Origin of the sequence: Sphingomonas edaphi, from assembly GCF_003583725.1 — a bacterium.
GTDB classification, from domain to species: domain Bacteria; phylum Pseudomonadota; class Alphaproteobacteria; order Sphingomonadales; family Sphingomonadaceae; genus Sphingomicrobium; species Sphingomicrobium edaphi.
This window is the reverse complement of record NZ_QXTF01000001.1, coordinates 1,114,284-1,169,092: the sequence shown is the minus strand read 5'-3', so window position 1 is coordinate 1,169,092 and position 54,809 is coordinate 1,114,284. Positions and strand designations below refer to the sequence as shown.

The window sequence follows — 54,809 nt, the reverse complement described above, 5'->3', positions numbered from 1 at the left end:
TTCGGAGTGAAGAAGGGGTCGAACAGTATCTCTTGCGGGACGATGCCGATCGACCGCTTCGCATTGCGCGGGTGCTGGTCGATGTCGAAGCCCCAGATGGTCGCACTGCCGCCGCTCTTCACCACCAACCCGGCCAGAATGTTGATCAGGGTTGATTTGCCTGCCCCATTGGGACCCAGTAGACCGAAGATCTGGCCGCGTGGGACGTCGAAGGTTACGCCGTCAAGCGCCCGCTTGCCGCCCGCATAGGTTTTGCACAGGTCCGTGATGCGGATAGCGGGATCGGATGATACGCTCATGGGGAATCGCATAGCGGTGCCGGACCTTCGGCGAAAGCCGGGGTAGTAAACGCGTCGTTTACCTTACTCATCATCCTATCCTTACAATTAACCCTACTATCTGGGCGGCATGTTTCGCGCGGTCCGAATCCTGGCCCCGGCTTGCCTTGCCTGCCTGTCGCTAACCGCGACGGCGGTCGCCGCGCCCGTGCGCGCGAATCCGAAGGCAAGTGGTCAGGTGTCGCTGGTCACGCCCCTTACCCTGCAGCGCAACGCCGACCTCGATTTCGCGACGCTGGGAATCACGACCGGAGGGACGGCCACCATCGATCCGGTGACCAACGCAATGACCGTCTCGGGTGGCCTGGTGCACATCGGAGGAACGCCGTCACCGGCGCGTTATTCCGGTGCGGCGACAAAGCAGACGGTGGTCAACATCCGGGTTCCAAAACAGCCGGTTCTGATCCGCCGCGTTGGCGGCACCGAAACGCTCAGCGTCAGCAACTTCACGCTCGACGGCCAGGATAAGCGATCCCTCGCTCAAGCGCAAAGCTTCACCTTCGCTGTGGGGGCGCAAATCACCGTTCCGGCCGGTACAGTCGAAGGCATCTACACCGGCGAAATCGACGTCACGATCCAATATCCCTGACGCGTTGCTTTCTATTCACGGTAAATTCCGCGGCAACGACATGCGTTGAACCGCCGGTCACCCCTGTGTCCGATAATGGCTGCGACCGCGCAGTGACGGCGGGAATGAACAAGGACCGGATGCCCGTGAAGAAACTCCTGACCCTGATCGCCGCATCTGCGAGCGTCTTCCTGTCGACGCCGGCCATGGCCGCACCGGTCGGGGCGACGCCCGAAGCGCAAGCGCGCGGCCTGATCCTCATCCCGCTGACGCTCAGCAAGCTGGAAGACCTCTACTTCGGCACCATCATCCCGTCGAACCTGTCGGGCGTCGTCACCGTGCCCGCCGATGGGACTGCACCGTTCGCCAGCGGCGGCGTGACGCTGGTAAGCTCCGACCCCGCCTTCCGCGCGCGCTTCGCAGGCGCTGGGTCTGCGGGCCAGCAGGTGATCGTCACGGCGACCAACCCAGTGTCGCTTGCAAACGGTCTCGGTGACACCGTGACGGTGCTCGCCCTCACCCTCGATGGTGCGCCGGTCCGGACGATCGATCCGACGCGGGCGTTCTTTTTCAACGTGGGCGGCGTTCTGCTGGTCAATGCCAACCAGCCCGAGGGCGTGTACGAGGCCGAGTTCGACGTCACTGCCAGCTATCTTTAAGGCCGATTGAACCGCGGCGGCGGCATTGCTAGTGCGGCAGGCATGAACCTTCCGCCGCCCGAAACCGTCCGAACCAAGCATCACCGCGTTCATTGCGATGGCTCCGGCCAGGTCGATGCCGCGCTCGGCCATCCGCGCGTCTATTACCAGATCGACGATGCGGTCGGCTTCGTCGACTGCGGCTATTGCGATCGCCGCTTCGTGCTTGAAGGAGGGCCGGCGGACTCGGCCGCCTCGTGACCGGATCCCCACGCGATTTCCTCTATCGCGACGGGCTTGACCCGACCGAAGCCGCCGCGCTGGCTAAAAAGCATCTCGCCGCTCATGACGATGGCGAGCTTTATCTTCAGTATCGGGTGTCCGAAGCGTTCGGTTTTGATGACGGCCGGCTGAAGACCGCCGACTATCACACCGGATCGGGCTTCGGCCTTCGCGGCGTCACCGGAGAGATGACGGCGTTCGCCCATGCCAACGAAATCAGCGCCGCCGCCATCGACCGCGCGGCGCAGACGCTGAAGCTCCTCGATCCCGCGAAACGCGCCGCGGCCGCCTCGCCGGCGCGCACCAACCGCGCCATGTACGGCTCCGACGATCCGCTGGCCGCGATCCCCTTCGCCCGTAAGGTCGAACTGTGCCAGGCAATCGACGCTGCCGCCCGGGCTCGCGACCCGCGCGTGGCGCAAGTTAGTGTTATGCTGTCGGGCAGCTGGTCGGTGGTGGAAATCCTCCGCGCCGACGGCTTCATCGCGACCGACGTCCGCCCGCTCATCCGCCTCAACGTTTCCATCGTCGCCAAGCAGGGTGACCGCCGAGAAACCGGCAGCTTCGGGCTGGGTGGCCGCTATCTCTACGACCGGTTGTTCGAGCCGGCGACCTGGAACCGTGCGATCGACGAGGCACTGGCCCAGGCCTTGGTTAACCTCGACAGCGTCCCCGCGCCCGCCGGGGAGATGCCGGTCGTACTCGGCCCCGGTTGGTGCGGCGTCTTGCTGCACGAGGCCGTCGGGCATGGTCTCGAAGGCGACTTCAACCGCAAGGGCACTTCGGCCTTCTCCGGCCGGTTGGGAGAGCGGGTCGCCGCCCCGGGCGTGACGGTCATCGATGAAGGCGCGATCGAAAACCGACGCGGCAGCCTCAGCATCGATGACGAGGGGACGCCGACAGGCCGCACAGTGCTGATCGAGGACGGCTTTCTCAAAGGCTATATGCAGGATCGGCTGAACGCCCGGCTGATGGGCATGGAACCGACTGGCAACGGCCGCCGCGAAAGCTTCGCGCACGCGCCGATGCCGCGCATGACCAACACCTTCATGTTGGGCGGACAGGACGATCCCGCAGAACTGATCACGCGCGTGCCGAACGGAATCTACGCGAAGAGCTTCGGCGGCGGCCAAGTCGACATCACCAGCGGCAAGTTCGTCTTTTCCTGCACCGAGGCATACCGGATCGAGGGCGGCAAGATCGGCGCGCCTATCAAGGGGGCCACGTTGATTGGCGATGGCCCGACGGTTCTCACCCGGGTCGAGGGCATCGGCAACGACATGGCGCTCGACGAAGGCGTCGGTATTTGCGGCAAGGCGGGGCAGTCGGTCCCGGCTGGCGTTGGCCAGCCCACCCTGCTGATCGACGGTTTGACTGTTGGAGGCACGGCGGCGTGAGCCTCGTCGAGCTCAAGCGCTACTTTACTTCGATAGAAGCAGAACTTGCCCGAACCGTCCTCGAGTCCCACGGAATCGATGCGGTCGTGTTCGATTCCGGGCTCAACTGCGCGGAGGGCGGCGGCATGGCGACGGCCGCGAGATTGATGGTGCTCGACGACGATCTCGACGAAGCCGCCACGCTAATCGCGGATGATCGTCCAGTCTAAGTCCGCAGCAAATGTGCGACTGGGCCCAAGTCGAACCCGGCCTGATCCGCACAGCGGTTCAGCTCTTCGCGCGAAACGCCGTCCTCGCTCTTCGCCACCGCCCAGGCCAGCGTCGAGCGATTTCCCGTGCGGCAAAAGGCGAACATCTTTCCGTCGCCCGTGGCATGGATCGCCTCGCGCATCGCTTCGACGTCCGATGGACCCATGCCGCGCACGATCGGGACATGGCGATATTCGACCCCCGCCGCCCGAGCTGCCGCCTCGATATCGGCGCTTCTGGGTTGGTCGGTGTCTTCGCCGTCAGGCCGATTGTTGACGATCATCGTGACGCCCAACTCCTTGAGCGCGGGTACATCGTCTGGCCGGATCTGGCCATTGACCAGTGTATTATCGTCAAGCTGCCGTTGCATCGTCCCTCTCCATCGCCGTCGCCAGCGCTTCAAGCAGCGACTCGCCGTGGCGTTGCAGCTTGGTATCGCCGATCCCTTCAATGTCGGAAAGCGCCGACATCGTCGATGGTTTCACCGCAGCTACCTCACGCAGCGTCGAATCATGGAAAATCACATAGGGCGGGACGCCCTGTTCCTTCGCCCGCTCGCGCCGCCACTCGCGAAGCGCCTCGAAGAGCGGATCGTGGGGAAACTCTTGGCCCCCGCGGGTCCGCCCCCTGCGCGCGCGTTTAGGCGGCACGGCAATGACCAGCCGCTCACCGTCCTTCAAAATGGCTTTCGCGCCCGGCCCGAAGCTCAGCCCGCCATAGTCGTCGGCCCGCAGTGCATCGCGAGCAAGCAGCGATCGCGCCACCGGCCGGACCAGTGCTAACTCGTCGGGGTCCATAATCCCGAACACCGACAGATTGTGGTGGCCAAATTGTCGTACCTTCTCATTGTCGTCGCCGGCCAGCACCGCCGCCAGATGCGCGACACCGAATCGCATTTCCGTCCGAAACACCGCGGACAGCAGCTTCTGCGCGACCGTCGTCACGTCGATCGTCGCCGGCGGGTCGATGCAGTTGTCGCAATTGCCGCAGCTTTCAGGCGGCTCCTCGCCGAAATGACGCAGCAGGATCGCACGGCGGCAGGTCGCGGCCTCGACAAATGCGGCAAGAGCATTCAGTCGGTCCCGCTCCTGTGGTCGGCGTTCCGCTTCGACCTCAGTTTCGATTCGCCGACGCGCCCGCGCGAAATCCTCCGCGCCCCAGAACAGCCACGCCTCTGCCGGGTCGCCGTCTCGGCCCGCGCGGCCGGTTTCCTGATAATAGGCCTCGATTGACTTGGGGATGCCTGCATGGGCGACGAAGCGCACGTCGGGCTTGTCGATTCCCATACCGAAAGCGATGGTCGCGGCCATCACCATATCCTCGCTCGCGACGAAGGCCTGCTGGTTGCGCGCGCGGACCGACGCGTCGAGCCCGGCGTGATAGGGCAAAGCCTTACGGAATCCGCTCAGCTGCTCGGCAATCCGCTCGGTCTTGTCGCGGCTGGGAGCATAGACGATGCCCGCGCCCGACTGTCCGGCAAGCAGCGCCTTCAACTGCCCAGGCAGGCCGTCGCGGGGTCGGACATGATAACGGATATTCGGGCGATCAAACCCGGCGACCACCAGCCCATCTTCGCTTATGCCAAGCTGAACTAATATATCTGCCCGCGTGCGCCGGTCGGCGGTCGCGGTCAGCGCCAGGCGCGGCACGTCGCGATGCTGGTCGAGCAACGGCCGTAGCAATCGGTAATCCGGCCGGAAATCATGGCCCCATTCCGAAACGCAATGCGCCTCGTCGATCGCGAACAGCGCGATCTCGGCTTCCTGTAGCAGGCGCGAAAACCCGTCCGTCGTCGCCCGCTCCGGCGCGACGTAAAGCAGGTCAAGCTGCCCATCGCGAAGCGCATCGCGAATGCTCCGCGGATCCTCGCTTACACTGGTCAGTGCCGCGGCGCGAATACCGAAGCTCTCGGCGCTGCGTACCTGGTCGTGCATAAGCGCTATCAGTGGGGAGATGACGATGCCGGTTCCCCTCCGCGCGAGCGCGGGTAGTTGGTAGCAGAGCGACTTGCCCGACCCGGTTGGCATTACCGCCAAGGCGTGTTGGCCCGCCATCGTCCGGCCGACGACTTCTTCCTGCACGCCGCGGAAATGCGAAAAACCGAAACGATCATGGAGGATTTGATGCACGCTGGTCACAGCCGTCCCTATCGATGCACAAATCGGTTGGCGCAACCTTGCGCACCGACTCCCTCGGCTGCCAAAGACGGTTTGTGACGGTAAGCGTGAACATGGGCGTCGACGGCAGGGGCGACGCTATCTCCATCGATCTGGAAGAACTGCTCGCCACTCGCCTGCTCGTCCAGGGGAATTCGGGCAGTGGCAAGTCGCACCTACTCCGCCGCCTGCTCGAAAAGAGCGCGGGACAGGTTCAGCAGGTCGTGATTGACCCGGAAGGCGATTTCGTCACGCTCGCCGACCGCTACGGCCATGTCCCGGTCGAGGCGGCAGATCATAGCGAAAAGGACATCGCCCGACTGGCGGGCCGCATCCGCGAGCACCGCGCCTCAGTCGTGCTCAGCCTCGAAGGGCTGGAGGCGGAAGGACAGATGCGCTGCGCCGCCGCCTTCCTGTCGGCGTTGTTCGATGCCCCCCGTGATCATTGGTATCCGGCGCTGGTGGTGGTTGACGAAGCCCAGCTGTTCGCCCCGGCCGGCGGCGGCGAAGTGGCGGAGGAAGTGCGCCGCTCCTCGCTGTCAGCGATGACCAACCTGATGTGCCGGGGCCGCAAGCGCGGACTTGCCGGCGTGATCGCGACGCAGCGGCTGGCCAAGCTCGCCAAGAATGTCGCCGCCGAAGCGTCCAATTTCCTGATGGGCCGCACCTTCCTCGATATCGACATGGCCCGCGCCGCTGACCTGCTCGGCATGGAACGGCGCCAGGCCGAGGCGATCCGTGACCTGCCACGCGGCACCTTCCTCGCGCTCGGGCCCGCTATCACACGCCGCCCCCTTGCTGTGGCGATCGGGGAGGTGGAGACGCAAGCGCGCTCGACCAGCCCGAAGTTGATGCCGCTGCCCGACGCACCAGCTGGCGACATGCAGGAACTGCTGTTCGCCAAGGGCAACGATCCCGAACCCGTGCTCCCGCTCGCCCCGCCGCCGCCCCGTCCGCTACCCTCCGAAGCGCTGCTTCAGGCGATGGCCTCTTCAGTGCCGGCGAGGACCTCGGTCGAAGCCAAGAGCGACTATGAAGTGGCTGGTGTCATCGCCGACGTGCTCGAGGCGATTGTCGCCGACGGGGACAGCACGACGCGCTCCGCCTCGGTCCTGTTCCAAGATTTCACGGTGCGCTGCCGAATGGCCGGCGTTCCCCGGCCGCCGCTCGACCTTGCCGAATTCACCCGCCGCCTGTCGATGGCCCGCGCCGGCATTTACGACGTGACGGACGACAGCTGGACGCCCGCGCTCGACGCCGCCCGCTCGCTGCCCGACGACATGCTCGGCCCCTTTCTGCTGGTCGCCCGCGCCGCCCGCGAAGGCGCGCCTTGCCCGTCGGACGAAGCCATTGCTGCGAGCTATGGCACCGCCAGCCTCGGGCGGGCGCGGCGACTGCTCCAGTACATCGAAAGCCGTGAACTGATAGTCAGCCGCGTCGACCTCAGTGGCAAGCGCTCGATCGCCATACCGCGTCTGGGATGGAGCACGGCTGCGGCCTAGCGCTCTGTTACCTCTTCCAGCTCCCGCTCGGCGGCCTGCCTCATCCATAGCTCGGCATAGAGGCTGCCCTTCGCCAGTAATTCGCCATGCGTCCCGCGCTCGGCGACCTTGCCAGCGTCCAGCACCACGATCTGGTCCGCGCCAACGATAGTCGACAGGCGGTGGGCGATGATAATCGTCGTGCGCCCCTGCGCGGCGCCGTCGAGCGTCGCCTGGATCGCTTCCTCGGTGCGGCTGTCCAGCGCACTCGTCGCCTCGTCAAGGATTAGAATCGGCGGGTCTTTCAGCAGAGTTCGGGCAATCGCCACTCGCTGCTTCTCGCCGCCGGACAGCTTCAATCCCCGCTCGCCGACCGTTGATTCATAGCCCTGCGGCAACGCAGCGATGAACCCGTCGATCGCCGCCCCTTTGGCTGCTTCTTCGACCTCGGCCTGGCCTGCGCCTTCGCGGCCATAGGCGATATTGTAGCCGATGGTGTCGTTGAAGAGCACCGTGTCCTGCGGGACAATACCAATCGCGGCGCGCAGCGAAGACTGCTGGACTTTGGCGATATCCTGTCCGTCGATGGTAATGCGGCCAGCGGTCGTATCGTAGAATCGATAGAGAAGCCGCGCGAGCGTCGACTTGCCCGCGCCCGAAGGTCCGACGACCGCCAAGCTGCTGCCCGCCGGAACATCCAGAGTTACACCCTTCAGGATGATCCGCTCGGGTTCGTAACCGAACGCCACATCCTCAAACCGGACATGGCCTTTGCTCACTTGGAGAGGCTTCGCTCCCGGCGCATCTACTACTTCGGCAGCGGTATCGGTCAGATCGAACATTGCTTCCATGTCGATCAAGCCCTGACGGATCGACCGATAGACCCAGCCAAGCATGTCGAGCGGGCGGAACAGCTGCATTAGCAAGCTGTTGACCAGCACTACGTCGCCCGGCGTGAAGCGGCCCTGGCTCCATCCCCAGACGGTGAAACCCATCGCCCCTGCCATCATCAGATTGGTGATCAGGCTCTGCCCGATGTTGAGCCAGGCGAGGCTTGTCTCGTTGCGCACCGCGGCGCGGGTGAAGCCAGCGATTGCTTGATCGTAGCGTTTGGCCTCCCGCTCCTCCGCACCGAAATATTTGACGGTTTCATAATTGAGTAGGCTGTCGACAGCGCGGCCGATGGCCTTGTTGTCGACCTCGTTCATCTCGCGCTGCAAATGAGCACGCCAGTCGGTCACCTTGCGGGTGAAGGCGATGTAAGCCGCGACCATCACTAGCGTCGCTGCGACCAGCCCGGGCCCAAATTTCAGGTAGAAAATGACGCAGATGGCGGTGAGCTCGATCACCGTCGGCGCTATGTTGAACAACAGGAAATAGAGCATCATGTCGATGCTCTTGGTTCCGCGCTCGACCACCTTCGTAAGGCTCCCCGTGCGGCGTTCCAAATGGAACCGCAGGCTGAGCGAATGCACGTGGCGGAACACCCGTGCCGACAATCGCCGTGCCGCCGACTGCCCGACCTTCTCGAAGATCGCATTGCGCAGATTGTCGGCCAAAACCCCACCGAACCTTGCCCCGGCGTAGGCCAGGACCAGCATCAGAGCCGCGGTCCACGCCGCCGCCTCGCCGCTCATCGCGTCGACGACGGCCTTGTAGGCGAAAGGCATGGCTAGCGTGATCGCCTTGCCGACCAACACAAGGACCACCGCCACGACGACGCGAAGCCTCAATTCTAGGTCGTTCTTTGGCCAAAGCATCGGCAGGAAGCGCCAAAGCACCGCGAAGTTGCCCTTGGTCTTTTCGTCGGTCGGGGCAGTGCTCATGGGCTCAGGAGGTAGGTGTCGAAGCGCGCTCGTGCAATGTTGACCTTCCGGGGCAGGGAGGGGAAGAGCCAGCCATGACCCGCGTTCCCAACCCCGCCGCCCAGGCCGCCATGCTGTTCCAGAAGGGCGACATCGCCTCTGCTCGGCAGGTAGCGGAGGCGGCGCTGGCGGACGGCGAAGAGTTTTCGCTGCTGCACATCGCGGGTGTCGCATGTTGCCGTCAGGGCGACCTGACCGGCGGGATCGACTATCTTCAACGCGCAGCCACCCTTCGTCCGGCCGAGCCGGCGGTTCTCGTGACTTTGATGCGCGCCCTGATCGATGCCGATCGCGCGGCCGAGGCATTGGAGTTGCCGTTTGGCGGAGACAATCTTCCTCCGGAGGCGCTGCTGCTGCTCTGGCGTACGCGGGCCGAGGCGGCGCATCGGGCCGGAAACGCTCGTGAGGAAGCCGAAGCCTTGGAGAGGGTGCTGCTGCTTGACGAGGGCAACCAGCCCGCGCGCGAGAAGATCATATCCTTGCTCTTCTCCCTCGATCAGTCCCGGCGAGCGCTGTTCCACCTTGACCAGTTGCCGCCATCGCCGAATCGTGATCGGGCGCGTGCATCGGCGATGCTTCTCGATCGACGCATCGAGGAAGGAGCGGCGATTAACCGCGAGCTACTTCAGTCGGATCCCAGCGATCGCTCTTCATGGCTCTCACTCGTCGACCTTGCGGAACGGCAAAATGACGCTCCAGAGCTTGAACGGCTGATAGCGCACGGAGAGATGGCCAGGTTCGACGAGCGGGAACTCGATTATCCGCGGGCGCTCATCGCCAAGCGAAAGGGCGATACGGACAGGGCCCTCGAACTTGCAGAAGCCAGCATCATCCCCGCCGATCCTGCCCGGCGCGCGACGCTGGTCGCCACGCTGGCGGATCGGGCCGGCGATGCGCAGCGAGCGTTCGTTGCGGCGACTGAAGCTTCTATGTCCGTGGAGGATCGGGACGGCTGGCGCCGACGCGCCGCCGACCATCGCGCGAAGATGCAGGCGATCGAGGCCGCCCTAACCGACGACTGGGTAGCCGCCTGGACGGAGGGGCCCCCGTCGTCGCGGCGCTCGCCCGTCTTCCTGGTGGCTTTCCCCAGGTCCGGCACCACGCTGCTCGATACATTCCTGCGTGGCCATCCCGATGTCGAGGTGGTGGAGGAAGAGCCGATGCTTGACGCGGCGACGAGGGAACTCGGCGACCTCGAAAACCTTAACCGCGAAAGCCCCGAACGGATCGATCGTGCCCGGCAGGCCTATTTCAAGGAATTGAGCCGTCACGTGCCTGACGGCGGCGACAAGCTGGTCGTCGACAAGCTTCCGTTGGCCATGACCGGAGCGCCGGTCATTCACCGCCTTTTCCCCGATGCAAAGTTCATCTTTGCGCGGAGACATCCCGCGGATGCGGTTCTGAGTAACTATCTGCAATCGTTTCAACTGAACGACGCGATGGCCAACTTTCTGGATATCGGGGACGCAGCGGCTTTTTACGATGTCGCCCTGTCCCTGTGGTTCCGCGCCCGGCGCAAGCTCAAACTTGACGTGTATGACATCGCTTATGAGGACCTAGTTGCCGACACTGAGGGTACGCTTCGGCCCCTCGTCGACTGGCTGGGATTGTCCTGGCAGCCTGAACTGCTCGACCATCGGCGAACGGCGGCCCGCCGCGACCTGATTGCGACCCCCAGCTACGACCAGGTCATGCAGCCGATCCACCAGCGCGCCTCCGGCCGGTGGAAGCGCTACGCGGACCAACTTGCCCCCGTGTTGCCGACCCTTGACTCCTGGGCGCGGCAACTGGGCTACAGATCAACTGGCAAAGGCTGAGCGGCACAAATGCCGTTTCACGACGAACCGTTTGGAACCGTCGGGATTTCCCGGCGGTTATGATCCCTGTTCCTAGCGGAGAGTGAACATGGGTCCGGGTTTCTACGTCATTGCCATCATGGGCTGCGCCGACGGGTCGGCTGGCTGCACGCCGGTTGCTACGATGTCGACGCGCTATGAAAGTCGCCAGGCCTGTGCGGCCGCGACGACGTCGACCCTTGCCGCCAACAGCGACTTCGACTTCCCGACGCTGCTCGCCGAATGCCGTCCGGCCAAGGCGCCGTCGGCCGAGCGCGCCCCGCGGATAAAGGTGCCCGCCAACACCCGCCAGGGCTAAACCCATGGCAAAAACCGACGTTGAGCCGATGATCCACGAAGATGCTCTGCCCGGCGAGGAGGGCAAGCTGGATCCGAAGCCCGACTGGCAACCGCGCTACGCCGGGTCCGCCCGGCTGAAGGACAAGGTTGCGATCATCACCGGCGCTGACAGCGGCATCGGCCGTGCCGTCGCCGCACTCTATGCGCGCGAGGGTGCCGACATCGCCATATTCTACCTCTGTGAGCATGAAGACGCGGAAAATACGAAGAAGATCGTCGAGGCCGAGGGGCGCCGGGCGATTCTGGTTCCCGGCGATCTGGGCAATCCGGACTTCGCGCCGAAGGCGGTTCAGAAGGTGATCGACACGTTCGGGCGTCTCGACATCGTCGTGAACAATGCGGGCGAGCAGCATCCGGACGAGGATATTCGCGACATTACCGACGACCAGCTTCGCCGGACCTTTCAGTCGAACATTTTTTCCATGTTTTACTTAGTGCAGGCCGCCCGACCGCACCTGAACAAGGGGGCGGCGATCATCAATTGCACGTCGGTCACCATGTACAAGGGCAGCGAGAAGCTACTCGACTATTCCGCAACTAAGGGCGCAATCACGGCATTCACACGCTCCCTCTCGGCCAATCTCGTTGGTGACGGCATTCGCGTAAATGCGGTCGCTCCCGGGCCGATCTGGACCCCGCTCAATCCCTTTGGCGGAAAACCTGCGAAAGAAATCCCGGATTTCGGCAAGGATACGCCGATGGGTCGGCCCGGCCAGCCCAACGAAGTCGCCCCCGCCTTCCTTTTCCTCGCGTGTGAGGATGCCAGCTACATGACCGGGCAGGTGCTCCATCCCAACGGCGGCATCATCGTCAACGGATAGGTTGGCGGAAATTCCCAACACTTCGGCATAAAATCACGCGGAATTTCCCACGCCGAAGCCTGGCGCGTTGAAAAACAATGCATTTTTTCAATTGGCACGCTCCCTGCAAAGTATGTTTCGAGCCCAATGACGGGCTCAAAAAGGGAGATTAAAAATGACCTTCTCGTTCGTTGACAGCCGCCAGCTCGCAGCCAGCCTCGCCGGTGCCTTCATCACTTCGCTTCTGTTCGTTTCGGCCGCTGCTTCGCTGCCGATCGCCTGAACCAACTCGCGTCAAGGGAAACAAGACCATGAATGGTCGCTTCGTTCTTAACCCCGCCAAGGCCAAGGTCATGGGCGTGTGTGCCGGCCTCTCGGATTGGCTAGGCCTCGATGTTCTCATCGTCCGCTTGGGCGTTATAGCGCTCACGCTGATGACCGGCCCGATTGCGATTCTTTTCTACATCCTGACTGGCTGGCTGGCCGCCGACGACCGCTAAGGCGGGGCGGCCAGACTGCCCCCGGCCGGATAACGACTGTTTTTCGGCCGCCGCCTGTGGCAAGATTCCTTCCATCGACGCGGGAGAACGGCGATGGAACGGCAAGGCGACGAAGTTCATCTCAACGAAACCGAAGCCACCGGCGGCGTGAAAGCGCAGGGGGTGCGCTACGTGCTCGGCTTCTCCCTCCTCCTGATCGTGATCGCCATGTCCGCGGTTTGGATCATCGGCTCGGTCCTTCGTTAGGCGGATCCGGATCGAGCGACTCAATTTCCTGGAGCGCGTCATTCGGGGCCTGCTGATCGCTTGGTATGATTGGCAGGGATGGAAGCCCGCGGGCGAATTCCCGCCCTATCCGAAATTTGTGATCATGGGCGCGTCCCATACCTCCAACTGGGATTTCCTCGTTTTTCTCGGCACCGTCGCCGCTCTGGGGCGGCAAGTGCGATTCATCGGTAAGCACAGCCTGTTCAAATGGCCGATGGGCGGATTCATGCGCGCGCTAGGCGGGGTGCCCGTCAACCGAAGCTCGCCACAGGACATGGTCAGCCAGATCGTCGCCCAATTCACCTCGCATGACGATTTCGTCTTGGTCATCGCGCCGGAAGGGACGCGGTCGGCAACGACCAAGTGGCGCACAGGCTTCTATCAGATCGCGCTGAAGGCCAATGTGCCGATAGTCTGTGCAGGACCCGATTATCTATTAAAGCGAGGGGTGATCGGGCCTGTTATTCACCCGACAGGAGACGTGGAGGCCGACCTCAAGCCTGCCTTCGCCTTCTTCCGGACGCTCCACCCACGCCACCCCGAGCGCGCCAGCTTCCCCGACGAGTGCTAGCCAAGCCGCAAGGGCGCGATTAGCATCAGGCTTTCGCGGGAGTCGAACCGATGCGCCACGCCCATTTCCTTGTCGCTTTCGCGGCTGCTGTGTTCACCCAGCCTTTGGCCGCAGCCTTGCCGGTCGGCGCCAAAGCGCCCGACTTCCGGACGATGGGCGCACTGGGCGGAAAGCCGTTCAAGCTGCACTTGGCCGAACAGCTTCGCCACGGACCAGTCGTGCTGTATTTCTATCCCAAGGCCTTCACAGAAGGTTGTACTTTGGAAGCCAAGGCCTTTGCTGACGCGATGCCCCAATTTCGCGCGGCTGGCGCGCGCGTGATCGGCATGAGCGCCGACGACTTAGCAACATTGAAACGCTTTTCGACCGAGGGATGCCGAAGCGCTTTTCCCGTCGCCACGGCCACCGCGGCGACGATTCGTGCTTACGATGTGGCCCTGAAGGCGAAGCCCGAACTCAGCGATCGGACTAGCTATGTAATCGCCGCGGACGGCCGAATCATAATGGTTCATTCCGACCTCAATTGGAAGGACCATGTGGCCAAAACGCTTTCCGCAGTGAAGGCGCTCAAGCGTTAGCAGTATTCGTTACGTTGCCTACCCGACACATTTAACGGGTTAATTTTATGAGCTAGCGTTAACCTCTTCCGTTAACGGGAAGTTGGAGTCACTCTTTCTGCTGCACGGCAGGGAAGGGGTGAATCCATGGCCAAAATGCTGATCAAGACGGTGATTGCCGGCGCCTGTACGATGGCCGCGGCTCCCGCACTTGCGGGGGCAGGCGAGGCCGCGGCCAGCCCCACCATTTCCAAATCTTCCCATCCGCTCATTATCGATCGATCCGCACGCCCGGCGCAGCGAGTATCGCATCCGCTGATCCTGTCGAGGCCGGAAAATCCCAACGTCTTCGGCACGGTAGCGCTCAATGCCGGCGTCACCTTCTACGATGCGCGGTTCCGGCGGGTATCGTCTACGGACGCGAGGGACCCGCTGGTCCAGAGGCTGGCGGCGGGGGCCGCCGGCCTCGATCCCGTGTCGAAGCTGCGGATGATCCAGGCTGCCGTGAATCAGAGCGTTCATTGGGCTCATGATCTCGATAATATGGGCGTCGCCGACTTCTGGGCCAATGCGGGCGAAACTTTAAGGCGTGGTACCGGCGACGCCGAGGATATCGCCATCGTGAAGATGCAGGTTCTCAAAGCAGCCGGATTTAACCCCAAAGATCTCTACCTAAGCGTCGGACGCGACAATAAGCGTGGCGCTCATATCCTACTGCTGGCTCGAACCGCGTCCGGGTTCTTCGCGCTCGACGACCAGGCGAAGGATGTCATTCCCGCGAGCCAGAATGCGCGCTTCACGCCAATCATGACGCTTGGCCAAGGAATGAGCTGGATTCACGGCCGCCGCGTCGGCGGCAAGGTTGCATCGGCATCGGTCACCAAACAGGCGCGCTAACCAAGCCGCTGCAGGTCTCCACCAGCGGCGCGTAAGAGGAAAACGCGCCTAATTCAGTAAGTTAGCGACCGGCTGAGTTTGGTCATTTCGTCCCTGTCATGGCACCGCTGGTCGGAAACCATGAACCCGTTTGGGAATTGTGCGGGTTTGGTTTGCCATGACACGGAATAACCAAGCTCGTACGGCGATGACGGCGATTGCCGCAGTCCTGGCCGCAACTTCAACCCCGGCCCTAGCGCAGGAAGTTACGACGACCGAACCGGTCGTAGAAACCGCGCCGGAACCGGTGACGACCACCGATCCGCTCGCCGCGCAACCGGCAACGGCGCCCATGTCTGCAGTCGAATCGGCGACAACCGAAGCCAGCCCCGCTGCCCCTGCTGAAAAGCCCGTCCGCAAAGTTGCCGCGAAACCCGTTCGTTCGACGGCAAATCGACCAACGTCCAGCGCCCCCACTGCGCCGGTAGCGGCTGCGCCGACCGCCGCTGCGCCGGCGCCCGCGGCCGGCGCTGCGATCGAGGCTCCTCTGCCGGTTGAGGCCGCGATTCCCGTCGCCGAGCCCATTGCACCGACACCGACGGAACCGGCGGGAGTTGCCGCCAACGACGCTCTCGAGAACGCGCTGCCGATTGCCGGTGCTGCCGGTCTCGGCATCCTCGCCCTTGCCGGTGCCGGAATGGCGGTGCGTCGCCGCAAGCGTCGCGCCGAAGATGAGGGAATCTATGGCGATGACGAATGGGTAGGCGACCAACCGGTCGCTTACAGCGACCCTGTTTCCTCCCCTGAACCCGCCTTCGCTCGTGCTCCTGAGCCTTCGCCTGCCGCGGTGATCCACGGAGCACCCGTGACCGCGCTTCCGGCCGGCTTCGACCTGTCGCGCTACGGGCGCCACGTTCACGCCGCCTATCGCGGGCCAACGCCGGACAACCCCTCGCTGTCACTCAAGAACCGCCTGCGTCGGGCAAGCTTCTTCGACCAGCAGGAACGCCGCGCCGCGCAAGCGACGGGTCAAGCTCCCAAGCCATCGGCTGAAAAGCCAGCTCGGGAAAATCGCCAGCCGAACAATACCGAGTTTATGCTTCGGCCTGCCGTTCAACCGGCCTTTAAGCTAAAGCCCGCCTATCAGGGTTAAGACATTATCACCTAGGGCGTTGCGCCGCTGCCCTGACGGGCGGCGGCGCTTTCGCTATGATCGTGGCATGGCCGACGACCCCTATAATCTCGACCGTTTCGTTAAGGCACAGTCCGGCGGCATTTTCGACCGCGCGCTGGCGGAACTGGCGGCGGGGCGGAAGCAAAGCCACTGGATGTGGTTCATCTTCCCCCAAGACCGCGACATTGGCCGGTCGGCAATCGCGAAATTCTACGGCCTCAGCGGCGTGGACGAGGCTCGGGCCTATATCCGCGATCCGTTGCTCGGCCCCCGGTTGCGCCAATGTTGCGAAGCGATCCTGACGCACCTGGAAGCGGGCGGAACTGCAGGCGGAATCATGGGTCAGGTGGATGCCATGAAGCTGAAATCATCGATGGAAATCTTTAGCCGGGCGGACCTCGGCGAAGACTTGTTCGCCGAGGTCCTGTCCCATCTTTAGCGCACCTGGACACGGATCAGCGGGCGGCGCCATCCGCGCGCGATGGGTTCATATTTAAGGCGGATCCGGTCGATATCGCGCCGATTGCCGCGCAGGTCGATGGCCCGCGTACACCGACCGGTGCCAAGCCGGGCGCGGGTATTCACGTCCTGCGTTCGCCCGTTTTCAAAGCGTATGTCGAAATCCCGAATGTGGACTGGCGCATTGATCGTGCATAGCCGGACTGCGGTCTGGCGGGTGCGCCCCGGCAGGTTGATCGTGTCGGTATCGCGGCCATTGACCGTTTTATAACCGATGGTCCGCCAACCGGCATCATTCCAACGTTGGGCGGCGGCCGGAGTAGTGACCACGGCGGCGCCGGCAGTTGCAGCGAGCGCGGTGGCAATCAGGGTAACGCGGTTCATGGCAATACTCCTTCCATTCACCCCTGTGTCGGGGGCCGTAACGGATCACCGTGAAGGCGGTTTCCCGTTAGGCGGTCAAAGCTGCGCCCGCCGCGATGAACCCCCAATGGCCGGCCCCGATGGACAGAGCGGACGCGCGATGGCACCCTTCAATCCATGGCCCGCGCCTACCAAAGCTTCGCCGAATTCTGGCCTTTTTACCTTCGCGAGCATTCCAAGCCGCGAACCCGAGCGCTCCATTATGTCGGGACCACCCTGGTCGTCGCCATCGCCCTGTTCGCATTGCTGACCGGCCGCTGGGCTTGGCTGCTCGCCATTCCGCTGGCGGGCTATGGCTTTGCGTGGGTCGCCCATTTCCGGGTGGAGCAGAACCGGCCCGCGACCTTCACATACCCGCTCTGGTCCCTAACCGCGGACTTCAAGATGTGGTGGCTCTGGCTAACCGGTCGCCTCGCCCCGGAACTTGAGAGGGCCGGCGTACCTTCCTAAGCCTGCGCTATTCGTCTTTCCCGTCGGTCAGGTCGCGTTCGACGATCTGCTTCATCTCGCCACGCTGCCCGGCGGCGGTCCGGTTGGGATCGCTGCTATAAAGCGACTTCAGGAACGCCATGTCCCAGCTGGTCAGGGTCAGCGGCACCGGGCTGTTCATCGGAGCCTCGATCGCCGACAGAATGGTCGGCGCGCTCGACGCGGCGGCGACGCGGCGCGGATCGGTTCGGGCGAAGGCGCGCATAGCGGCATAATCGGCGAACTGCGTCACGCTCAGGCCTGCCAGCGCATCCAGTTCCGTCACCACCACGGCCGCCAGGAAGTGCGGCCGCGACGCGGTACTGAGCCTAGAGGCGGTATCGGTGCGCTCGTTGATAAGCCTGCCGTCGATGTCCCGCTGCAGCGGCTGACCGTCTGCATCGGTCCGCCCTCGCGCCTGCCAGGCGGAGGCAGGCGACTTGTCGCGGATCAAGCGGCGAATCTCGGGCGGGTACATCCCTTCGAAATAAGCGGGATATTTGACCGACAGCCGCTCGATCATTTTCGACTTGCCGCGCGTGACGATGACCAGGACGTTGGGCTTGCACCCGGCCTTCGCCACCGGAATGGCTGCGGCGCGCGCAACCTCGGTCATTCGCCGGACGATCGCAGCGCTGCTGACGTCGCCAAGGCCGACGGCGGCGGGACACACCGCCCAGTCGAAGCGGCTGATCTGCCCGAACGTCGGCGCATCGGTCAGCGCGTCAACGAAGCGGTCAATCTCCTTGTCTTGGATGCGGACGCCCTGAACCACGATGGGACTGGACTGGTCGTCGACGGGCGCGGGCTGGGCCACGGCAGGGCTTGCCAGCGCACCGGTCAGCAACAGGGTCGTCAACGGCTTCGACATTACAGGCCTCCCAAGGCCGCCATTATCTGCCCGTTGATGACGGGGCGGCAAGCGAAATTCGACCAAGGTCGTGCGGCTGCGCAACAGCCAGCTTTTTGGTCGCATCTTCGCAGTAGGCCGAGACAAGCACGGACTTGGGTAAGGGACCGCGGGGGCGGGATAACGGACTTCACGGTATGGCAATGAAAATGCGGAGTAGACTTTCATGGACCTTGAAGCCGCCATGTTGGGACACTCCACCAATGGAACTCGCAGTCGGTCGCTCGCTATTCCCCCTCAACCCGCCTACACCCGCTAATAGGGCATCCAGCCCATAGATCGGAGCCCGTCATGGCCAAGGGCCAGAAAAAGTCGAACAAGGAAATCCGCAAACCCAAGGCGGAAAAGCCCAAGAAGCAAAACGCCTCCAATCCTTCTCAGAAGGAAGGGGTCGTTCGGGGCCTCGACAATATGAAGTATTAGCCCTGCACCGATGAGCGGCCTTCGCATACTGGTCGATGCCGACGCCTGTCCCGTCAAGGACGAGGTGTACAAGGTCGCCTGGCGGCGCGGCGTGCCCGTGACGGTGGTCAGCAACAGCTATCTGCGTGTGCCTGAACATCTCCTCATTGAGCGCGTGGTGGTTGGAGACGGCTTCGACGCGGCCGACGACTGGATCGCCGGGGCCGCCAACGGCGCGGCCGTCGTGATCACGAATGACATACTGCTGGCCGATCGCTGCCTGAAAAAGGAGGCGGTAGTGATTGCGCCGACGGGCAAACCCTTTACCCCCGCCAGCATCGGCGCGGCGATCGCGACGCGCGCGATCATGGCCGACCTGCGCGCCGGGTTCGATGGGATAATGGGCGGCCCGCCGCCCTTCACGAAAGCCGACCGCTCGCGTTTCCTGCAGGCGCTGGACGAGGCACTGGCTCGGCTGACGAGAGGCTAGCCTAGCCTGGTCCGATTCGCTCGCACCCGCTTCCCGTAAACTGAAACGGCGCGCCTAGCGGCGGCCTCGGGCGTTGCAATGCGGCCGCTGACGAGGGCGCCGGCTAATTCGAAAGCCGCCTCGACCTTCTCGGCGACCATCCGCTCCACTTCGCGCTGGGCGCCCGGGCCGCCCGCCATCATCCTCCAGCCGCGAAGCATCATAACCGTCCCCGCGTCGGCCCATAGCAGCGAGGCGTCGGCTGCCATGCGCGCCCAAGCGGAGGAGTCGGCAGGTGACGCGGGCTTGCGGCGGGGCATGGCGATCCTTTGCGTTTGGGAAGAGCGGGTCCAACGCGCCGCGCGGGTAAATGGGGCCAGTGTCGCGTGCTTAGTCGTGCTCGCGGCCGTTCGCGCCGATGTATAGCTCGTTGCCGCCCTTGCGATAGCGATCGCTCATCTCGGCCATGCCGGCTTCGGCGGCTTCCGGCGTCAGCGCCTCCTCCGCGCTTTTCGCGTTCTGCTTCGCCGCGAACTCCCTCACTTCTTGGGTGATCTTCATCGAGCAGAATTTCGGACCGCACATGCTGCAGAAGTGCGCCGTCTTCGCGCCCTCCGCGGGCAGCGTCTGGTCATGGTATTGCTCGGCCGTGTCGGGATCGAGCGACAGGTTGAACTGGTCGCGCCAGCGGAATTCAAAACGGGCGCGGCTGAGCGCGTCGTCACGCAGCTTGGCGGCGGGATGGCCCTTGGCAAGGTCGGCGGCGTGGGCGGCAAGCTTGTAGGTGATGACCCCGACTTTCACATCGTCGCGGTCGGGAAGACCGAGGTGCTCCTTCGGCGTTACGTAGCAAAGCATCGCGGTGCCGTACCAGCCGATCATCGCGGCGCCGATGCCGCTGGTGATATGGTCGTAGCCGGGCGCGATGTCGGTCGTTAGCGGCCCAAGAGTGTAGAATGGCGCTTCGCCGCACGCCTCCAGCTGTTTGTCCATATTCTCCTTGATCTTGTGCATCGGCACGTGGCCTGGGCCTTCGATCATAACCTGCACATCTTGGTCCCAGGCGCGCTTGGTCAGTTCGCCCAGCGTGTAGAGCTCCGCGAACTGCGCCTCGTCATTGGCGTCGGCGATGCTTCCGGGGCGAAGGCCGTCGCCTAGGCTATAGGCGATGTCATAGGCTTTCATGATCTCGGTAATCTCGTCAAAGCGCTCGTAGAGGAAGCTCTCCTTGTGGTGGGCGAGGCACCACTTGGCCATGATCGACCCGCCGCGGCTGACGATGCCGGTTACGCGGCTGGCGGTCAGGGGGACATAGGGCAGGCGGACGCCGGCGTGGATGGTAAAATAGTCGACCCCCTGTTCCGCCTGCTCAATCAGCGTGTCCCTGAAGATTTCCCAAGTGAGGTCCTCAGCGATGCCGCCGACCTTCTCCAGAGCCTGATAGATGGGGACGGTGCCGATCGGCACGGGCGAATTGCGGACGATCCATTCGCGCGTGTCGTGGATGTTGCGGCCGGTGGACAAGTCCATGACCGTGTCCGCACCCCAGCGAATCGACCAGACCATCTTGTCGACTTCACTCGCGACATCGGAGGCGACCGCGCTGTTGCCGATGTTGGCGTTGATCTTCACCAAGAAATTGCGGCCGATCGCCATCGGCTCGGATTCCGGATGGTTGATGTTGCTGGGGATGATGGCGCGGCCGCGGGCGACTTCGTCGCGGACGAATTCGGGGGTGATCTCATCAGGGATGCTAGCGCCCCAGCTTTCGCCATCGCGAGGGCGGTTTAGGGCATTGTTGGCGCGGACGAGATTCTCGCGGATCGCGACGTACTCCATCTCCGGCGTGATGATTCCACGACGGGCGTAGTGCATCTGGCTGACGTTGCTGCCCGCTTTGGCACGGAGGACGCGGCGGCGGACATTAGGGAAGGGCTGGACGCCGCCGCTACGGTCGGGGCCGAGTTGTCCATTGTCCTCGGGGCGGACCTCGCGCTGCTGCACCTCTTCGACATCTCCGCGTTCGCGGATCCAATCGCGGCGAAGCTCCGGCAGGCCGGCCATGATGTCGATGCGTTGATTTGGATCGGTGTAGGGGCCGCTGGTGTCGTAGACGTTGAGCGGTGGCTCCCCGCACGATGGCTCCAGGTCGATGGCCCGCATCGCAACCCGGATGCCGTCCCGGCCTTCGACAAAGACCTTGCGGCTTCCCCGGATCGAGCCGGTCGTGACGTTGGGATTAGTAATCTTCGGATCAACGTCAGCCATCTCAATCTCCAAAAGCGGAGGGATGGCGGGTGACCCGTCATCCGCTCCCTACACCGGTGCTAGCCGGATCAGGTTCGACGGGTCGCAGTCATGAACTGCCTCTCAGCCGCTATCGGCTCCCCGGGGATGCGTAGGCGTTTAGGCCTGCCGGCCGCCCGCGTCTAGCGGCCGATCGGCGGGGTCGTCTTGGCCGCCGGCTTCTTCGCCAGCGCGGAGGCGGCGGCATTCTGCTCGGCGATGCTGATCGTGCCATCCTTGTTGGCGTCCAGCTTGGTGAAGTTGGCGAGGGTCGGAGCGCGGAACTCGTCCTTGCTGATCGTGCCGTCCTTATTGCCGTCGAAGCGGGCGAGGAACGGCTTGGCGTCCGGATCCTTGATAGTCGGCAACTTAGCGCGCGCGTCGAACTCGGCGCGAGTGATGGTACCATTGCCGTCCGTATCGAACTTGGCGAAGGCGGCGTCGCGCTCCTTTTTAATGACCTCCAGCTCGGCCTCGGCACTGATTTTCAGGCGGGAGTTGATTTCGGCCGCGGTGACCTTGCCGTCCTTGTCGGCATCGAGATTGGCGTAGTCGGCGTCGAGCTTGGCCGATAACTCGGCCTTGGTGATCGGCTTGTCTTCCTCTGCAGGAGCTTGCGCCAAGGCCAAGGCGGGGATCGCCGCCAGAGTCAGGGCGGCGGTCAGGCGTGCGAACATGGATTGTCCTTTCGAAATGCTTTGGCCTCATAATGGCCCTTACGCGCCGAGTGCCGCAAGGCGCCTTGCGGCAATATGAACCGGGGATGGGGCAAGGAGCGGCTTGACCTTTGCAGCGAGCGCGGGCTTCACAGGCAGCGAATGTCCAGACTTTCCCATCTCGACCGGCTGGAGGCCGAGAGCATCCACATCATGCGTGAAACGGTCGCGGAGGCGGCGCGCCCGGTAATGCTGTACTCGATTGGCAAGGACAGCGCCGTGATGCTGCATCTCGCGCGCAAGGCCTTCTATCCCGCGCCGCTGCCCTTCCCGCTGCTGCACGTCGATACGACCTGGAAGTTTCGCGACATGTATTCCTCGCGCGACAAGGTCAGCGGCGAGGCGGGCATCGAGCTCATCACCTACAAGAACCCGGAGGCGGAGGCGAAGGGTATCAACCCGTTCGACCATGGGCCGCGGCATACCGACATGTGGAAGACCGAAGGTCTTCGGCAGGCGCTCGACATGTACGGGTTCGACGCGGCGTTCGGCGGCGCCCGGCGCGACGAGGAGAAGAGCCGCGCGAAGGAGCGGATTTTCTCGTTCCGCTCGGCCAGCCATCGGTGGGACCCAAAGCGACAGCGGCCGGAGTTGTGGTCGCTCTACAATGTGCGGAAGTCACCCGGGGAATCGATGCGGGTATTCCCGCTGTCGAATTGGACCGAGCTCGACGTGTGGCAATACATCATGGCCGAAGGGATCGAGATCGTTCCTTTGTACCTGGCCGCGCCCCGGCCGGTGGTGGAACGGGACGGCCTGCTTCTGATGGTCGACGACGCGCGGTTCCGGCTGCGCGACGGCGAGCGGGTCGAAACCCGGTCGGTGCGCTTCCGGACTCTAGGCTGCTATCCCTTGTCAGGCGCGGTCGAGAGCGACGCCGACACGATCGAGAAGGTTGTTCAAGAAATGCTGCTGGCGACGACGAGCGAGCGGCAGGGCCGAATTATCGACCGCGACGCGGGCGACGGGTCCATGGAGAAGAAGAAGCAGGAGGGCTATTTTTAGATGGCCTTCCGTGCAGACGAGCGCGACCTCATCGCCGCCGACATCGGCGCCTACCTTGAGCGGCAGAAGGCGAAGGAGCTGCTGCGCTTCATCACCTGCGGCAGCGTCGATGACGGTAAGTCCACTTTAATCGGCCGGCTGCTGCACGATTCGAAGCAGATTTTCGAGGACCAGATGGCGGCGCTGGAAAGCGACAGCCGGCGGGTCGGGACGCAAGGGTCGAACATCGATTTCGCTCTGCTGGTCGACGGCCTTACAGCGGAGCGCGAACAGGGCATCACTATCGATGTTGCCTATCGCTTCTTCGCGACGGACAAGCGCAAGTTCATCGTCGCCGACACGCCGGGCCACGAGCAATATACGCGCAACATGGTCACCGGCGCCTCGACCGCCGAGCTGGCGGTGCTGCTAGTCGATGCGCGCAAGGGCGTTCTGGAACAGACGCGGCGACACTCCATCCTGGCGCAGATGGTGGGAATCCGGCGCTTCGTGCTGGCGATCAACAAGATGGACCTAGTCGACCACGACGCCGACTTGTTCGCCGCCATCGTCGCCGACTACCGGGCGTTCGCCGACCGCATCGGTATCGACCAGTGGATCGCCATTCCCGTGTCAGGCCTCAATGGCGACAACATCGCGGCGCGCAGCGAGGCGATGGACTGGTACGACGGACCGACGCTGGTCGAGCACTTAGAAACGGTGCCAATCGACAGTGAATCGGATGAGGCCAAGCCGTTTCGCATGCCGGTGCAATGGGTCAGCCGGCCAGACCCGTCGTTCCGGGGTTTTGCCGGGCAGGTAGCGAGCGGTCGCATAGCGCCGGGCGACGAGGTGCGCATCCTGCCGTCGGGACGGACATCCACCGTCGCGCGCATCGTGACCATGGGTGGCGATCTTGATGAAGCGGTTGCCGGGCAGTCGGTGACGCTGACCCTGGAGGACGAAGTTGACTGTTCGCGCGGGGACGTCATTGCCGCCGCCAGCCAAGCGCCCCACGCAGCCGACCAGTTCGAAGCGACGATCGTCTGGATGGCGGATGAAGAGATGGTGCCGGGCAAAGGCTATTGGCTGAAGCTGGGCACCCAGTCTGCGACGGCGACGGTGGCCCACCCCAAATATCAGCTCAACGTCAACACGCTGGATGAGCTTGCAGCTAAGACGCTGGACCTCAATGCCATCGGCGTCGCCGACCTGACCGTCGACCGGCCTATCGTTTTCGAACCCTATCGGGACCAGCACGACGGTGGGCCCAATCGGGCGCTAGGCGGCTTCATCCTGATCGACAAGCTGACCAATGCGACGGTCGCGGCAGGCATGCTGCATTTTGCGCTTCGCCGGGCAGAAAACATCCACTGGCAGGCTTTGGACGTCAGCCGTGAAACCCACGCCCGGCTAAAAGGGCAGAAGCCGGCAGTGCTTTGGTTCACGGGTTTAAGTGGCGCCGGCAAGTCGACGATCGCCAACCTCGTCGAGAAGAAGCTGGTGGCCCTTGGCCGTCACACCTTTCTCCTGGATGGCGACAATGTGCGGCACGGGCTCAACAAGGATCTCGGCTTTACCGAGGCTGACCGCATCGAGAATATCCGCCGCGTCGGCGAGGTCGCTAAGCTGATGGCCGATGCGGGCCTGATTGTCCTGACCGCTTTCATCTCGCCGTTCCGGGCAGAGCGGGAGATGGTGCGTCGGATGCTGCCAGACGGCGAATTCATCGAGGTGTTTGTCGACACGCCGCTCGCCGACGCCGAGGCCCGCGACGTGAAGGGACTCTATGCCAAGGCGCGTGCAGGCGAGCTGCCCAACTTCACCGGCATAGACAGTCCCTACGAACCGCCCGAACAGCCCGAACTTTGGATCGACACGGTGAAGATGACGGCTGAGCAGGCGGCCGATGCGGTGATCGACCTGATCGAGCGGCGCCGCTAGCGTGGCTGCGCGCCACCCGCTTTCATTTCGGCCGCGCTGACGACGCCATCGCGATTGGTGTCGAGCCGGTCGAAATTGGCGAGCATGGCGGCGCGATGCTCCGCCATGCTGACCTGCCGGTCCCGGTTGCCGTCCATTCGTCCCAACATCAGCGCGGCATTGGCGGTGTTTGGCGGCGGATTGTTGAGCTTGTCGAACTCCTGTGGAGTGAGCTTGCCATCCTTGTCGGTATCGAGCTGCGCGAACAGTGTCGTGTTGCGCCGGCTGGCGGCGGTCGAGGCCTCGGCGCGTTGCGACGCCTCGATCTCGACGGTGCTTAGCTGGCCGTTGCGGTCGGTATCGATCGCCCGAAACTGGGCGTCCATGTCAGCAGTGAAGCGGGCGCGGCTGATTGATCCGGTTTGAGCAATGGCAGCCCCTCCGAGCATCAAGATCATTGCAGTGTGAATCCAGCGCATGGCAAGCTGATACCAAGTGCGGGTGGATGCTGGCTAGAAGGTATAGGCGAGGCCCACTGCGGCGAGCCATTGGCTGGCGCTACCGCGAAGATCGACGATCGGCGAATCCTTGAAGTCGCCCGCCAGTCGTGAATAGCTGCCGGTGCCGAAGAGTGACAGACCGCTTGTCAGGTCGCCGGAGAGCGACTGGTTGACGAGAAGGCCCAGCCGCCAGCTCTTGAAGCCGCCGTCGGCGTCGTAAACCGGCAGGGTGCTAGCAATCGAGTCCGTGGGTGAGATCGAATAATAATAGTCGGCATATCCGCCGCCGGCCCATTCGGCGCTAAGGGATGCTCCAACATAGGTGTGGCGCGACAGAGGCGTCCCAAAATCGATTGTCGGTGTGACAACCGTCGATTCATGCGCATTGCCGACATCCTTCACCACATCGACGCGGAAACTGAGCGAGTCATAAGGGTTTGTCAGGCCGTGGTAGGTGACGCCGGCGAAGCCGCCGACCTCGAACGCTGTTTCCCGCTCAGGAAGCGCGTCGACAAAATCATCCTTGATCTTGCCGGTGCGGTTGAGGCGCGCGCCGACAATGGGGCCGACGTCGAATTCCAGCGCATCGTCGCCGCGCCCGACGACATCGACATAAAGGTAGGTTGCGCGGGTGAAGAAGCTGATGCCGCTGACGCGGCCGCGGATCGCTCCCGCCGGGATGATCCGGTAATCGTCGGACCCTTCGTAATCGGGGATATAGGCGGCGCCCGCACCGATGGTGACGGTATCGCTCTGGTCGTTGGGATCGGGCAACGCGGAATCGCCGGACTGGGCTAGCGCCGGCATCGCGAACAGCAGGGCCGCCGTGGCGGCAATGGATTTTAACATGAACAAGCCTTCCCCTATTATCGGGCGGCTAGCGCTCGGAAAGCCCCATTGTTCCCGAGCGTCAGTCCCCCTGCCCGGGCTCTGGCGAGAAATACTTCTCATACTTGCCTTCTTCGCCCTTGTGCTCGTCGGCGTCTTCCGGCGTCTGGTTGTTCTTGCGCGTGACGTTGGGCCACTGTGCCGAGAAGGTCGCGTTCAGCTCCAGCCACTTTTCCTGGCCGCTTTCGGTGTCGGGTAAGATCGCCTCGGCCGGGCATTCCGGTTCGCACACCCCGCAGTCGATGCATTCGTTGGGATTGATGGCGAGCATATTCTCACCCTCGTAGAAGCAATCCACCGGACACACTTCGACGCAGTCCATATATTTGCAACGGATGCAGGCGTCGGTGACGACGTAGGTCATGGCGTATTGGCTCCCTTGAACTTGAGCAGTCGCTAAGTCGCGGCGCTGCCCGCGTCAATCTCCTCATAATGAGCGCGCGCTTCAGCCGGCGGACCCCGACGGGCCGGAATGGCCAGCACTCGAATGACGCGAACCGTACCGTGAAGAGGCATGGCAATGATGTTGCCGACACGCACATCCTCGGCCGTCTTGGCGACGCGCCGCCCGTCCAGCCTCACATGCCCCTCGTCGATCAGCGCTTGGGCGAGGCTGCGGCTTTTCAACAGCCGAATGAAGAATAGGTAGCGGTCGAGACGCACCGGCGATTAACGCTTGAGACCTGCCAATGCTGCAAAAGCGTTGCCTGGTTTTGGTCCCTGTGGCGCGCGGCGGCGCGGCCGGCGCTGGCCGCGCCAAGTCCAGGCCTCGCCCGATGGAACGAAGCCAATTTCGGCCATCAGGTGGCGGATGGTCGGCTCGTCGAGACCCAGGCTGGTCGCAAGCGCCGCATCGACAGGGTCGCTGCCGCCATGTTGACGCACCTGGTGCGCATGCGACGCCAGCCGATCGGCAAGGTCGATGCGGAGCCAGGTCGCGCCCAATCGGCGGAAAGCGAGTGCCGCGCCACGCGGGTCCGCCGATCCGTCTAGCGTGGCGGCGGACGCCTCGGGCAGGCGCGGCATTGCGGCCCCGGCGCGAACCGCGAGCAACGCGCCACGCCACTGCTGGGCTGCGGGCTTGAGCAGCGACTGGACATAAATATCAAGCGCGCCGAGCCGGACGCGAAGACGGTGCAGCGTGTGTCGGTCGACCTTGTCGAGAGCCGCCAATTGCGCCGCCATGGTCCGGCGCGGAAGGATTCCGCCGGCGTCGACTAGCATGGCAGCGAGCGCGCGGACGCCAGGGCTGGCGGCCGGATCGATGGCCGTGACCGCCAAAGTCTTAAGGGCAGGCAAATGGCGAGCGACCTGGCTTTCGATCCAGCGCTCGAGCCGCGCCCGCAGTGTGGCGCGGCGCGTCGCGGACAGCCGATCGAGCGGCCGTGCAGTGCGAACCGCCGGCTCCATCAAGGACCGTCCGGGCGCCAGCCGGGCAAGGACATGCTCGTTCCAGCCGATGCCGAGGCTGCCGGCCTCCTCGACCAACTGGAAATCGGTGTCAGGCGCATCGCACAGGGCAGCGGCGCGGCGGTCCAATTCGTCACCGAGGCGCCGCTCGGCGGCAGCGAGCAGCAGGCGCTTGTCGGCGTGGCGAGCTGAGGGATCGACGCGAAATTCAAAGCCTGCCAAATGGCCAATCGGCTCCGGTCCCACGCTGACCTCGCCGTCGGCCGCGACGGTGACGGGCAGGGCGTCCGCACCGCGCGCGCCAATGTCTCGGACCAGGACTGCAGTACGCCGGTCGACAAAGCGTTGGGTCAGCCGTTCGTGAAGTGCATCGCTCAGCCGGCCCTCTACTGCGCGGGTACGAGCGGCCCATTTGGCGGGATCGGCGAGCCAGTCTGCGCGCTGCGCGATATAGGCCCAACTGCGGATACCAGCGAGCCGGTCGGCTAGCGCCTCGATATCGCCCTCCACCCGGTCGAGGCGCGTGACTTCGGCCGCGAACCACTCGTGCGGGATATGGCCTCCCTCGCTGATGTAGCCGTAGAGGCGGCGAACCATGCGCGCGTGGTGCATCGGCCCGACCTTGCGGAAGTCGGGAAGACCACAGACCGCCCAAAGCCGCCGCGCCTTGACGCCGCGCGTGGCGGCGATCGCGGGATCCTCCGCGATCAGCTTCAACACCGCGAGATCGATTGCCAGCGGCGCGCTTCGCAGGAGGGGGTCTTCGCTCCGAATTTCGAGGCTGCGAATGAGGTCGGCTACGGAGGTGAAATCAAGGTCGGAGTTTCGCCAATAGAGTGAATCGAGCGGGCGGAAGCGATGCTCTTCGATCGCGTTGATTTCTTCTTCGCTAAACTCCGGCGCGCTGTCGCCGCCGAGGCCGAGCGTGCCGAAGCTGCCGTCGCGCTGGTGGCGGCCGGCGCGCCCCGCAATCTGCGCCATCTCGGAAATGGTCAGGCGTCGGTCGCGCCGGCCGTCGAACTTTTCGAGGCCAGCGAAAGCAACGTGCGTCACGTCCATGTTGAGGCCCATGCCGATCGCGTCGGTAGCAACGAGATGATCCACCTCGCCGCGCTGGAACATTGCGACCTGAGCGTTGCGGGTGGCCGGGGACAGAGCACCCATGACAACGGCGGCCCCGCCCTTGAAGCGGCGCAGCATCTCGGCAAGTGCATAGACCTGCTCCGCGCTGAACGCGACGATGGCGGAGCGTGGTGGCAGGCGGGACAGCTTGGTCGCGCCGGCGTAGCGTAGTGTTGAAAAGCGGGGCCGGCTGACGATTTCCGCGTCGGGCAGCAATTTGCGAATGAGTGGCCTCAGCGTGTCGGAGCCGAGGATCAGCGTTTCCTCCCGGCCCCGCGCGCGCAACATGCGGTCGGTAAAGACATGACCGCGCTCCGGATCGATGCCGAGCTGAGCCTCATCGATCGCCGCGAAGGCGAAGTCGCGGCCACTATCGTCGGGATGTTCGGCCCAGCCCTTGATTGGCATGGATTCGGCGGTCGTCAGGAAATAGCGCGCGCCCTGCGGGACGATGCGCTCCTCCCCAGTGATCAGCGCGACTTGGTTGGCGCCCTTGATCTGGACCACGCGATCATAGACTTCGCGGGCGAGCAGCCGGAGCGGAAACCCGATGACGCCAGACGAATGGGCGCACATCCGCTCAATCGCCAAGTAGGTCTTGCCGGTATTGGTCGGGCCGAGAATGGCCCGGAGAAGGCCGTCACCAGGGGCGGGCATAACAGCAATCTTGGCACGCGCGCGCGGAAGCGCAAGCGCTTAAGTGTCCGATGTTTAGGGGACTTTAACCCTTTTTAACCATGATGGCGGGAGAGACCGGGAACGAAGGACGGCTTTTCTTGCTCGACATGCGCGCACAGTGGCGAAACGCCGAGGCAACGGCCGTTGCCGGGCCGCATGTCGCAAGGTTCGGCCGCCGCCGGAAGAAGCTGCGCGATATCGACCTTGTCGTCGACCTGGCCGAAGAGCCGCTGTCCAAACGCTGGTGGGGCGGCGTCGCGACGCTTAGTTTCCTGTGCGCCCTCGTCGCGGTGCTTGCGCCCGCACCATTCGAACCCCTGCCTGCCACCGGGACTAGTTTCGTAGGCGGCGCTGAGGCGGATCAGTTTCGCGAACTGGCCATTGAACCGACGAGTGCTGGATCGGGGACAGGAGGGCGCATGGCCGCCAACTCCCTGGTGGAACCGCTGGCGGTAGCGCCGGACCGGCCGAGTATCGACTTGTTTGCCCGACTGGGTAGTGGCGACACGGTCGACCAGCTGCTGGCGCGCGCGGGCGCAAGCTACGTCGAAGCGGGACAGGCGGCGCGGATGATCATGTCCGCCGCAGGGGGCAAGGTCTCGCCCGGTACAAGCCTCTCGATCCGGCTAGGAAGACGGAGCCCTAACGGCGTCCGCCCGATCGAGCGCATCGCGCTTCGGGCCGGACTCGATCTTAACCTTTTCGTCAGCCGCTCGGGAGACGCATTGACGATTTCCGCCAGCCGGATCGCGGTGGATTCGACACCTCTGCGGGTTAGAGGGCGCGTTGGTGACGGACTCTACTGGGCGCTGCGGGCGGCGGGCGTTCCGTCGGCCTCGGCAAGCGAATATCTTCGTGCACTCGCGACGCAGATCGATGTCGGCAGCGAGGTCGCGCCGAACGACCAGTTCGACCTGATTATCGCTAACCGCCGGGCTGCAACGGGCGAAAGTCAGGCGGGGCCGCTGCTCTACGCCGCGATCGACCGGGCGGCCGGAAAGCCGGTCAGGCTGATAAAGTGGACGTTGAACGGCCGAACAGACTGGATGGACGTCAACGGCGCCGGGCGGCAGGTCGCGACCATGGCCTGGCCGGTCGCGGCGCGGATCACGTCAAGCTTCGGTCTTCGGGTCCACCCAATCCTGCGCTTCGCCAGAATGCATCGCGGAATTGATTTCGGCGCCCATTATGGCCAGCCAATCGTGGCCGCCGCCGACGGGCAGGTCAGCCGCGCTGGCTGGGCAGGCGGCTATGGTCGGCAGGTCCGGTTGGCGCATGGTGGCGGATTGGCGACAAGCTATAGCCACATGAGCCGGATCATCGTCGAACCAGGCAGCATTATTCGGCAGGGACAGGTCATCGGCTATGTCGGGTCAAGCGGCCTGTCGACCGGTCCGCACCTTCATTACGAGGTGCATCGCAATGGTGTCGCGATCAATCCGATGGGCGTGAAGTTCGCTAGCCAGACTGCGCTCGGCGGAGCAGAGCTGGGCAAGTTCAAAGCGCGGCTGGCTCAGCTGATGGCGATTGGCGGGAGAAGCTAAGACGAACCGTCCGACAGCTGTCGCCGCGCGAGTCCGATGGCGGCGGCGACGAACGCAATGAACAACATGCCTTCCAGCGCGCCGCTGATGGCGTGTACCCATGGGCCGAAACCATCATCGCCAAGCAGCCGGCCGAGATGATCGAAGCGCAAACGCGATGCAGGAAACTGGCCCGACAAGAGATCGAGACTCCCGGCCATTAGCCGTCCGCCGGTCAGGATGATGAGAAGGCCGGTTGTCGCGCCGACGGCGGCTGACGCAGCGACGCTGCGACGCAGGCGCTGTGCTCGCCAGCGACCCGCCAGCCATGCCCCGATCCCTGCGGCTGCGCCGAGCAACGCGCCTTCGTATGCGCCGGTGATATTCCCGGGTGACTGGCCAAGGAGAAGGCTGAACGCGTCCAGCCCGAGCAGCTTAACGATGGCGCCGACCAGCAAGCCGCCGACCGCGCCGCCCGCAATGCTGGCAGGGGCAGAACTACGCAGAGAGTCCGCGGCGGCGATGCCGAAGGACACGCCCGCCCCGCCGATCAGCCCAACCAAGGTTGTCAGTGCAATGAGTACGAGGAGGACCGACGCCCCGCCAAGCCCCGCTTGCAGCGGCTGGGACGCCGCGAGGAAGCCGTAGATAATTCCGCCGAGTACGCCCGCCAGGCCCCCGCCGATGGTTCCTGCGGCGCCGACCAGCATAGGTCGTGGCAGGCCGCGGTGCGCCGAGAGGGCAAGCGGAACCGGGCTTTCCGTTCCGTCGACCTGCCCGATGAAGCGATAGCCATGCTTCGGAACTGTTTCGATGAAACGCGGCGACGTGGCGCTATCGCCGAGGGCGCGGCGCAGTGTGCGGATGCACTGGGTCAGCGCTTCGTCCGTGACAGGTACGCCGTTCCAGACTTCGTCCAGGAGGCGGGCCTTGGTCATCAGTGTCTGCGGCTGGCTGACCATCAGAGCCAGCGCGTCGAAATAACGGGCACTTAATTCGACCCGTCGGCCGTCGCGAGCCAATTCTCGGTTGGCCGTGTCCAGCGTGAAGGCTTCAAACCGGTATTGCTGCAACGCCAAATTCCCACGCCTCTCGGAGAGGTGCAGAATGACGGGTAGGCCGGGCAATTCAAGGCTTGGCGTAACCTTCGTTAGCTCAACCCGGGTCTCTACCCATGATATTGGCCAGATCGGCGACTCCAGCGGGCAGGAAGCGTTTGCTGACAGTCAAGATCAAGTAGGAGAATATGCGAGTCTTCATCGGATGCCTGCTAGCCGCGACGCTGGCGTTTCCCGCGCCTGCTGGCGAAATCACAGGCAACTGCAGGGAAGTGAACAACCGGGGACAGTCGGAATGCTCGTTCTCCGGCTATAACGATACGCCCGACGGTTTCTGGATCGAGGTCGCGCCGGACGTCTTTGTCCAGATCGACCCGGGTGGCCGGACCCAGTCTTACAGGTCGTTCTTTGCGCAGTATGATTGGTTCGATAGCCCGAGCAATCCGGACGCCCGTCAAGGGCCGTTCCCTGGCAATTTGTGCAATCCGACGCACTCTGAATAGCGCGCGGCTTCCTGTAGCGGGCGTGCAACTATCCTGTGCCGAAACAAGCCCGTAGCGATAAGTGCGGGAACGAAATCGCTCGACCACTCATTGTCTCCATCGCGAAACGTGATGGAGCGGTTGCCGATGCGCGGTGACACTTTGCTGGTAGTCGAAGATCAGCCTCTGCTTGCCGAGTTCATGACGACCGTCGCGGAGGATGCCGGCTGGAAAGCTGTGTCCGTCACCACTCCCGAAGAATTTGAGCGGGCACTGGATCACCATCACCCCGATGCCATCGCGCTCGACCTTGCAATGCCCGGGTGCGACGGCGTGGAGATGTTGCGTTATTTGAAAGCGCGAAAATACGACGGGAAACTGATGATCGTGTCCGGCTGCGATGCGCCGGTGGTCGAAGCGTCCGGCGTGTTGGCCAAGCATCACGGGCTCGACTGCGTCGGCTGCTTCCAGAAGCCGCTGACCTCGCAGGACCTTCGGAACATTTTGGCGCGGATTTAGCGGCGATCAGTTGCAAGGGCGTCGCCCCCACGCGGGAGCGAGGCCCTTACTTTACGTCACAGACAAACTATCTGCCGTGTCCGCGCCACCGCTTCACAGTCCGCGAGATGATTCCCTCTTCATCACCGGTTTCCCGCCAGGCGGCGGCGAAGCTGGGATCAGACGAGGCCGGACGTTTTTCAGGCTCCAGGTCGTCGAAGCGGACGCGAATCGGAATAGCAACGCCTTCGCCGCAGACGATGCACTCGCGGTTGCGAAGCGCCGGAATGGCGTCGAGGAAGCCGCGCGCGCCTTCCGGCATGGCGGCACGGACGCACGCTTGGTCGCGGTCGTTGTTCAAGCGCATCGAGATGATGGTACCGCACTGCGACAGAACGCCTTCGGCAAGGTCGGACGGGCGCTGCGTAATGAGGCCCAGCGACACGCCGTATTTACGACCTTCCTTGGCGATACGTTCCAAGATCTTGCGCACGGCCTGGCCGCCGCTGTTTTCATCTTTGGGGACGTAGCGGTGCGCTTCTTCGCAGACGAGCAGCAGCGGGCGCTGCGCCTCGGTCCGCGACCAGATAGCATAGTCGAATACCATCCGGGCGAGCACCGACACGACGACGCTAGTGACTTCGGACGGAACGCCCGACACGTCGACAATCGAGATGGGGCGGCCGTGGCTCGGCAGGCGAAACAGCTTCGAGATAAAGCTGCCCATCGAGTCACTGACAAGCATGCCGGAGAACATGAAGGTGTAGCGCGGATCGGCGCGAAGCTCGTCCAGCTTGTTCTTCAGCCGCTGGTAGGGTGTGGTGTCGCCGGCCCGGTCCAGCTTGCCCATCTCCGCGACCAGGATCTGGTTGAGGTCGGTCAGCAGGTAGGGGATCGGCGAATCCACCGTCACCTTGCCATACTGTTCCGACGACTTGGACTTGGTCCGCGCGGCGAGCAGGCACTTGGCCAGGATGTCAGCGTCGCGTTGCCTTTCCGCGCCATCGGTGGTCAGCATCACTTCGCAATGTTCTTCGAAGTTCAGCAGCCAATAGGGCAGCTGGAGATTGTCGACGTTGAAAAGCTCGCCGCAGCTTTTGAACGCGGCCGAATATTCGCCGTGCGGGTCGATCATGACGATATGACCTTCGGGCGACAGCTGCGAAATTCGGTGCAGGATCAGCGCGACCGAGGTCGACTTACCGGTACCGGTCGAACCCAGGATAGCAAAATGCTTCGACAGCATCGGGTCAACGTAGAGCGTGCCGCGGATATCCTCGGTCGGGTAGACGGTGCCGATCTCGACGTGCGGTTCATCGCTGGCGGCGAAGATGGCGCGCATGTCGTCGGTGGTGACGGGCATGACGGTCGCGCCGGGGATCGGATAACGGGTGACACCGCGGCGGAAGCTGGACAGGCCGCCGTCGCCCCGCTGGCTGCCTTCGCCAAGGAAGTCGACGTTGGCGATGACCGTTCCGGCCTCGTCGCCGGCGCGAAGCGTGCGGACGTTGGCGACGAGCCAGTTGTCGCCGACCTTTACCTTCACCTGGCTACCGACCTGGCCGGACATGGCAACGCTATGGTCGCTACTCGACTGCATTTCGAGGAGGCGTGCGGCATCCATAACGACGCGCGAACCGGAACCGGCGATTTCTAGCACCTGGCCAATCGGCGGAAGCGCAGCACCCGACGCTGAATTGCCGGCCGGTGCATCCGTGTCGGCATAATTGTTCAGTTCATCAAGAAACTGCTTCAGGCTCGGTTGATCGGTCATTGCTTACGCCACCCCTTGACGGTGAATGTCTTCAGGGGCGGAATAAGCGAATTCGGTTAAAATTGGCTTTAGGAGCGCCGGCGGAAGGCCATGGCGGCCGCCCAGCCGAGACCGAGCGACAGGATGACGGCGGCCAAGCCGTAAAGGAAACTGTGGCGCGTGGCGGCCAGCGCAATGAAGCGCTCAAAGCCGGACTTGCCGATCTCGATCTCGCGCGTGGCAGCGGCGATTACCTTGCCGTCGGCAACGAGAAAGGTTTCGGCGGTGTAGGTGCCGACGGGAACCTGGCTGGGGATTGAGATCCGTGCCCGGTAAAGCACGCCCTCGCTAATTTCGACGCCGGTCGGATATTCGGCGAACAGCCCCTCACGCTTGCGAAGGTCGAGCAACCCCGCCTCGAAGCGCCGTTCTTTTTCCGGAAGCGCGCCGCCACCGGTGGAGAGCTGAAGGTCCTGCAGGCCTAGTTCGTAGATAGCCGCCGTGCGTTCATCGACCAGATTGCGCACCGGTTCCGAAGAGGCGACCGCGTAGAAGCTGGGCGCGGAGCTGAAGCGGTTGCTGTCCGCATTCATCCAGATGCCGGCGATCTTTTGCTTTTCGCGTAACAGGATGGGCTGCACCGGACCCTTCAAGACGACGATGACGTCGGCCGGCCGGCTGGGCACTCGCCCGCCGGGATAGAGAATTGCGCCAAACAGCAGCAGCTGGGCTCCGGTAAAGCTGTAGCGGATCTCGATCGACCGTGCAGAAATGTCGGGCACCAACCTGGGCTGGCTCTGCGCCATCAGCAGCGGCGCTAGGCCGAAGAGGAGCAGCGCGCGCCTCACAGATATTCGACCGTGAAGATTTCGTCGGGCCGCCACGCAAGGCCGAGCAGCATGCGAATGGCGACGAGTAGGATAATGCTAGCGAGGGCGAGGCGCAGGTAGTCAGGCTTCAGCCGTGTCGCGAGGACTGCGCCATATTGCGCACCGATCACGCCGCCGACCAGCAGCAGTGCGGCGAGGACGATGTCGACCGACTGGGTGGTCATGGCGTGAATCATGGTTGTTACGGCGCTCACCGCCAGGATCATGACCAAGCTGGTCCCGACGACAACGCGCGCAGCCATGCCGAGGATGTAAATCATCGCGGGGACGAGAATAAAACCGCCGCCGACGCCGAGCAGGACTGTCATGATTCCGGCGAGGAAGCCGAGCGCTAGCGGAGCGAGAGGCGACAAATAGAGTCCGGACGCGTAGAAGCGCCAGCGGCCCGGCAGGCCGGCAACCCAGCGGTTGTGACGCGGTCGGTCCTTCGGCGCTTCCAGCTTGATCCAGCCCAGCGCGACCATCGCGTCCTTGAGCATCAACGCACCGATGCCGCCGAGAAGAATGACGTAAAGAAAACCGATTACGAGGTCGATCTGGCCCGACGATTGCAACAATCGGAACAAGCCAGCGCCGACCAGGCTTCCGAACGCGCCGCCGACGATCATCACCCCGCCCATTTTCAGATCGACGCCGCCCCGTCGCATATGCGCGTAGACGCCCGACACGGAAGCGCCCGTAATCTGCGTCGTCGCCGAGGCGACGGCGACGGTGGGCGGGATGCCGTAGAAGATGAGTAGCGGCGTGGTCAGGAACCCGCCGCCGACGCCGAACATTCCGGACAAGAGGCCAACCAGCCCGCCAAGCAATATGATCAACAGGGCGTTGACCGACTGACCGGCAATGGGAAGATAAATATCCATAAGGCGTTTGGCCGGACGCTAGCCGGAAAAACGCGACAAAACCAAGGCGGGCGCGGTTCCTGGTTGAAAGTCGCTATCGAGGGTCACTCCCCTCGTAACGTCGCGGCGTCGGTCGGTGGGCACCATACTGCATGAAAGGAAAGTGACCACGAAACCGGTACGAAGTATACGTTGGGGCGGCGCCAACTTCGACGTAGATGACTGCGGCAGAAATGACCGCGCTCGCACACGCAAGACCCACGAAATGAAGAGTTAACCCTTCGGCGCTCGCGCGAACACGGTTGCTGTAGGACAGTAAAACTTTTCATGTTACCGCCTGCATAAAGTTCGGGGCTCGCAGTGAAATCCACTTCATTATCCGGCCGCGTTGGCAATCATCGCTGGCTTGCCGCGCCAATCTTCATCTGCCTCTTAATGCTTGGCGCTGGCATTTCCACCCATGCATTAGGCGGTCCAAGCCCGTTCGATCTACTAGACGACTACTTCCGTGGTTCAATGGTAGTCACGTTGACTGCACTGATGATTTGGGTGTTCTATCGAACGTTGCAACTTGCCTATGCGAGAGAGCTGGAACCCACGCGCTCGCTTTGGACAGAGCTAAAAACTAAACTGCCGATGCAAGTTCTTCCGCTTATCGTTTTTCCAGTATTTCTAGCGTCCTTTACGGCAACGAAATCAGCCATATTGCCGCTGGTCGGCTTTAGGTTCGACCATACCTTCGCGAATCTAGATAAGGCGGTATTTGCCACAGATCCGTGGAGAATAACTCACTCAATGTTTGGGCCGCTGTCAACAGGGGTTATTCAAGCGATTTACGTTCCTATTTGGGTTGCTGCTTTAGCTTATTCTCAGTCTCTCATCACTTTTTTTGGGACTATTCGTACCATTGGCGTCTTTTACACCGCTATGCTTTTAACCTGGTTTGCGGGTGGATTTGTTACAGCCTATCTCTTGTCCGCCGCAGGTCCCATATTTTCCCACTTGATTGATGCGAAACTCGGAAGTCGGTTTGAGCCGTTGAAGGATCGGCTTGCAAATCTACTTGATGCCGAGGCGCCATTTCTTAAAGGACCACAATATTTGTTGGAAGGTGTCAGTTCCCCTCAGGCATATTATGGCGGGGGAATTTCGGCCATGCCATCGATGCACGTTGCTGCTGTCACAATCTTCGTCTTGGCGGCGCGCCGAACGGCGTGGTTCATTCCGTCTTGCGTCTTTGCAGCGGCGATCGTGGTGGGCTCCATCCATAGTGGCTATCACTATGCCATCGATGCGCCGGTAGCGGCCATTATCGCCTATGCGTCATGGCAGCTGGCTGAGAGATGGACGCCAACTAGTCTGTGATAGGTGATCGAACTGGAGCAACGAAAGTTTTGTCTATCCGGTATAGAATTGCGTCGTGTGTACGCCATACTGGTACGAGCCCGGGACGCGCGCGCATTTTATAGTCCGGCGGATCGATCATCCAGATAAAGTCGAAGGCGTCGCGAGGGATGGCTCGCAAGGCAGCCTTTGGGCTATGATCATACTCCAACGGGCGCTCGGAGATTTCCTCGGTGTGGGCGATGCAAGCGTCGGAATAAATGAACGTAGAGCGATCGTCGACAAAGTAGCGTGCCTTTGGATAATTGATGCGAAGGAGTTGTGCGCCAGCAGCCTGCCACTGGTCGTTTGAAAATCCTTCGCGCCGAATGACGACGAACGATCCTAGATGAGTGTGGCGCGGCATAGCCCAACGTTCGCTGCAATAATCGCCGGTCAGTGTGGCGACGGCGGATCCCTTCGGGATATGGGCGAGCGCCGTTAGCCAGCGTCGCGCGTCAAGGTCCGCAATGGCAAAGCTGATCGTATTCCCCCCCAGCCTCAACAGCATAAAAGCGAGTCCGAGCCAGGCCAGCCAGCGGTCGCCTGTCAGCCCATCGCAACGGACCCGGATTGCGAGCACCGCGGTCATGAACATCAACGGTGCCAAACGCATGTCAGCATAGGCTGAACCGAATACACGCGCAGGCATGATGAAAAATGTCACGGCCAATATGACTGTGGGAATTGTCAACTTACGTGAGCGTTCGAGGCGTTTGTCAAAAATTGACGCACCGATCAGCACAACGGCCGCACCAACGCCGAAACTGTCCCAGATCAGCCAACGATCTCGCAACGTCGCCACAAGGGCAAATAGCTTTGCGAGAATATGGAAGAATTGATCCGTTTCGCCCGCAACGGCGCCGGTTCGCCAGAGCAGCATCAATAGCAAGGGCAGTCCCAGCGATGACATCGCCAAAACCGACCGAAGCAAGGAGGAACGCCAATCGGAGCCTTCGTCGCGCTGTCTGACTAGCTCAGACGAAAAGGCGAGCAGTCCGAGTACCCCCCACCCGAACGCGTGGGTTATCCAGAGCAGGCAAGAGATTGGAAGGAAAAGGGCTGCCCGCAGGCCGAGCTTTGCCGAGTTGGCTAGGCGTAGCCAGTATCCAAAGGCAATCAGAGCGAATGCCAACGATAGGGAAAAGTTGATGAAACCGAAGTTGAACGGGTAGCCGTAGATAAAAGGGACAGCAAACATGATGGTCGGTGGGACGCGGCCGTGGATTTCCCGGGCGATCCACATGAGGCCGACGACCGTAAGCGGCGGAATAGCGATGACGATGAGCTTTACTGCCAGTTCAACGCCTATGAGCGGGCCGAGAAATTCGACAAGAAGGTCGACGCCGAGATTGCCAATCAAGGCCCAGTTAAATTCGAAATAGCGCTGAAGATGCTCCGAATGATCTAGGTCAAGTTGGACCCGGAAGCGGCCCATATGCCCGGGCACATCGACCAGCGGGGGTGTCTGCGGCCACAGCAGCGGCGTCGCCGACACGATAATCAGAAAAGCGCAAAACCAGCGCCTTTCCCACCAGTCGGCGTGCCTCATCCCTGCCTCCCCCGCGACAAGGGGTGCCATCGACCGCCGCCCAATTCAACCCGTTCGCCGCTGCAACGGAACTAGAAGGGCGCGAGGCCTTTTACCAAGGAGTAAGGTTAATTGCTTACTACAAGGCTCATGAGCAACGAACGCTTCCTCATTTCGACAGTCAACGACTTGAGCAGCCGGCTGCACGTCAAATCGGCGGCAATGTTGGTGTCGCTGGAAGGGTCGCTCCCCCGCATCATGATCTGGTGGTTCGTTGCAGCAATGCTAGCGTCGGCGGCGCGGATCGCAATAAGTCCGATCGATGGTGGGCTGGGGTTGGAGACGTTGCTACCTTATGTCCTGCTAGTCAGCGCGCCGTTGCTGTCGATGACACTAGCGCTGCGCTGGTTCCAGGACGGTGACCGGTTAGCCCAACCCTCGTCCCGGCTGGCATTTGTCGGCCGCTGGCGCAATGTCGACGCTAACGAGGCGCGGGCGCATCCGCTTTATGGAACGACCGGCATCATGGTCAGCTTGATGATCGGCATGCTGTTGAATGTGCCGGTTCGGGCGCTGGAATATCTGGCTTCGATGCCGGCGTTCGCTGGTGACGTGCCGCAATGGCTATCGGTGCTTCGCTTTGGCCTGACGCTGGACGTCGTCCTCCTGTCCAGTCTCTATACCATCGCTTTCGTTGCCGCACTTCGCCGCGTGCCGCTATTTCCACGCCTGCTGGCTGCGATCTGGGCGGTGGACCTTGTCATGCAACTCGCCATTGCCGGGGCTGTCGCCAGTACGGATGGCCTGCCGGGGCAAGTTGGCGACGCGCTGCACACGCTTCTCGACGGCAATGTGAAGAAGGTGCTGATCAGCATCGGCCTGTGGCTGCCCTATTTACTACTGTCGAAACGAGTTAACGTCACCTTCCGGCATCGCGTCGAGGCCTGACGCCACAGCAATGCGACTCGGGTTGCGACTCGGCTCAAGTTCCGCGCAAGATGGGCGAAAGACTCCAAGCACTTACGCCGACCGGCGTTGTCAGACAGCAACCTGCCCCCGGAATCTGTCTACAATTGATACGGTCAGATCGACTTTGGGTCGACTTTGGGCACCAGGCAAAATTCAAAAGCAGGTGAAAACTGCCATTTTTGCGCGATTGATGGCCATCTGTAGTTAACTAGCGTTAAATAGTCATGCTTGACAAAAAGTTAAGGAAGGAACAGCCTTTCTGGGTCAAACGGCTGGGGGGCCGTGTAAAAAAATGACTGCGGGGGCGTGTGGCGTGTGCGCCATTTCCCCATTCATCGATCGAGTTCGCCTCCCCGGCGTACGACTATCGGAACCGTCCCGTGGGGACGGGGCAGGTAATGATTAAGGGGACGGACTATGACGACTTTCATCAACATGCTTCGTGACGATCGCGGCGCGGCCGCGGCCGAATATGCTCTTATCCTAGCCATTGTCGGTGCGGCGATCGCCTTGGCAGCCGTGCTGCTGGGCGGCTCGATTGCCAATGCAATGGATCAAGCCCGTGGTTGTATCGACAATCCGCCAACCACTTCAGGCGGCACCTGCTAATCGAGCCCGGGGTCAGTCTTCGGACTGGCCCCGGCATTCGCGTATAGCCGCGTTGTGGCGGAAGTCGAAGAAGACCGCAAAATCGCCGGGGGTGCGACATGAGACGTCAAACGCTGATCGCAGTCGGTGTCGCGATCATTCTTGGACTGTTCGCAGTCCTCCTGGCCAACAGCTATTTGACCGGCCGCGAACGGCAGCTCGCCAATTCGCCCGAAGGCATGACGCGCGTTGCGGTTGCAGCGCTGCCGCTGAGCTTCGGCGCCGAGGTCACGCCCGACAAGGTGAGGTTCGTCAATTATCCCGCGACAAGCCTTCCGCCCGGAACGTTTAAGACGCTAGCCGAGCTGCTTCCCGAGGGCAAAAAGCGCGTGGCGCTCCGCCCGATCCTTCCGAACCAGCCGCTACTTGCAGCCGACCTTTCGGGCGAGGGGCAGAACGCCTCTATCGCGGCACTGCTGCCCGACGGCATGCGCGCCGCTACGGTCAGCATAAACGACGTGTCCGGCGTGGCCGGCTTCGTGAAGCCCAACGACACGGTCGATGTGCTGATTACTCGCCAGCCGATCGGCGCCGATGGCGCCGCGCAGGGCCAGCAGGTGACCGACGTGCTGCTGCAGAACATCCGAGTCATCGCGATGGATCAGGCAGCCGCATCGAACGGCCAGCCTGTCGTGTCGCGCACCGCGACACTCGAACTTACGCCGCTCGATGCGCAGAAAGTGGCGCTTGGCCAGCAGCTTGGCCAGCTGAGCCTGGTGCTACGCAAGCCTGGCGCCGAACAGAACATCCCGAACGTCGAGACGGTTAGCCTCGATGACCTTCGCTACAGCTATTATGGTTCGCTGCCACCGAAGGCCGGCGCGCAACCGCCGAGTGCGGCCGCGGCGCCGCCTGCCGCTCGTCCCGCGCGCATCGCTCGCATCGTGCAGCAGCGCCGGCCGTCGCCGCGCCCGGCGGCGGTCGTAGTTCCGCAGCGCTCGACCAGCACTGTCGTCGTTACGCGGGGCACACAAAACAGCAGTTATGAGGTGGGGGAGTATGACCGCTAGGCTTAAAGGGGCAGCGCTCGGCGCCGCCATCGCCGTCACTTGCGTGATTGCCGCGCCGCTGTCGGCCGTCGCCCAAGTGACGGTCAGCGAGGCGACCGAGATTCGTGCGGGCGAACTCAACGTGCCGCTCAACAAGAGCCAGGTGCTGCGGTCCGACCGGCCGTTCGCCAAGGCCTTAATCGGCAATCCGGAGATCGCGGACGTCCTGCCACTAAGCGACCAGTCGCTTTACGTGCTGGGGAAGAAAATGGGCACGACCAGCCTGACACTGTACGACCGGCGTAACATGCTGATCGCGGTGGTGGATGTCGCGGTCGGGCCGGACGTCAACAGCCTGAAGCGGCAGCTGTCCGAACTCATGCCCAGCGACCAAGTCGGCGCGCGCATGGCGAACGACTCGATCATCCTCGAAGGCATCGTTAGCAGCGGCCCGGCAGCCGACCGAGCGGTGCAGGTCGCGGAAACCTATGCGCCCGGCAAGGTGATAAACCTGCTTTCGATCGGGTCCGCGCAGCAGGTAATGCTCGAGGTCCGCTTCTCCGAAATCAAGCGCGGTGCGCTGAAAGATCTCGGGATCAGCGGCTTCCTCAGCGGCAGCGGCAACAACGGCTTCCAGGGCGCATTCGGCGGCGGGGCAAGTCTGACGAGCTCCACCGGCACGACTACAACGACCGTCACCGATCCTGTGACCGGTGCCGTCACCTCGACGCAGACGCCCAATCCGCCGCAACTGGCGCTGGGCGCGATCGTCGACAGTTTCGGCATCCTGTCGCGCATGTTCCGCATTGGCGGCCTCAATATTGACGCGACCCTCAACGCGCTGGAGCGCAAGGGCGTGGTAACGACATTGGCCGAACCGACTTTGGTCGCGCTGTCGGGAGAAACCGCCAGCTTCTTGGCTGGCGGCGAATTCCCGATCCCGGTGGCGCAAGGCAATGGCGGAACGGACGGCAACGCCATTTCCGTCCAGTTCAAGTCGTTCGGCGTGAGCCTAGCCTTCACGCCGACGGTGCTGGCCGACGGCGTGATCAACATGGAGGTTGCGCCCGAAGTCAGTTCAATCGACCCGAGCGCGTCCGTCGTAATCAATAACCTTCGCGTACCGGGCCTGCAGACCCGCCGCGCCAAGACTACGGTCGAACTACGCGACGGTGAAAGCTTCGCGATGGCTGGGCTCCTGCGGCGCGACTTCCAGGACACCGTGCGCCAGTTCCCGATCTTGGGCTCGATCCCGATTATCGGCGCGCTGTTCCGCTCAACCAATTTCCAGAAGGAAGAGACTGAGCTGGTCATCATAGTGACCCCGCGACTGGTCCGGCCGGTGCGCGCCGCGTCGATGCGCCTGCCAACTGACCGAGTGACCGCCCCGGACGAAGCGGATCTGTTCCTGCTAGGGCGGACCGATAGCGGGGTGGGCGTCAATCCGCTGGCTCCGACGCAGCCGTCCCCGGTTGACCGGCCCATCGGCGAACTGCCGCAGCCGAACGCCGGTGCGCCCGGTGGTATGGCCGCGCTCGACCCGTCAAAGCTGGAAAAGGATTATGGCCATGCGCTCTGAGCTGAAACTGCTTCTGGCCGGCGTATCGGCCACGGCCCTTTCCGCCTGTACGCCCGTCGATGCCGGCTTCGGCGAGGCCTATCGCTACGATATGGCGATCCAGACCATCAACCCCGACCCGGTCTATCCGGCGGACGGGGCCAAGCCCGGCGACCATGGCGAAAAGGCGGCCAAAGCGACCGAGCGCTATCGCAAAGGTCAAACCAAGCCGGTCCAGCGTGATTCAATCAGCAGCGGATCAGGCAGCAGTTCAAGCGGCGGCAACGGCCAATAAGGATGGCGAGGGATGAAGGGCTGGAACTGGAGGCAATGGAGCAACAATAGCGGGACGGTTGCACCGACCGTTGCCCTTTCCATGTTTGCGTTAATCGGCGCTGGCGGCATTGCTTTTGACTATGCCCGGCTCGCCACGCTTGACACCGAGCTGCAACAGGCTGCCGATCAAGCCGCTCTAGCGGCCGCCACGCAACTTGATCGATCGGACGGGGCCCGGGAACGCGCCCGGGATGCCATAACGGCGGACGACAAGGACCGCCTAGTTGAGAACCTCACTCGCTTCGCTAACGATTCCAATGCCGATGGGCTCAATGTCGAGATCGAGGCGATCACCTTCTGCAGTGACTTCGACGATGACGTGGCAGATACGGCCACCGCGTGCGACGTCGTGGCTGACGCATCGTCGACCGGCGACCAGAATGCACGCTTTGTTGTTGTCACGACCCGAGTCCGGACTGCGCGCTATGCGCTAACGCCGATTGTCGGAGCATTGTCGGGTGACATATCGGCAACCGCGGTTGCTGGCGTCGAATCCTCAATTTGTAATGTCGCCCCACTGTTGGTCTGCGTAGCCTCGGATGATTTCCCAACGGACAGTGACATTGGCAAAGGCATCGTCATGAAGACGGCGGGGGGCAATAGCTGGGCGCCTGGAAACTACGGCTATCTCGATTTCGGCAATGGCAATCAGGCAGTGCTTGCTGCCTTGCTCGGCAATGGGCTGAACGGCTGCCAGAGCCAAGACGACAACCAAACTGAACCCGGTAATAAAAACGCCACTGACGCCATCAACACGCGGATGGACGTGTACGCAGGCAGCAACAAGAATGACGCGAACAACTGCGTTCCATCAACTGGCGTCGCGTGTCCCGCGCAAAATACGCGCAAGGACATGACGCTTGAGATGACGTTCGAAAAGCGCCAATCCGCGCAACCGATTGCGCCCGCGTGCGGGGCGGCAGCAGGCGGAAATGCTAACCAGTCGGGCAAGGTTTCTTACGCGGACTGGGCACAAACCCCTGCTGCGAAGCAGTTCGGCCGGGATCTTTGTCATTACAATGGGACTTGTCCATTGGCCGGCGGAGCGAGAAATTTCGGCGATGGCAACTGGAATCGCGATGGCTACATCGCAGCAAATCATCCAGGTCAGACCGCTGCGTCGATTGCAGCGTCAATCGGCGGCGGTGTGACGGCTTCGACGCTTACGCGGTATCAAGTCTACAAGTGGGAAATCGACAATCAGGCTACCGGCAAGCTGGATCCCCAGCAAATTGGCGCCGAGGTAGTCACCTCTTCGGGTGGTGGAAATCCGACTTGGACGATTAAGAAAAAATGTGCCTTCAACCAACCTCGATTTGCAAACGCAGCCGCCGTGACGGTCAAGGATCGCCGCATCCTTCCAATAGTCGCCGCGAACTGCGATAACCTAAAGGGTAAGGGGGCTGCTTTCGAGGACTACGTGATCCTGCGGGTCTTCGACGCGTTTCTCCCCGAGCCTTCACTCCAGCGTTCTGCCGCGCAAACAGGCGTTGCCGGTGCCACTGAGGCAACCGATGACAAGGAAATCTACGGCGAAGTCATTGGCCCCGCGCAGCCGGTCGGCGGTGGCGGGGGTTTCCAGTATTACAGCCGCAGTCGGCCCTACCTGGTGCGCTGATGCGATATGGTGGCAAAACATTACGCCACACGGGCGGGGCAGCAGCCGCAGAGATGGCGATGGTTCTTCCCTTCCTGCTCGCCCTGCTGTTCGGAAGCGCGGAGCTGGGCAACTATTTCCTGGATGAGCATGGTCTGGTCAAACAGGTGCGCGACGGTGCGCGATATGCGGCGCGGATTCCGCTGGAGACCAACTACACCTGCCCTGGCACGGTTAGCCCGGCTGCACAATCCCTGATCACGAACGTCACCCAGACCGGCACAGTCACCGGGACGGGCGCAGGCCGATTAAATGCGAGCTATTGGGCACGCAGCTGCGGCGGCGCAAGTCAGACGGTTACGATAACGATTCGCTGCGTCTCGAAAGATGATTACGACGGCATCTACCAGTCGCTTCCGGGTGACATACCTGTGGTGAAGGTCAGTGCGGCGGTTGGCTATCGATCGTTGCTGGGTTCGCTCGGTCTACCTACCGCAAATGCCTGTATCCGAGCGGAATCCGAAGCGCCGGTGATTGGGTCATGAATCGGCTTCTGCGCACAGTTCTAGGCGACTGCCGGGCTGCCAGCGCTGCCGAGTTCGGGTTGGTGCTACCCCTCCTCTTGCTGCTGCTTTTCGGCATTATCGATATGGGACGTTTCTTCTGGACGCTGAATACATCAGAAAAGGCCACTCAGATCGGTGCCCGAATGGCGATCGTCACAACGCCGGTTTCCCCGGACCTTGTTAGCAAGAGCTATGTGAACGGAACGGTGACCAAAGCCGGCGACCTAATTCCTGCCTCTGCGCTGGGCATATTCCGGTGCACCAATACTGGCTGTACTTGTCCGACGCCGCCTTGCCCCGTGGCGAACGGCAGCGTTAATTCCACCGCATTCAATGTGATCGTAAGCCGCATGGCGCAGATTAGTCCGAGGATCGGTGCGGATAACGTCGTCATCGAATACTCAGGTTCGGGCCTCGGCTATGCCGGACCGGCGGACGGAACGATGGATGTGCAGCCGCTCGTAACGGTCAGCGTTCAGAACGAGACCTTCAACTTCATCTCCCTGCTCGGGTTGGCGGACATCACCTTGCCGCCGGCCAGGGCTACACTGACGGCGGAAGATAGCGCCGGCAGCTTCTCGAATTGAGGCGGAGATCGATGAGCGTTCACAACACTGACAAACCCAGCGGATGGAGGGCCGATACCGGCCCGGCTCCCGTGCGACTCCTGTTATCGGGGGTGGAGGGTGAGACGAGTGCGTTAGTGGGCGCGAAGGCGGCCGGGTTCCCGCTTGAGCTGCTAATCGCCGACCCCGCCAGCACGATCGATCCATCTATGCTGGCGGGAGCGTCGGCGGCAGTTGTCCAAGTCAATTGCGACGACCCACAATCGGTCGCGCGGTTTGAGGAACTGGCGCGAGGAGACGTCCCCCTGATCGCTGCAGCGTACGAGCCGCCGATGGCATTCGTCCGGGCGTTAGTCCGGGCTGGTGCGCACGATGTCGTGCCGCTGCCGCTGGATCCCAAGGAACTGGAAACCGCGCTCGATCCGATCAGACGGATATCGGCTGCTAAAGGGCCGCGGGCCCGTGCGGGTCACCAAAAGATCATCACGATCATCAAGAGCGAGGGCGGGGTCGGCGCCACATCGCTGCTCGGCCAGACGGCGGCGCGGTTCGCAGGAGTGGAGCGGCTGGCGGGCCGCGAGACCTGCCTAATCGACCTCGACGTGCAGTTCGGCGACGCAGCGTTCCAGCTCGGACTCCAGCCGAATTTGTCGCTCAGCGATCTCCTGGCCGCTGGTAAGCGGCTGGACGGCGAACTGCTTCGTTCGATCGCGGTCCAGCACTCTAGTGGCTTGGCGGTTGTTGCGGCGCCGAGCGAAATCCTGCCGCTAGAATCGATGACCAGCGACCAAGTCCTGTCGATTATCGACCTCGCCACCGCAGAATATGGGACAGTTTTCGTCGACCTGCCGATGAACTGGACGAACTGGTCGCTGTCGCTGCTCGCTCGGTCTGACTTGGTTTTAATGGTCACCGAGCTTCGCGTTTCGAGCTTGAGCCGCGCGCGTCGACAGCTGGACCTGCTGGATTCGCAGGACATGCGCAATGTTGACGTACGCATCGTCCTCAACCGGACCGAAAAGGGCCTGTTCAAGGCCGTCAGCACCGACGATGCGGAGCGCGTGCTGCGCAAGCCGGTGACGTTCACGATCGCCAACGACCATGAAATCATGACGCAGGCGATCGATCGTGGCGTGACGATCGGCGAGGTTCGCCGCAAGTCAGCGCTGGGCAAAGATATCGAGATTATGCAGGCCGGTATTGCTGCCGCCCTGGGACTGGAGCGCTAGCATGTGGCAAATTCGCAAGCCCAGTGACGAGGCGGCGCCCGAAGAGGCGGCCGAGCGCACCGAAGAAGAACGGCGGCTAATGACGGTCGGCGATGCCGGCGCGTTCGCCACCCAAGACCTCCACACCGACCTTAAGGTCGAGCTGCATCAGCGGCTTCTAGGCCTGATCAACCTCAGCGCGCTGGAGAAGATGTCGCGGGCCCAGATCGCCGAGGAAGTCGGCGACATCGTCCTCGAGGAACTCGACAAGCAGCGCCACGCTCTCAACCATGCCGAGCGGCGCCAGCTGGTCGACGACGTGCTCGACGAGCTTCTTGGATTAGGGCCGCTCGAGCCGCTGCTGAAAGATGCGACCATTACCGATATCCTCGTTAACGGCCATGATAGTGTGTTTGTAGAACGCTACGGCGTATTGGAGCCGTCCGCGGTGCGATTTAAGGACGAGAAGCACCTTATCCGCATCATTCAGAAAATTGTGTCGGCGGTAGGCCGCCGGGTCGACGAGAGTTCCCCAATGGTGGATGCGCGGCTTGCAGACGGAAGCCGGGTGAATGCAGTCGTCCCGCCGCTGGCGCTCGACGGATCGCTACTGTCTATCCGCAAATTCGCCAAGGTGCCGATCAGCATGGCGCGCCTTATCGAAATCGGATCGGTCCCGGCGCAAGTCGCGGAAGTGCTGAAAGCGGTCGTGTCGGCGCGCCTCAACGTGCTTATTTCGGGCGGCACGGGCTCTGGTAAGACGACGATGCTGAACGCCATGTCGGCCTTCATCGACAATCGCGAACGCATCGTGACGATCGAGGACTCGGCAGAACTGCAACTGCAGCAGAAACATACTGTCCGGCTGGAAACTCGTCCGGCTAATATCGAGGGCAAGGGCGAGATCGCGCAGCGCGACTTAGTGAAAAACAGCCTGCGCATGCGGCCCGATCGCATCATCGTCGGCGAAGTCCGCGCCGGCGAGGCGTTCGACATGTTACAGGCGATGAATACGGGCCACGACGGGTCGATGACGACCGTCCACGCAAACAGCCCTCGCGACGCGCTGAGCCGTGTCGAGCAAATGATCGGCATGAGTGGCGTCGACATTCCGGCGCGCTCCGCCCGCGCGCAGATCGCGTCGGCGATCAATGTCGTCGTGCAGGTCGCGCGGCTTAGCGACGGCCGCCGCCGCCTAATGAGCCTGTCAGAGTTGAGCGGCATGGAAGGCGACGTCATCACCATGCAGGAGATCTTTCGCTTCCGTCAGACCGGCGTGTCGTCCGACGGGATGGTCCAGGGCCGGTTCGAAGCGACAGGTATCCGGCCTCGCTTCCTTGAACAGGTCATCTCGCACGGCGTTTCGCTGTCGCCCGACCTCTTCCGTCCAGACAGGAATTTCGAAGCATGAGCGACACCTGGCTCCGCGCGATCGTCCTCATCCTGGTCTTTGCCGCCGTCGTGTTTGCGGTAGAGCGAATTGTGTCGGTAATTGTCGCCCGCCGGGCCGACGGTCGGGCAATCAACCAGCGATTGGACTTGATCGGCCGTGGCGCGACGCGTGGCGAGGCAATGGCAATTCTTCGCCGCCGCTCGTCGAACCTCCCCGAAGGTCTGCCCGAGATCCTGAAGGGGCCTGCGCGTGGTTGGGAAAAGACGCTGATGGCGGCGGGTGTGCAGATGGAGACCGCCAAGCTAATGCTGGCGCTCCTAGTCGCACCGGTCGCCATCTTCCTGGCAATCCTGCTGTTCATGGCGGTGACGGGCGTGCCGATCGGCACCGGCCGGGTTCTTTTGATTCTTACCTTTGCCTTCGTCATTGGCGCAGGCATCCCGATGCTCTTCTTCCAGGCGAAGGCCGCCCGGATGCGCAAGAAGATGCAAGACCAATTTCCGGTCGCACTCGACGTTTTTGTACGGGGCCTTCGTGCCGGTCACCCGATCGCCGCGGCGCTTGACCTGCTCACGGTCGAAATGCCCGACCCCATCGGCAGCCAGTTCGGGATCGTCGTTGACGAGGTGACCTATGGCGCCGATTTGCGTGATGCATTAACCGCCATGGCTGACCGCTGGGACCTCGACGACATGCGGATGTTCGTCGTCAGCCTGTCGGTGCAGAATGAGACGGGCGGCAACCTAGCCGAGATACTGGAAAACCTCAGCAAAGTGATCCGCGAGCGCGCATCAATGATGCTGAAGGTTCGGGCGTTGTCGAGCGAAGGACGGATGACGGCAACGATGCTCACTGGCCTCCCGGTCGTGGCCTTTGTCATGCTCTTCCTAGGCAATCCCGCCTTTTACCTCGACGTTGCCGACGACCCGCTCTTCGTGCCGGGCTACGCGATTCTCCTCATCATGTACGCGGTCGGATTCTACGCCATCCGGCGAATGATCGACCTAAAGGTATAGCTGGCGATGAACGATTTCCTTGCGAATGATGCCGCCCAGATCGCCATACTGCTGCTGCTATTCGTGGCGGTGGTTGCAGTTGCATATGGCGCCATTGTCCTTTTGGGCGAGCGGCGCGAGCTTCGGGGCCGCCTGACTGCTGCTGGACCGGCCGAGGAAGCTGATTCCGGTGGGCGAGCCGTTGGGCTGCGCGCCTATGACGCGCGCGGCGCGTGGATCTCGATGGTCACCGCGATCGAGAAAGCAGGCATTCCGCTGGTCGATACTAAGGATGCGACGTTGCGCAGCCGGCTGGTTGCCGCGGGCTATCGCCAGGAACATGCGCCGCGCGTCTATTCACTGCTTCGTCTGATCTTGGTAGTCGTTCTCCCGCTTGGCATTTTTGCGCTGATGTGGATGACGGGCAGCCGTCCGTCACTCACGAAGCTCTATTTCATCGGCATGGTCGCCGCGCTGGCGGGACTTTATTTCCCCAGCCTATGGATCCGCGCCCGTGCCGCACGGCGTCAGCGCGAGATCATCAACGGTTTTCCCGACGCACTCGACCTGATGCTGGTCTGCGTCGAAGCAGGGCTGGGTCTAGAAGCGGCGTTTAGTCGGGTGGGAATGGAGATGACGCGGTCGCACCCGCTGCTGGCCGAGCAGCTTGGCGCGGTGGTGTTAGAGCTGCGCGCCGGTCGCAGCCAGGAAGATGCACTGCGACGGATGGCGGACCGGGCCGGCGCGGACGAAATCCAGGCTTTCGCGACCTTGCTGATACAGTCGCACAAGCTTGGCTCTTCTGTAGCGCAGACGCTGCGCATCTACGCCGCCGAGATGCGCGAGCGGCGTCGGATGCGGGCCGAGGAAAAGGCGCACCGGTTGCCGGTGCTGCTGTCCATTCCACTGGTAACCTGCATGCTGCCTGTGATGATCGGCGTGCTGATGCTGCCGGCGGTCATTCGTACCTTGCGTGTCGTTATTCCAGCCATGGCGGGGTGACATGATGAAGAAGCGAATTTCCGTATTAGCCATCGCAGCGGCATTTAGCGCGGTTTCCTGTTCGACCGGCGGGATCGACGTGCGCGCGATCAAGCAGCCGCTTGCGAGTGGACAGCAGCCGGTGGATTTCCGCGTCGCGGAAGGAAATTCGCAGCTCGCACTGGGCAACGTCGGGCTTGCACTGGAAGCCTATCGCAAGGCCTGGCGCGACAAGCCGGACAGCGTCGAGGCGTTGGTCGGCATGGCGACCTGTTACGACCGCATGGGCAGGTACGATCTCTCGCGACACAATTTCGAAATGGCGCTGGCCGCGGCGCCCGGTAACTCCGAACTTTTTTCCTTATTCGCCGCGTCCCTAGACCAGCAGGGGCGGCGCGACGAGGCTGCACGCGTGAAGTCCGAACTGGCGGCGCGTGTCGTCGCCCCCGAGGCGGTGCGCGAAGCGCCGGGTTCGGTTCCCGTGTTGCCGCCGCCACCGGCGCAAAGCGTGACGGTCGCCCTCGCGCCGCCGCGCTCTGCGCCGGTGGCGGTTGAGAAACCACTAGCCAGACTGCGCCTTGAACGCCTGTCGATGGGCGAGGTCGCGCTCGTCACGAATGCCGCGCCGCGCTGGGAAGCGAGCATGGTGACGCGCACCGCAAGCAGCACAACGATACGCTTTGAGCGGAAGGCCGCTAGCCCCGTGAAACTGCTCAACGCGGCACGGGTGCAGGGCCTTGCCGCGCGCACCCGCAGCTACCTTGCGGCGCGCGGGTTCAAGGGCACGGTGATCGGCGACGCGCCGACCGTGCGCGGGCAGAGCGTGATCCTGTTTGCACTCGCCGACCAGCCGCGAGCCGAGCGCATCGCAGCGCAATTCGGCTTCGCGCTCCAGCGGCAGGACAGCGCGAAAGAAGGGGTCGTCATCCTGCTTGGCCGCGATGCGGCGCGCGACCGCAGCTTGCGGCTGACCGCATGATTTTGGTGGCGGCGCTGGCGATAGCGCTGGCCGATCCTGTTCCGGCACCGGTGGCTTCAAATGGCGTTTCGCTAGCCGAGGCGGGCCGGGCAATTGCCGGCGGCCGCTTGGATCAAGCTAAGGAAATGCTCGGAGTCGCGGTGGCCGCGGGCGCGAGGGGCGAGCCGGTGGACCGGCTGCTTGCCGACCTAGCCTTGGCGCGCGGGGATCATGATCAGGCGCTCAACCTCTATCGCGCCCTGCTGGTGGCGCATCCGCAGGAGGTCCTGTTGCTCGAACGCGCGGGCATTGCGGCGCTTCGCGTGGGGCGTGTGGCTGAAGCGACCGCGCTGCTAGACCGGGCGACGCAGGCCCCGGGAGCCGGCTGGCGAAGCTGGAACGCGCGTGGGGTGGCCGCCGACCGGCATGGACGCTGGGACGAAGCCGATGCCGCATACGAAAAAGCAGCGGCGCTCGATCCGCTTCGGGCCGAAGTCCCGAACAATCAAGGCTGGTCACTGATGCTTCGCGGGCAATGGGCCGATGCGCTCGTCCTTTTCGAGCGGGCGGCGGCGATTGACCCCAAGGTGCCGCACCTCTTCAACAACATAGAGCTAGCGCGAGCCGCGGTGGCGGCAGACTTGCCCCGGCGGGTGCAGGGTGAGAGCGAGGAGCAATTCGCCGAGCGGCTCAACGATGCGGGCGTGGTCGCGGCGGCCAGCGGACAGCTGAAGCGGGCGGAGGCCGCCTTCGCGCAGGCGATCGAGCTGAAGAGCCGGTGGTACGGACGCGCTGCCGAAAACCTCGCAGCCATTGGGGCTGCTAAGTGAATCTTCTCACGTCGGCTCCTCAGTGGCTGATCTTCATCCTATACGGCCTGCTAGTCCTTGCGGCGCTAGAAGATGCGGGGCGACTTCGGATCAGCAACCTGACGAGCGGAGCGGTCGTGATCGGCGCCTTCGTCGCAATAGCGCTAGACGGCCCGATCGTCGGTCTATGGCAAAACCTGCTGCTGTTCGTGGTGATCCTAGCAATCGGCACGCTGTTATTCGCGCGCAAGTTGATGGGCGGCGGTGACATCAAGCTGCTCGCGGCCGCGGCGCTTTGGTGCGATTTTTCGACCGGTTGGAAAGCGCTGGTCGCCGTCGCCATCGCCGGCGGGGTCGAGACGACGCTGGTCCTGGCGGCACGAGCCGCCAACTGGTCAGACGCCACGCTGGCTCGCTTCGAATTTCTTCAGCGGCGCGGCGGCATCCCCTATGGCATTGCCATAGCGGCGGGCCTAATCCTTGTCACATGGTGGCTGCGCGCGGATCGACTTACCTTCTACTTCTGAGCCTTGCCGCTGGCGCGCAGGCCGCGCAGCAGGTCGTCGCCGCGCGCGGTCAATGGGCAGCGCTCAGCCAAGGCCGGACTTGCGAGGCTGCGTCGAAGGCGCTTCGCCCCGCGCTGAAGGATAGGCCGCAGGCGCGCGCAAGCCTGTCGTTCGATGCGGGCGGGCCGCGCCGCGGACAATTCAGTGTGCTTCTGAGCCGGACACCGAGGGCGGGGGCCAGCGTGATGCTGACGGTCGGCGACACGCCGTTCCTTCTGATGGTCCAAGGCGACCGCGCCTGGAGCCGGGGACCCGCGCAGGAACATGCGATCATCGACGCGATGCGCAAGAGTGGCAGTATGCGGGTCGAGGCGCGAAGCCCAGGCGGGGGCCGAATCGTCGACCGTTACAGCCTAGACGGGGCGCCGTTGGCGATCGATGCGGCGGCCGCCTGCGCGGCAACACTGGCAAATCGCTGATTTTTCTTATATTGGCGCCAGCCTGCCATGAGCGCCGATACCAACCTGATGCCGATTCCCGGCCCCCTCGATCCCGTGCCCGTTCCGCGCGCGGCCGTTCCCCGTGCCGATGGCAAAGTCGAACTGATTGGCCTGCCGCGCGAGCAGATTCGGGCCGTGCTGGAAGAGGCCGGGCTGGAGCCTAGGCAGGCCAAGCTGCGCGCTAAGCAAATCTGGCACTGGATTTATAACCGCGGGGTCAGCGACTTCGCGGCGATGACTGATATCGCCAAGGCGCAGTCGCCTTGGCTGGCGGAGCGCTTCGCCATCACGCGTCCGCAAGTGGTCGAGGCGCAAGTTTCGAACGACGGCACCCGCAAGTGGTTGCTTCGCACGCACGACGGCCATGACTTCGAAATGGTGTTCATTCCTGACGCTGACCGCGGCACGCTGTGCGTGTCGAGCCAAGTGGGATGCACCCTCAACTGCCGCTTCTGCCACACTGGAACGATGAAACTGGTCCGCAATCTGGAACCGGCAGAGATCGTCGGGCAGGTGATGCTGGCGCGCGACGCGCTCGGTGAATGGCCGAGCAGTCCGGACGGCCGTATGCTGACCAACATCGTGATGATGGGCATGGGCGAGCCGCTCTATAACTTCGATAATGTGAAACAGGCGCTCAAGATCGTCATGGACGGAGACGGGCTGGGTCTGTCGAAGCGGCGCATCACCCTGTCGACATCGGGTGTAGTGCCGATGA

General features: G+C 63.0%; 61 protein-coding genes and 1 riboswitch (2 of these 62 cut by a window edge). Of the genes, 42 read left to right on the top strand and 19 right to left on the bottom strand.

What is annotated here, in order from left to right; translation table 11 throughout:
* On the bottom strand, positions 1-299 hold the 5' portion of the coding sequence (locus D3M59_RS05990; RefSeq protein WP_119532474.1) for an ABC transporter ATP-binding protein. 634 nt of this gene lie to the left of the window's left edge; the window shows 299 of its 933 coding nt (coding positions 1-299); the start codon lies at positions 297-299; its stop codon lies beyond the left edge, outside the window.
* A gap of 109 nt (positions 300-408) precedes the next feature.
* Here D3M59_RS05990 and D3M59_RS05985 point away from each other — a divergent pair, with 109 nt between their 5' ends.
* The 5 genes from D3M59_RS05985 to D3M59_RS05965 all read left to right on the top strand — a co-directional run bounded on the left by D3M59_RS05985 (position 409) and on the right by D3M59_RS05965 (position 3,432).
* Positions 409-927: a DUF4402 domain-containing protein gene (locus D3M59_RS05985; protein WP_119532472.1), complete on the top strand. Its 519-nt coding sequence runs from the start codon at positions 409-411 to the stop codon at positions 925-927.
* 125 nt (positions 928-1,052) lie between these two features.
* Positions 1,053-1,565 (top strand): DUF4402 domain-containing protein, encoded by a 513-nt coding sequence (locus D3M59_RS05980; RefSeq protein ID WP_158581961.1) that lies wholly within the window; start codon positions 1,053-1,055, stop codon positions 1,563-1,565.
* 42 nt (positions 1,566-1,607) lie between these two features.
* Complete coding sequence (locus D3M59_RS05975) at positions 1,608-1,805, top strand: zinc-finger domain-containing protein (RefSeq protein ID WP_119532468.1); 198 nt, start codon at positions 1,608-1,610, stop codon at positions 1,803-1,805.
* Positions 1,802-3,223 carry a metalloprotease TldD gene (gene tldD, locus D3M59_RS05970; protein ID WP_119532466.1) on the top strand — a complete coding sequence of 474 codons (1,422 nt, stop codon included), beginning with the start codon at positions 1,802-1,804 and terminating at the stop codon, positions 3,221-3,223. The genes D3M59_RS05975 and tldD overlap by 4 nt, the downstream gene beginning before the upstream one ends.
* Entirely contained in the window at positions 3,220-3,432 is a 213-nt protein-coding gene (locus D3M59_RS05965) for a putative signal transducing protein (RefSeq protein ID WP_119532464.1), read from the top strand. The genes tldD and D3M59_RS05965 overlap by 4 nt, the downstream gene beginning before the upstream one ends.
* Here the strand turns inward: D3M59_RS05965 and D3M59_RS05960 are convergent.
* Positions 3,429-3,842 carry a TIGR01244 family sulfur transferase gene (locus D3M59_RS05960; RefSeq protein ID WP_119532462.1) on the bottom strand — a complete coding sequence of 138 codons (414 nt, stop codon included), beginning with the start codon at positions 3,840-3,842 and terminating at the stop codon, positions 3,429-3,431. The two genes, D3M59_RS05965 and D3M59_RS05960, sit on opposite strands and share 4 nt — an antisense overlap.
* A complete protein-coding gene (gene recQ, locus D3M59_RS05955) occupies positions 3,826-5,610 on the bottom strand; it encodes a DNA helicase RecQ (protein WP_119532460.1) in 1,785 nt (594 codons plus the stop codon). Before recQ ends, D3M59_RS05960 begins: the two co-directional genes overlap by 17 nt.
* Before the next feature lie 74 nt (positions 5,611-5,684).
* Here recQ and D3M59_RS05950 point away from each other — a divergent pair, with 74 nt between their 5' ends.
* On the top strand, positions 5,685-7,130 hold the full coding sequence (locus D3M59_RS05950) for an ATP-binding protein (protein WP_119532904.1): 1,446 nt from the start codon (positions 5,685-5,687) through the stop codon (positions 7,128-7,130).
* Here the strand turns inward: D3M59_RS05950 and D3M59_RS05945 are convergent.
* Positions 7,127-8,935: an ABCB family ABC transporter ATP-binding protein/permease gene (locus D3M59_RS05945; RefSeq protein ID WP_119532457.1), complete on the bottom strand. Its 1,809-nt coding sequence runs from the start codon at positions 8,933-8,935 to the stop codon at positions 7,127-7,129. The two genes, D3M59_RS05950 and D3M59_RS05945, sit on opposite strands and share 4 nt — an antisense overlap.
* Before the next feature lie 74 nt (positions 8,936-9,009).
* Between D3M59_RS05945 and D3M59_RS05940 the strand changes: the two genes are divergently transcribed.
* The 10 genes from D3M59_RS05940 (at position 9,010) to D3M59_RS05900 (ending at position 16,353) form a co-directional block, all read left to right on the top strand.
* Positions 9,010-10,791 carry a tetratricopeptide repeat-containing sulfotransferase family protein gene (locus D3M59_RS05940; protein ID WP_119532455.1) on the top strand — a complete coding sequence of 594 codons (1,782 nt, stop codon included), beginning with the start codon at positions 9,010-9,012 and terminating at the stop codon, positions 10,789-10,791.
* An 88-nt stretch (positions 10,792-10,879) separates the two neighbouring features.
* Entirely contained in the window at positions 10,880-11,128 is a 249-nt protein-coding gene (locus D3M59_RS05935) for a hypothetical protein (protein WP_199662378.1), read from the top strand.
* Between the two features lie 4 nt (positions 11,129-11,132).
* The gene (locus tag D3M59_RS05930) at positions 11,133-11,990 is read left to right on the top strand and encodes an SDR family oxidoreductase (RefSeq protein WP_119532453.1); all 858 of its coding nucleotides are present in this window, start codon (positions 11,133-11,135) and stop codon (positions 11,988-11,990) included.
* 290 nt (positions 11,991-12,280) lie between these two features.
* Positions 12,281-12,469: a PspC domain-containing protein gene (locus D3M59_RS05925; protein WP_119532451.1), complete on the top strand. Its 189-nt coding sequence runs from the start codon at positions 12,281-12,283 to the stop codon at positions 12,467-12,469.
* A 93-nt stretch (positions 12,470-12,562) separates the two neighbouring features.
* Positions 12,563-12,715, top strand: a complete 153-nt coding sequence (locus D3M59_RS12165) for a hypothetical protein (RefSeq protein WP_199662376.1) — start codon at positions 12,563-12,565, stop codon at positions 12,713-12,715.
* A 124-nt stretch (positions 12,716-12,839) separates the two neighbouring features.
* Positions 12,840-13,307, top strand: a complete 468-nt coding sequence (locus D3M59_RS05920) for a 1-acyl-sn-glycerol-3-phosphate acyltransferase (protein ID WP_119532449.1) — start codon at positions 12,840-12,842, stop codon at positions 13,305-13,307.
* A 50-nt stretch (positions 13,308-13,357) separates the two neighbouring features.
* Positions 13,358-13,885 (top strand): peroxiredoxin, encoded by a 528-nt coding sequence (locus tag D3M59_RS05915; protein ID WP_119532447.1) that lies wholly within the window; start codon positions 13,358-13,360, stop codon positions 13,883-13,885.
* A gap of 126 nt (positions 13,886-14,011) precedes the next feature.
* Positions 14,012-14,761, top strand: a complete 750-nt coding sequence (locus D3M59_RS05910) for a transglutaminase-like cysteine peptidase (RefSeq protein ID WP_119532445.1) — start codon at positions 14,012-14,014, stop codon at positions 14,759-14,761.
* Between the two features lie 187 nt (positions 14,762-14,948).
* The gene (locus tag D3M59_RS05905; protein ID WP_119532443.1) at positions 14,949-15,893 is read left to right on the top strand and encodes a hypothetical protein; all 945 of its coding nucleotides are present in this window, start codon (positions 14,949-14,951) and stop codon (positions 15,891-15,893) included.
* 67 nt (positions 15,894-15,960) lie between these two features.
* Positions 15,961-16,353 (top strand): DUF1810 domain-containing protein, encoded by a 393-nt coding sequence (locus D3M59_RS05900; RefSeq protein WP_119532441.1) that lies wholly within the window; start codon positions 15,961-15,963, stop codon positions 16,351-16,353.
* Here D3M59_RS05900 and D3M59_RS05895 read toward each other — a convergent pair.
* A complete protein-coding gene (locus D3M59_RS05895; RefSeq protein ID WP_119532439.1) occupies positions 16,350-16,757 on the bottom strand; it encodes a hypothetical protein in 408 nt (135 codons plus the stop codon). The two genes, D3M59_RS05900 and D3M59_RS05895, sit on opposite strands and share 4 nt — an antisense overlap.
* 156 nt (positions 16,758-16,913) lie before the next feature.
* On the opposite strand from D3M59_RS05895, the gene D3M59_RS05890 reads away from it, so the two are divergent.
* Positions 16,914-17,246: a DUF962 domain-containing protein gene (locus D3M59_RS05890; protein ID WP_119532437.1), complete on the top strand. Its 333-nt coding sequence runs from the start codon at positions 16,914-16,916 to the stop codon at positions 17,244-17,246.
* Positions 17,247-17,253: 7 nt separating this feature from the next.
* On the opposite strand, the gene D3M59_RS05885 is transcribed toward D3M59_RS05890, so the two are convergent.
* The gene (locus tag D3M59_RS05885) at positions 17,254-18,135 is read right to left on the bottom strand and encodes a hypothetical protein (RefSeq protein WP_119532436.1); all 882 of its coding nucleotides are present in this window, start codon (positions 18,133-18,135) and stop codon (positions 17,254-17,256) included.
* Between the two features lie 330 nt (positions 18,136-18,465).
* On the opposite strand from D3M59_RS05885, the gene D3M59_RS12335 reads away from it, so the two are divergent.
* Together D3M59_RS12335 and D3M59_RS05880 are read left to right on the top strand one after the other, a co-directional pair.
* A complete protein-coding gene (locus D3M59_RS12335) occupies positions 18,466-18,597 on the top strand; it encodes a hypothetical protein (protein ID WP_267896927.1) in 132 nt (43 codons plus the stop codon).
* A 10-nt stretch (positions 18,598-18,607) separates the two neighbouring features.
* Positions 18,608-19,066: a YaiI/YqxD family protein gene (locus D3M59_RS05880; RefSeq protein WP_119532434.1), complete on the top strand. Its 459-nt coding sequence runs from the start codon at positions 18,608-18,610 to the stop codon at positions 19,064-19,066.
* Here D3M59_RS05880 and D3M59_RS05875 read toward each other — a convergent pair.
* The 3 genes from D3M59_RS05875 to D3M59_RS05865 form a co-directional block, all read right to left on the bottom strand.
* Positions 19,063-19,365: a hypothetical protein gene (locus tag D3M59_RS05875; protein WP_233543153.1), complete on the bottom strand. Its 303-nt coding sequence runs from the start codon at positions 19,363-19,365 to the stop codon at positions 19,063-19,065. The two genes, D3M59_RS05880 and D3M59_RS05875, sit on opposite strands and share 4 nt — an antisense overlap.
* Before the next feature lie 70 nt (positions 19,366-19,435).
* Positions 19,436-21,313, bottom strand: coding sequence for a phosphomethylpyrimidine synthase ThiC (thiC, locus tag D3M59_RS05870; protein WP_119532429.1), 1,878 nt, complete (start codon positions 21,311-21,313; stop codon positions 19,436-19,438).
* A 27-nt stretch (positions 21,314-21,340) separates the two neighbouring features.
* A riboswitch (TPP riboswitch) is annotated at positions 21,341-21,446 on the bottom strand.
* A 28-nt stretch (positions 21,447-21,474) separates the two neighbouring features.
* Positions 21,475-22,008: an EF-hand domain-containing protein gene (locus tag D3M59_RS05865; protein WP_119532427.1), complete on the bottom strand. Its 534-nt coding sequence runs from the start codon at positions 22,006-22,008 to the stop codon at positions 21,475-21,477.
* Positions 22,009-22,083: 75 nt separating this feature from the next.
* On the opposite strand from D3M59_RS05865, the gene cysD reads away from it, so the two are divergent.
* Complete coding sequence (cysD, locus tag D3M59_RS05860; protein ID WP_119532425.1) at positions 22,084-23,052, top strand: sulfate adenylyltransferase subunit CysD; 969 nt, start codon at positions 22,084-22,086, stop codon at positions 23,050-23,052.
* Complete coding sequence (gene cysN, locus D3M59_RS05855; RefSeq protein WP_119532423.1) at positions 23,053-24,975, top strand: sulfate adenylyltransferase subunit CysN; 1,923 nt, start codon at positions 23,053-23,055, stop codon at positions 24,973-24,975.
* Here cysN and D3M59_RS05850 read toward each other — a convergent pair.
* The 5 genes from D3M59_RS05850 to D3M59_RS05830 form a co-directional block, all read right to left on the bottom strand.
* Positions 24,972-25,433, bottom strand: coding sequence for a CREC-EF hand family protein (locus D3M59_RS05850; RefSeq protein ID WP_119532421.1), 462 nt, complete (start codon positions 25,431-25,433; stop codon positions 24,972-24,974). The two genes, cysN and D3M59_RS05850, sit on opposite strands and share 4 nt — an antisense overlap.
* A gap of 33 nt (positions 25,434-25,466) precedes the next feature.
* Positions 25,467-26,303, bottom strand: a complete 837-nt coding sequence (locus D3M59_RS05845; protein ID WP_158581960.1) for a MipA/OmpV family protein — start codon at positions 26,301-26,303, stop codon at positions 25,467-25,469.
* 61 nt (positions 26,304-26,364) lie between these two features.
* Entirely contained in the window at positions 26,365-26,706 is a 342-nt protein-coding gene (gene fdxA / locus D3M59_RS05840) for a ferredoxin FdxA (RefSeq protein ID WP_119532417.1), read from the bottom strand.
* 32 nt (positions 26,707-26,738) lie between these two features.
* Positions 26,739-27,005, bottom strand: coding sequence for an RNA-binding S4 domain-containing protein (locus D3M59_RS05835; protein WP_119532415.1), 267 nt, complete (start codon positions 27,003-27,005; stop codon positions 26,739-26,741).
* Between the two features lie 6 nt (positions 27,006-27,011).
* A complete protein-coding gene (locus D3M59_RS05830) occupies positions 27,012-29,531 on the bottom strand; it encodes a helicase-related protein (protein ID WP_119532413.1) in 2,520 nt (839 codons plus the stop codon).
* A gap of 128 nt (positions 29,532-29,659) precedes the next feature.
* On the opposite strand from D3M59_RS05830, the gene D3M59_RS05825 reads away from it, so the two are divergent.
* Positions 29,660-31,096, top strand: coding sequence for a M23 family metallopeptidase (locus D3M59_RS05825; protein WP_233543180.1), 1,437 nt, complete (start codon positions 29,660-29,662; stop codon positions 31,094-31,096).
* On the opposite strand, the gene D3M59_RS05820 is transcribed toward D3M59_RS05825, so the two are convergent.
* A complete protein-coding gene (locus D3M59_RS05820) occupies positions 31,093-32,154 on the bottom strand; it encodes a winged helix-turn-helix domain-containing protein (RefSeq protein ID WP_158581958.1) in 1,062 nt (353 codons plus the stop codon). The two genes, D3M59_RS05825 and D3M59_RS05820, sit on opposite strands and share 4 nt — an antisense overlap.
* Before the next feature lie 167 nt (positions 32,155-32,321).
* Between D3M59_RS05820 and D3M59_RS05815 the strand changes: the two genes are divergently transcribed.
* Complete coding sequence (locus tag D3M59_RS05815; RefSeq protein WP_119532407.1) at positions 32,322-32,636, top strand: hypothetical protein; 315 nt, start codon at positions 32,322-32,324, stop codon at positions 32,634-32,636.
* A 126-nt stretch (positions 32,637-32,762) separates the two neighbouring features.
* A complete protein-coding gene (locus D3M59_RS05810; protein WP_158581957.1) occupies positions 32,763-33,134 on the top strand; it encodes a response regulator in 372 nt (123 codons plus the stop codon).
* A gap of 67 nt (positions 33,135-33,201) precedes the next feature.
* Here D3M59_RS05810 and D3M59_RS05805 read toward each other — a convergent pair whose 3' ends face one another.
* The 3 genes from D3M59_RS05805 to D3M59_RS05795 form a co-directional block, all read right to left on the bottom strand.
* Positions 33,202-34,887, bottom strand: coding sequence for a helicase HerA domain-containing protein (locus tag D3M59_RS05805; protein ID WP_119532403.1), 1,686 nt, complete (start codon positions 34,885-34,887; stop codon positions 33,202-33,204).
* 68 nt (positions 34,888-34,955) lie between these two features.
* A complete protein-coding gene (locus D3M59_RS05800; RefSeq protein ID WP_233543151.1) occupies positions 34,956-35,672 on the bottom strand; it encodes a TIGR02186 family protein in 717 nt (238 codons plus the stop codon).
* Positions 35,673-35,710: 38 nt separating this feature from the next.
* Complete coding sequence (locus D3M59_RS05795) at positions 35,711-36,619, bottom strand: sulfite exporter TauE/SafE family protein (protein WP_119532401.1); 909 nt, start codon at positions 36,617-36,619, stop codon at positions 35,711-35,713.
* Between the two features lie 339 nt (positions 36,620-36,958).
* Here D3M59_RS05795 and D3M59_RS05790 point away from each other — a divergent pair, with 339 nt between their 5' ends.
* Positions 36,959-37,963: a phosphatase PAP2 family protein gene (locus tag D3M59_RS05790; RefSeq protein WP_147416710.1), complete on the top strand. Its 1,005-nt coding sequence runs from the start codon at positions 36,959-36,961 to the stop codon at positions 37,961-37,963.
* Here D3M59_RS05790 and D3M59_RS05785 read toward each other — a convergent pair.
* Positions 37,953-39,563 carry a hypothetical protein gene (locus tag D3M59_RS05785; RefSeq protein WP_147416709.1) on the bottom strand — a complete coding sequence of 537 codons (1,611 nt, stop codon included), beginning with the start codon at positions 39,561-39,563 and terminating at the stop codon, positions 37,953-37,955. The genes D3M59_RS05790 and D3M59_RS05785 overlap by 11 nt on opposite strands.
* A 99-nt stretch (positions 39,564-39,662) precedes the next feature.
* Here D3M59_RS05785 and D3M59_RS05780 point away from each other — a divergent pair, with 99 nt between their 5' ends.
* The 17 genes from D3M59_RS05780 to rlmN all read left to right on the top strand — a co-directional run.
* Positions 39,663-40,460, top strand: coding sequence for a DUF2569 domain-containing protein (locus tag D3M59_RS05780; protein ID WP_119532395.1), 798 nt, complete (start codon positions 39,663-39,665; stop codon positions 40,458-40,460).
* 438 nt (positions 40,461-40,898) lie between these two features.
* On the top strand, positions 40,899-41,090 hold the full coding sequence (locus tag D3M59_RS05775) for a Flp family type IVb pilin (protein WP_119532393.1): 192 nt from the start codon (positions 40,899-40,901) through the stop codon (positions 41,088-41,090).
* A gap of 98 nt (positions 41,091-41,188) precedes the next feature.
* Positions 41,189-42,139: a Flp pilus assembly protein CpaB gene (cpaB, locus tag D3M59_RS05770; protein ID WP_119532391.1), complete on the top strand. Its 951-nt coding sequence runs from the start codon at positions 41,189-41,191 to the stop codon at positions 42,137-42,139.
* Positions 42,129-43,697, top strand: a complete 1,569-nt coding sequence (locus tag D3M59_RS05765) for a type II and III secretion system protein family protein (RefSeq protein ID WP_119532389.1) — start codon at positions 42,129-42,131, stop codon at positions 43,695-43,697. The genes cpaB and D3M59_RS05765 overlap by 11 nt, the downstream gene beginning before the upstream one ends.
* Complete coding sequence (locus tag D3M59_RS05760; protein WP_233543150.1) at positions 43,687-43,971, top strand: hypothetical protein; 285 nt, start codon at positions 43,687-43,689, stop codon at positions 43,969-43,971. Before D3M59_RS05765 ends, D3M59_RS05760 begins: the two co-directional genes overlap by 11 nt.
* 12 nt (positions 43,972-43,983) lie before the next feature.
* The gene (locus D3M59_RS05755; protein WP_119532385.1) at positions 43,984-45,630 is read left to right on the top strand and encodes a pilus assembly protein TadG-related protein; all 1,647 of its coding nucleotides are present in this window, start codon (positions 43,984-43,986) and stop codon (positions 45,628-45,630) included.
* Positions 45,630-46,154, top strand: a complete 525-nt coding sequence (locus D3M59_RS05750; protein ID WP_119532383.1) for a TadE/TadG family type IV pilus assembly protein — start codon at positions 45,630-45,632, stop codon at positions 46,152-46,154. The genes D3M59_RS05755 and D3M59_RS05750 overlap by 1 nt, the downstream gene beginning before the upstream one ends.
* A complete protein-coding gene (locus D3M59_RS05745; protein WP_119532381.1) occupies positions 46,151-46,762 on the top strand; it encodes a TadE/TadG family type IV pilus assembly protein in 612 nt (203 codons plus the stop codon). Before D3M59_RS05750 ends, D3M59_RS05745 begins: the two co-directional genes overlap by 4 nt.
* 11 nt (positions 46,763-46,773) lie before the next feature.
* Positions 46,774-47,970: an AAA family ATPase gene (locus D3M59_RS05740; protein WP_147416708.1), complete on the top strand. Its 1,197-nt coding sequence runs from the start codon at positions 46,774-46,776 to the stop codon at positions 47,968-47,970.
* Position 47,971: 1 nt separating this feature from the next.
* Positions 47,972-49,360 carry a CpaF family protein gene (locus tag D3M59_RS05735; protein WP_233543149.1) on the top strand — a complete coding sequence of 463 codons (1,389 nt, stop codon included), beginning with the start codon at positions 47,972-47,974 and terminating at the stop codon, positions 49,358-49,360.
* On the top strand, positions 49,357-50,358 hold the full coding sequence (locus D3M59_RS05730) for a type II secretion system F family protein (protein WP_119532377.1): 1,002 nt from the start codon (positions 49,357-49,359) through the stop codon (positions 50,356-50,358). The genes D3M59_RS05735 and D3M59_RS05730 overlap by 4 nt, the downstream gene beginning before the upstream one ends.
* 6 nt (positions 50,359-50,364) lie before the next feature.
* Positions 50,365-51,339, top strand: a complete 975-nt coding sequence (locus tag D3M59_RS05725; RefSeq protein WP_119532375.1) for a type II secretion system F family protein — start codon at positions 50,365-50,367, stop codon at positions 51,337-51,339.
* A 1-nt stretch (position 51,340) separates the two neighbouring features.
* On the top strand, positions 51,341-52,297 hold the full coding sequence (locus D3M59_RS05720) for a LytR C-terminal domain-containing protein (RefSeq protein ID WP_119532373.1): 957 nt from the start codon (positions 51,341-51,343) through the stop codon (positions 52,295-52,297).
* Positions 52,294-53,106: a tetratricopeptide repeat protein gene (locus D3M59_RS05715; RefSeq protein WP_119532371.1), complete on the top strand. Its 813-nt coding sequence runs from the start codon at positions 52,294-52,296 to the stop codon at positions 53,104-53,106. The genes D3M59_RS05720 and D3M59_RS05715 overlap by 4 nt, the downstream gene beginning before the upstream one ends.
* Positions 53,103-53,612, top strand: coding sequence for an A24 family peptidase (locus D3M59_RS05710; protein ID WP_119532369.1), 510 nt, complete (start codon positions 53,103-53,105; stop codon positions 53,610-53,612). Before D3M59_RS05715 ends, D3M59_RS05710 begins: the two co-directional genes overlap by 4 nt.
* Entirely contained in the window at positions 53,573-54,070 is a 498-nt protein-coding gene (locus tag D3M59_RS05705; RefSeq protein ID WP_119532367.1) for a hypothetical protein, read from the top strand. The genes D3M59_RS05710 and D3M59_RS05705 overlap by 40 nt, the downstream gene beginning before the upstream one ends.
* A gap of 27 nt (positions 54,071-54,097) precedes the next feature.
* Positions 54,098-54,809 carry the 5' portion of a 23S rRNA (adenine(2503)-C(2))-methyltransferase RlmN gene (gene rlmN, locus D3M59_RS05700; RefSeq protein ID WP_233543148.1) on the top strand. It continues 500 nt past the right edge of the window, so only the first 712 of its 1,212 coding nucleotides appear in the window; its start codon is at positions 54,098-54,100; its stop codon lies beyond the right edge, outside the window.

What these genes read in the sequence shown, in the direction of transcription:
- D3M59_RS05985 (WP_119532472.1), top strand. Translation starts at nt 409, where the DNA reads ATGTTTCGCGCGGTCCGAATCCTGGCCCCGGCTTGCCTTGCCTGCCTG.
- D3M59_RS05975 (WP_119532468.1), top strand. Translation starts at nt 1,608, where the DNA reads ATGAACCTTCCGCCGCCCGAAACCGTCCGAACCAAGCATCACCGCGTT.
- D3M59_RS05960 (WP_119532462.1), bottom strand. Translation starts at nt 3,842, where the DNA reads ATGCAACGGCAGCTTGACGATAATACACTGGTCAATGGCCAGATCCGG.
- D3M59_RS05945 (WP_119532457.1), bottom strand. Translation starts at nt 8,935, where the DNA reads ATGAGCACTGCCCCGACCGACGAAAAGACCAAGGGCAACTTCGCGGTG.
- D3M59_RS05940 (WP_119532455.1), top strand. Translation starts at nt 9,010, where the DNA reads ATGACCCGCGTTCCCAACCCCGCCGCCCAGGCCGCCATGCTGTTCCAG.
- D3M59_RS05935 (WP_199662378.1), top strand. Translation starts at nt 10,880, where the DNA reads ATGGGTCCGGGTTTCTACGTCATTGCCATCATGGGCTGCGCCGACGGG.
- D3M59_RS05930 (WP_119532453.1), top strand. Translation starts at nt 11,133, where the DNA reads ATGGCAAAAACCGACGTTGAGCCGATGATCCACGAAGATGCTCTGCCC.
- D3M59_RS05925 (WP_119532451.1), top strand. Translation starts at nt 12,281, where the DNA reads ATGAATGGTCGCTTCGTTCTTAACCCCGCCAAGGCCAAGGTCATGGGC.
- D3M59_RS12165 (WP_199662376.1), top strand. Translation starts at nt 12,563, where the DNA reads ATGGAACGGCAAGGCGACGAAGTTCATCTCAACGAAACCGAAGCCACC.
- D3M59_RS05920 (WP_119532449.1), top strand. Translation starts at nt 12,840, where the DNA reads ATGGGCGCGTCCCATACCTCCAACTGGGATTTCCTCGTTTTTCTCGGC.
- D3M59_RS05915 (WP_119532447.1), top strand. Translation starts at nt 13,358, where the DNA reads ATGCGCCACGCCCATTTCCTTGTCGCTTTCGCGGCTGCTGTGTTCACC.
- D3M59_RS05910 (WP_119532445.1), top strand. Translation starts at nt 14,012, where the DNA reads ATGGCCAAAATGCTGATCAAGACGGTGATTGCCGGCGCCTGTACGATG.
- D3M59_RS05905 (WP_119532443.1), top strand. Translation starts at nt 14,949, where the DNA reads ATGACGGCGATTGCCGCAGTCCTGGCCGCAACTTCAACCCCGGCCCTA.
- D3M59_RS05900 (WP_119532441.1), top strand. Translation starts at nt 15,961, where the DNA reads ATGGCCGACGACCCCTATAATCTCGACCGTTTCGTTAAGGCACAGTCC.
- D3M59_RS05895 (WP_119532439.1), bottom strand. Translation starts at nt 16,757, where the DNA reads ATGAACCGCGTTACCCTGATTGCCACCGCGCTCGCTGCAACTGCCGGC.
- D3M59_RS05890 (WP_119532437.1), top strand. Translation starts at nt 16,914, where the DNA reads ATGGCCCGCGCCTACCAAAGCTTCGCCGAATTCTGGCCTTTTTACCTT.
- D3M59_RS05885 (WP_119532436.1), bottom strand. Translation starts at nt 18,135, where the DNA reads ATGTCGAAGCCGTTGACGACCCTGTTGCTGACCGGTGCGCTGGCAAGC.
- D3M59_RS12335 (WP_267896927.1), top strand. Translation starts at nt 18,466, where the DNA reads ATGGCCAAGGGCCAGAAAAAGTCGAACAAGGAAATCCGCAAACCCAAG.
- D3M59_RS05880 (WP_119532434.1), top strand. Translation starts at nt 18,608, where the DNA reads ATGAGCGGCCTTCGCATACTGGTCGATGCCGACGCCTGTCCCGTCAAG.
- D3M59_RS05875 (WP_233543153.1), bottom strand. Translation starts at nt 19,365, where the DNA reads ATGCCCCGCCGCAAGCCCGCGTCACCTGCCGACTCCTCCGCTTGGGCG.
- thiC (WP_119532429.1), bottom strand. Translation starts at nt 21,313, where the DNA reads ATGGCTGACGTTGATCCGAAGATTACTAATCCCAACGTCACGACCGGC.
- D3M59_RS05865 (WP_119532427.1), bottom strand. Translation starts at nt 22,008, where the DNA reads ATGTTCGCACGCCTGACCGCCGCCCTGACTCTGGCGGCGATCCCCGCC.
- cysD (WP_119532425.1), top strand. Translation starts at nt 22,084, where the DNA reads ATGAACCGGGGATGGGGCAAGGAGCGGCTTGACCTTTGCAGCGAGCGC.
- cysN (WP_119532423.1), top strand. Translation starts at nt 23,053, where the DNA reads ATGGCCTTCCGTGCAGACGAGCGCGACCTCATCGCCGCCGACATCGGC.
- D3M59_RS05850 (WP_119532421.1), bottom strand. Translation starts at nt 25,433, where the DNA reads ATGCGCTGGATTCACACTGCAATGATCTTGATGCTCGGAGGGGCTGCC.
- D3M59_RS05845 (WP_158581960.1), bottom strand. Translation starts at nt 26,303, where the DNA reads ATGTTAAAATCCATTGCCGCCACGGCGGCCCTGCTGTTCGCGATGCCG.
- fdxA (WP_119532417.1), bottom strand. Translation starts at nt 26,706, where the DNA reads ATGACCTACGTCGTCACCGACGCCTGCATCCGTTGCAAATATATGGAC.
- D3M59_RS05830 (WP_119532413.1), bottom strand. Translation starts at nt 29,531, where the DNA reads ATGCCCGCCCCTGGTGACGGCCTTCTCCGGGCCATTCTCGGCCCGACC.
- D3M59_RS05825 (WP_233543180.1), top strand. Translation starts at nt 29,660, where the DNA reads ATGCGCGCACAGTGGCGAAACGCCGAGGCAACGGCCGTTGCCGGGCCG.
- D3M59_RS05815 (WP_119532407.1), top strand. Translation starts at nt 32,322, where the DNA reads ATGCGAGTCTTCATCGGATGCCTGCTAGCCGCGACGCTGGCGTTTCCC.
- D3M59_RS05810 (WP_158581957.1), top strand. Translation starts at nt 32,763, where the DNA reads ATGCGCGGTGACACTTTGCTGGTAGTCGAAGATCAGCCTCTGCTTGCC.
- D3M59_RS05805 (WP_119532403.1), bottom strand. Translation starts at nt 34,887, where the DNA reads ATGACCGATCAACCGAGCCTGAAGCAGTTTCTTGATGAACTGAACAAT.
- D3M59_RS05800 (WP_233543151.1), bottom strand. Translation starts at nt 35,672, where the DNA reads ATGGCGCAGAGCCAGCCCAGGTTGGTGCCCGACATTTCTGCACGGTCG.
- D3M59_RS05795 (WP_119532401.1), bottom strand. Translation starts at nt 36,619, where the DNA reads ATGGATATTTATCTTCCCATTGCCGGTCAGTCGGTCAACGCCCTGTTG.
- D3M59_RS05785 (WP_147416709.1), bottom strand. Translation starts at nt 39,563, where the DNA reads ATGGCACCCCTTGTCGCGGGGGAGGCAGGGATGAGGCACGCCGACTGG.
- D3M59_RS05780 (WP_119532395.1), top strand. Translation starts at nt 39,663, where the DNA reads ATGAGCAACGAACGCTTCCTCATTTCGACAGTCAACGACTTGAGCAGC.
- D3M59_RS05775 (WP_119532393.1), top strand. Translation starts at nt 40,899, where the DNA reads ATGACGACTTTCATCAACATGCTTCGTGACGATCGCGGCGCGGCCGCG.
- cpaB (WP_119532391.1), top strand. Translation starts at nt 41,189, where the DNA reads ATGAGACGTCAAACGCTGATCGCAGTCGGTGTCGCGATCATTCTTGGA.
- D3M59_RS05765 (WP_119532389.1), top strand. Translation starts at nt 42,129, where the DNA reads ATGACCGCTAGGCTTAAAGGGGCAGCGCTCGGCGCCGCCATCGCCGTC.
- D3M59_RS05760 (WP_233543150.1), top strand. Translation starts at nt 43,687, where the DNA reads ATGCGCTCTGAGCTGAAACTGCTTCTGGCCGGCGTATCGGCCACGGCC.
- D3M59_RS05755 (WP_119532385.1), top strand. Translation starts at nt 43,984, where the DNA reads ATGAAGGGCTGGAACTGGAGGCAATGGAGCAACAATAGCGGGACGGTT.
- D3M59_RS05750 (WP_119532383.1), top strand. Translation starts at nt 45,630, where the DNA reads ATGCGATATGGTGGCAAAACATTACGCCACACGGGCGGGGCAGCAGCC.
- D3M59_RS05745 (WP_119532381.1), top strand. Translation starts at nt 46,151, where the DNA reads ATGAATCGGCTTCTGCGCACAGTTCTAGGCGACTGCCGGGCTGCCAGC.
- D3M59_RS05740 (WP_147416708.1), top strand. Translation starts at nt 46,774, where the DNA reads ATGAGCGTTCACAACACTGACAAACCCAGCGGATGGAGGGCCGATACC.
- D3M59_RS05735 (WP_233543149.1), top strand. Translation starts at nt 47,972, where the DNA reads ATGTGGCAAATTCGCAAGCCCAGTGACGAGGCGGCGCCCGAAGAGGCG.
- D3M59_RS05730 (WP_119532377.1), top strand. Translation starts at nt 49,357, where the DNA reads ATGAGCGACACCTGGCTCCGCGCGATCGTCCTCATCCTGGTCTTTGCC.
- D3M59_RS05725 (WP_119532375.1), top strand. Translation starts at nt 50,365, where the DNA reads ATGAACGATTTCCTTGCGAATGATGCCGCCCAGATCGCCATACTGCTG.
- D3M59_RS05720 (WP_119532373.1), top strand. Translation starts at nt 51,341, where the DNA reads ATGATGAAGAAGCGAATTTCCGTATTAGCCATCGCAGCGGCATTTAGC.
- D3M59_RS05715 (WP_119532371.1), top strand. Translation starts at nt 52,294, where the DNA reads ATGATTTTGGTGGCGGCGCTGGCGATAGCGCTGGCCGATCCTGTTCCG.
- D3M59_RS05705 (WP_119532367.1), top strand. Translation starts at nt 53,573, where the DNA reads ATGGTGGCTGCGCGCGGATCGACTTACCTTCTACTTCTGAGCCTTGCC.